This is a genomic window from Streptomyces sp. NPDC004435 (genome assembly GCF_042873895.1).
GTDB lineage: Bacteria > Actinomycetota > Actinomycetes > Streptomycetales > Streptomycetaceae > Streptomyces.
On the sequence record NZ_JBIAMB010000011.1, the window covers coordinates 208,121 to 263,798 of the forward strand.

Consider the following 55,678-nt stretch of genomic DNA (forward strand, 5'->3'; position numbering starts at 1 on the left):
CCCTCCACGCCTGGCGAGGAGTCCCCGACCCCGCGACCCCGCCCCCGGCCCTGCCGGCCTTCTTCGAGGCATTCGCACCGCACGCGGGCCTCTACCGGGAGCTGCTGCGCCCCGGCGGCAGCGGCCCGCTCGGGCACGTCCTGCACCAGGAGCTACGGGCTCGCAGCCGCACCGAGCGCGCCCTGGCCGGCGCACCGGAACCCGACCTGATCGCCTCCGCCGTCGCCGCGACCTTCGCAGGCGTCCTCGCCGACTGGCTGCACGGCCTCATCGAGGCCACCGCCGACCAGATCGCCCAGCACATCTGGCGCCTCCTGGTGACCCTCCACCGCACCCCCCTGGCCTGACCACCCCCGTCCCGCGCGAAGTCCACCCCGCGGCACGACCCGGCATCCGGGCACCGCCGGGACGCCGACGCGCGCGGCATCAGCGCCCCGTCGATGGCCGGGTGCTGAGGCGTCGCCGCGGAGGCGACCAGTTGCCGCTCCCCAACCAGCGCCGCGTCGTGGAAGGCTGAGTCCGAGCAGTGCACGAGTGTGCCGGACGTGAGGAGCGGTGGAATGGATGAGGGGCTGCGCGGGCATGCCGAGCGGTACGCCGTGGCCCACGGAGGCAGGCATCCGTTCACGGACTGCTGGAACCCGGCAGGAGGTGTCGTCGTGTGGGGTGCGGACGGCGACTGGCACATCGGACACACGCTGACCGCGCTGACCGAGGCAATGCGCCTGGGTATGGCGCGCTACGAGGTGGAGTGGCCCGACCTCGGCATCGACGTGGCAAGGGACGAACTCGCGTACTGGATCCGACCGGGGTTCCCGGCCGAGGAGCCGGGCCCCGGATCGGAGGTGTGGCCCGCCCCCACAGGCCCCTACGCGGACTTTTGGCACCGCCTCTTCCCACAGGCCGGCTCCGACGCGGTGCTCCTGGCCGCCGCCAGGGTCGAGGAGCTTCTCGGCCTGCTGCTCACCGAGGCGGCCTGCCGGCACCCCGACACACCGACGGTCTTCGGCTGTGTCCTCGAAGAGTTCCGTCCGACGGGCAGTCCGCCCTGTTTCGGCGTCGTCGTGGCCCGCTGCCTGAACCAGACCACCTCCTGACCGGCCGCCGCCGCGGGAAGCACCCGACCCACCTCAGGCCAGTACGTCCGCACGCCGGGTGATAGGTACGGCTGGTCGGTGAGTCGTGAGACGTGCCGGCGAAGTGGCCTGCCCGTGGACTGCTGCACGGGTGTCGTCGCGGCAGACTCGTGGCCGTGGTGCACCTGCGGGTTCTCGCGGCGAGCGACTGGCCGTTGTGGCGGGAGGCTCGTCTTGCCGCACTGAGCGAGGCGCCTCACGCCTTCAAGGTCGGGCTCGCGCAGTGGCACGTCGGCGGGGAGGAGCGGTGGCGTGAGCGCCTGGCGATGCCGACCGCGTACAGCGTCGTGGCGCTGCTGGACGGTCGCATCGCGGGGATGGCGGGTCGTGCGCACTGCGGTCGGTGTGGGTCAGTCCCCGGGCGCGCGGCCGCGGAGTCGGGACCGACTGATCGCGGCGGTCGAGGGGTGGGCCCGGCAGAGGGGTTCCACGACGCTGACGCTCGCGGTCCTGCCGGGCAACGAACCCGCTGTCGCGCTGTACCGACGCAACGGATTCGTCGATACGGGGCACGCGGAGACCTGCTGGCCGACGGTGTGACCAGGGAGCTTGTGACGGGGAAGGCGCTTCACTGACAACCCGCGACGCGAGCCGGACGGGGCACACAGCTGCTCCCCTCGGCGGGAACGGCTCTCCGGTCGCCCTCGCCGGGTAGGCAACCCGCCCGCCCGGTTGGCGGCAGGCGCATGTGTCCGAGGTGACCACGAGTCTCTCTGCTGGGTGGCCTTCAGGGGCCGTGGGGAGAGTCGGTCCTGCCCGTGACGGGGCCGTCTGTTCGGGGTGTCCCGGGGGAGGACGCCTCCCCGCACGCGGCGCAGTAGTGGGTGGCGACGGTGCCGGCCGCGGCGGCGCGGTCCACGGCGGAGCGTGCTCTGCGCGCGTCCCGGTTCTCGCCGCGCACGACGGCGATCGTGCCGACCAGGAGGAGCACGGCGACGACGGCCCCGACCGCCGTGAGCCATGGCCAGTCACGATCGTCGGCGTAGTACTTGCCCGCGGCCCCGGCCATGAGCGCGAGCACGGTTCCCTCGGCGAAGTGCATGCACCCGCTGGTCTCGGTCGCCTCGGCGACCGCCACGGTGCCGGCCGCGCCGCACAGGGGGCACGCCACCGGCCCGTTCGCCGTCCCGTTGTCCACCCCGTTTGCCATGGCCCCATCATGGCGCCCCCTTGCGTGTTCACGCCAACCGGGTCGGAGTGCGGGGGAGTGGTCATGGGGGATCGCGCTGCCTCGACCGCGACCCCGCCCGGACGGCGGTCGCTCGTGGCCCGCGTCAGCCGGCCGGGCGGATCACCCGCGGGTGCCGGCGGGGGTCGGCGGGGCCGTCGGGCCGAAGGCGCGGCGGTAGGCGGCCGGCGAGGTGCCGAAGGCCGTACGCATGTGTGCGCGCAGGGAGTTCCCGGAGCCGAGGCCGGCGCGGTGGGCGACGAGGTCGACGGGCAGATCGGTCGTCTCCAGGAGCTGCTTGGCCAGTTCGAGGCGCTGCGCCGTGAGCCACTGCACGGGAGTCATGCCGACCTCGTCGCGGAAGCGGCGGGTGAAGGAACGCAGGCTCATCCGCGCGTGCTCGGCGAGCCGCGCGAGGGTGAGCGGCTCCGTCAGGTGCTCCAGGGCCCAGGCGCGGGTCTCCGTGGTGCTGGCCAGGGTGGGCTCGGGCACGGGCCGGTCGATGAACTGGGCCTGTCCTCCGTCGCGCCACGGCGGCACGACGCACATGCGGGCGGCGCGGTTCGCCGCCGCGGCTCCGTGGTCGCGGCGGATCATGTGCAGGCACAGGTCGACACCCGCGGCCACGCCCGCGGAGGTGAGCACGTCGCCGTCGTCCACGAAGAGCACGTCCTCGTCGACCTTGACCCGGGGGTAGGCCCGGCGGAACTCCGGGGCCAGGTTCCAGTGCGTGGTGGCCGGCCGGCCGTCGAGGAGCCCCGCGGCGGCCAGCACGTAGGAGCCGGTGCAGATGGAGACGAGGCGGGTGCCGGGCCGGATGCCGGCGATGGCCGAGGCGACCTCGGGCGGGAGCGGGCCGCCGTTCCCGAGCTCGGGCATGGCGTGCGTGGGCGGGAGGACGACGGTGTCGGCGGCGGCCAGCGCCTCGGGCCCGGCGGCGGGCTGCACGGTGAACCCGGCGTCGCTGAGGACGGGCGCGCCGTCCGCCGTACAGATCGTGACCTCGTACAGGGGGCGTCCCGCCGGGTCCTCGACGCAGCCGAAGACCCGGGAGGGGATGCCGAGCTCGAAGGGCGGCACCCCGGGCAGCGCGAGCACGGCGACCCGGTGAGGCGCCGCCTGCGGTTCCGCGTCGCCTTCCGTCGCCATCCGGCCGACCGTTTCACTCATGGCCAGATCCTGTCACATGCTGGCCGAAGGGCCAACACCACTGGTGGTCGCCGTACCGGATCGTGGACGAGTCGCCGCCGGAAGAGGTCCGGGGGCGCGCCGATCGAGACGGAAAGAGGCGGACACCATGCGTGCGGTGGTCGTGGAGCAGTGGGGCGGACCCGAGAACCTGGTGGAGCGCGAGGTGGAGCGCCCCGAGCCCGGCCTGAACGAGGTCCTGGTGCGGGTCCACGCGGCCGGAGTGAACCCCGTGGACTGGAAGACCCGCGCGAGCGGGGCCCTCGTCGAGTGGGGCGCCGTCCCGGCCGTCGGGTGGGACGTGTCCGGCACGGTGGAGGCCGTGGGCCCGGGAGTGGGGATCTTCAGCCCCGGCGACGAGGTCTTCGGCATGCCGCTCTTCCCGAGGCAGGCGGGCGGGTACGCCGAGTACGTCGTGGCCCCGGCGCGGCACCTCGCCCCCAAGCCCGCCTCCCTGACGCACGTCGAGGCCGCCGCGCTGCCGCTGGCGGCGCTCACCGCCTGGCAGGCCCTCGTCGACACGGCGGACGTCCGCCCCGGGGAGCGGGTGCTCGTGCACGCCGCGGCCGGAGGGGTGGGGCACTTCGCCGTACAGATCGCCAAGGCGCGGGGCGCGTACGTGATCGGAACCGCGAGCGCCGCCAAGCACGAGCTGGTGAGGGAGCTGGGCGCGGACGAGGTGATCGACTACCGCGAGGCTCGCTTCGAGGACGTCGTCGCGGACGTGGACGTCGTGCTCGACGGCCTCGGCGGGGAGACGGCGAGGCGCTCCCTCGGGGTGCTCCGCGCCGGCGGCAGGCTGATCACCCTGCCTGGCCCGGACGACGTCCCCGCCGCTCCGGACGGCATCCGGGCGGACTGGGTCCTGGTCGAGCCCGACCACCTCGGCCTGCGGGAGCTCGCGGCTCTCGTGGCGCAGGGCCGGCTGAGGCCGGTGGTCGACACCGTCCTGCCGCTCGCCGAGGCCGCGAAGGCCCATGAGCTGGGCGAACGGGGTCGTACGACCGGGAAGATCGTTCTGGCGGTCGTCTGACGGTCGTCTGACGGTCGTCCGGCGGTCGTTCGACCGTGGGCCGGGGGCCGATGCGTCGCGGATTCCGCGCGCGGGGCCGGAGGCCGGTCCCGTACGGCGCTTTCCTGTCGGGTACAACGAGAGGGCGGTGACGGTCGGTTCCCGAGAACGGTGTGGTGTTTCACCCAGCATGACGACCTGTCGCGGCGCACCGTGGCGGCCTCATACTCCAGGGCCTGATGATCCGGAGGGTGGAGGAGCACGGTGAACGCAGCGGCGGGAGCGGGGACCTGGAAGCTCGGGGACCTGGAGGTCAACCGCATCGGCTACGGCGCGATGCGGCTCACGGGAAACGGCATGAGGGGCAACTCCGACGGCGCGCCGATCGACCGGGACGTCGCCGTCGGCCTGCTGCACAGCGCGTTCGAGCAGGGGGTCGACCACATCGACACGGCCGCCTTCTACTTCTCACCCCTGCGTTCCGCGAACGAGCTCATCAACCGCGCCCTGTCGTCCTGGCCCGGCGAGGTGGTCGTGGTGACCAAGGTCGGCCCGGGGCGCGATCCCGGTGGGGAGTGGCTCGGCATCGTTCGCCCCGATCAGTTGCGCGGGCAGGTGGAGGAGAATCTGCGTCAGCTCGGCCGGGACTGCCTGGACGTGGTGAACCTGCGCGTCGGGGGACCGCGCACGGGGTCGATCGCCGAGCACTTCGGGGCTCTGGCCGAGCTGCGCGAGGCCGGCCTGATCCGGCACCTCGGGCTCTCCGCCGTCCTGCCCGAACACCTGGCCGAGGCCCAGGAGATCGCGCCCGTGTGCTGCGTGCAGAACTCCTACGGTCTGGACTGGCGCCAAGCCGACGAGAACGGGCTGGTGGACCTGTGCGGGGAGCAGGGCATCGCCTTCGTCCCCTTCTTCGCGGTCGCCGGCCTCCGGCGCGAGGCGGCAGCGGGCCAGGAGCGCGACGAGCGGGTCCGTGCCGTCGCGCGCGCCCACGACGCCACGCCGGCCCAGGTACGGCTCGCCTGGACCCTCCACCGCGGTCCGCACGTGCTGGCCATTCCCGGTACGACGAACCCGGTGCACCTCGCGGAGAACATCGCCGCCGGAAGCCTGCGCCTGACCCAGGACGACATGGCGTTCCTCGACGCGCCGGCCGAGGACGCCGGCTGAGCCCACGCTCCCCGTTCGCATTCCCCACGGATCCGAGATCCGCACTGGTGATCGAAATTGTCGGTGGGGGTGGCTATGATCACCCGCAGCAAGGCCGTAGCGCAGAGGTCGTCGCGCCCACGCATCGAGCTGGAGGACGTCGGTTCGAATCCGACCGGTCTTGCGCCTTCTTGTGTCGACGCGGACGCCGGGCCCCGGCGGAGGACCGGTGGAGTGGTGATGACCCAGCCGACAACGCCCGTACGGTGCCCGGCGATCGAGCACCCGGATCTGCCGCAGGCCGATCCCGCCGCGCTCGGTCCCCTGCTCGGCCGACTCGGCGAGGAGCGGGAGGTCGTCGCCGACGAGGTGTTCCCGCTCGGAACGCTGCGCGCCGACGGCCGTGTCGACCTGTGCAAGCAGGGCCTGGGCCCCGGCGGGGCCGCCCGGCTGCTGCCCGTGGCCGCCGTCTCCCCGCACGCCGTCCACCTGCTCCTCGGCACCAACGCCCTCGGCGACGACGGCGCCGCGTCCGTGGCCGGCGCCCTCTCCCGTACCGACGGGGAAGAGGTCACGGAAGCCGGCCGCGGCGCCGGACACGGCATCCGCACCCTGTACCTCGGCTGCAACAGGATCGGCCCCGACGGCGTGACCGCCCTCGCCGGAGCTCTCGCCGACGACACCACGGTCCGCGCTCTCTGGCTCAAGCGGAACCCCGTCCACGCCGCCGGCGCCCGCACCCTCGCCCGGCTGCTGCGCCGCAACACCACCCTGCGCACCCTGGACCTGGTCAACTCCGGCATCGGGGCCGAAGGCGTCCGCCTCCTCCTCGACGCGCTCCTCGCCCGCGCCGTGCCGCTCGAAAGGCTTTTCCTCGGCGGCAACGGACTCACCGCAGCCGACGCCCCCGTCCTCGCCGCCCTCGTCCGTGACGCCGGTGTGCGCGAGCTGTACCTCCCGGCCAACCACCTCGGTGACGCCGGCGCCGCCGTCCTGGCCGCGGCCGTCGATCCGGCCCGACCCGTACGCCTCGGTCTCGGCGGCAACGGCATCGGCCCCGCCGGGGCCCGTGCCCTGGCCGACGCCCTCGACGGCATCGAGTCGCTCGACCTCGGTCGGACCATGTCCGAACGAAGCCTGGGCGCCGCCGGCAACGCCACGGGCGACGACGGCGCGCACGCCCTCGCCGCCGCCCTCCCCGGCAGCCCTCTGCGCCGTCTCGAACTGCGCCACACCGGCATCACCGGGCGCGGCGCCAAGGCCCTGCTCGCCGCGCTGGACGACGGGCACCACCTGGAGTACGTGGGCCTCGGCCCCGGCCTGCCCCGTCGCGTCAAGCGGATCTTCAACGAGCAGCTGCACCCCGCCCGTCCGACCCACCAGGACCTCCGCGCGATCGGCAGCGTGTACCGGTGAGCGGGGGCGCGACACCGCCGTCGACGACGGGACAGGCGATTCCCGGACAGCCGATCCCGGGGCAGTCGACCGTGGGGCAGTCGACCGTGGGTCAGTCGACCGCGGGTCAGCCGATCCCCGGGCAGTCGACCACGGGTCAGCCGATCCCGGGAAGGCGGAGCCGCAGGCCGTCCGGGCTCCGCGCCGCGCAGCCCGCCGGCCTGTCGCCCGAGGACGCCGCCGCCTGGACCCGGATCCGCCGCCACGCCGTCCCCGAGTGGATGATCGAGCGGGCTACCGAAGCCCGGCTCGCCGGGGACTGGCGGACCGCCTGCGCCGTCGCCGCCGTCGACGTACCGGCCGACCTCGATCCGGACCGGATCGCCGAGCGGTACGGCACCGACGTGGCCGCCCGGGTCGCCGACGACCTGCGCCACCTGGCCCCCGACCTGCTGCGCTGGCACCTGCCGCGCGTCCTCGGCGGCCACACCACCCTGACACCGTGCCGGCGGATCGTCCTCGCCGTCTACGGACCCCGGGAACCCGTCCTGTCGGTCACCACCTCGCCCATGCTGGCGGGACCGCAACGGCTCGCACTGCGCTTCGGCCCGGCCGTGGACCCGGCACGGGACACGCTGCACGGCCTCAACTACACCACCGAGGACTGGACCGTCGCCCGCCGCTTCTGGGACGCCCGCCGCACCGCCGAGCTGCGGCACTGCGCCGGCGGCACGGGCTCCGAGCGGCTGCCGTTCCTCCACCACGACGGCACCCCCCTCACCCCGGAGGAACTGCCCGCCGAGGACCCCGGGCACGCCGACCCGGCGGCCCGCGCCGAATGGGTGGCCGTGCTTCAGGGCCGGGGAGACCACGTCGAAGCGTTCGCCGCGGCCGGTCTCGACCTCGACCTGACCGCCCCGTCGCCGGAACGGCCCACCCGACCACCGCTCGACGTCCACGACCTGATCGGTCGGACCTCCCTCGACCTCACCCGGATCGTTCCCGAGATCCGCCTGCTCCAGGCCGCCGGACGCGGTACGAGCTTCCGCGTCCGCGTGACCTGGCGCGGCGACCTGCGCTTCGACCTCGACCCCGCCGAAGCCCCCGGCGAAGCCTTCACCCTCGCCGAAGCCCCCGCCGTAGCCCGCACCCTCGCCGATGCCCCCGCCTCTCCCGGCGCCATCGGCTCCGGTGGGGGAGCGGAAGCGCACGCCCCCGCTCGCGTGTCGGCGCTGGCGCGCCCGGCGGAAGGTGTCGCGTATCTCCCCTCGTACGTCTGGCAACGCCTGCCCGACATCGGTCTGTTGAGAGCCGGGCGGATCCGCCCCGAGGCCCTGCACCCGCTGGTCGCCGCCGCGCTGTTCCCCCGGCTCGGTCCCGCCACCGGTCCGGGCGGGCCGACGCCGCCCGCACCCGTCAACGTGCGCTGCCGGGGCGAGTGGCACCAGGTCGTCTCGCGCGGCGGCACGCTCGACGTCCCGCACACCGAGCAGGAGCAGCGGCGCGAACTCGCCCTGCGCGCCTTCGGCGGCGCCGTGTCGGGCTGCTTCGCGACCCGCCACGCCTGGACGAGCGGGGAGGGACGGCTCCCGCGCGCCCTGAGGGACGAGCGCCGCGCGTTCTTCCTGCACGTCCAGCACGGGGACACCCCGGGCGTGCTCGCCCTGCTCGACGCGGGGACCGACCCCCTGATCCGCGACGGCGACCGCCGGAGCCTTCTGCACCTGCTCCACCTGCTCGACCACCGCGCCCTGCTGCCGCGGCTGATGGCCGCCGGGCTCGACCTGGAGGCCGTCGACAGGAACGGGCGGACGCCGCTGGTCACCGCGGTGTCCAGCGGGGGTTCCCCCGACCTCGTCCGGGACCTCGTCGCCGCGGGCGCCCGCATCGACGCGACCGACGAGATGGAGCTCTCCCTCGCCCAGATCGTCCGCAAGTACGCCCGCACCGACCTCATGTTCCTGCGCCGCCGCGTCCTGGCGGAGCACCCGGGCATCGGCTCCGACTGGTACGACGACTACATCGAGGAGCGGGACCGCGAGCCGGACTGGGACGAGGAACCGCCCGAGGACACGCGCGCGTACGCGGAAGAAGCGCCGACCACGGCGTGCACGACGCCCGCTGGATCGGACGCGGGCGTGTGCGCGTGCGCGGAAGACGCGCCCCACCGCGGCGAGACCGGCGCGGAGCACAGCGACGACGAGGAAGCGGCGACCGGACCATGACGACCCCCCTGCCCGGCGGACCCGAACCCACCCCGGCCAGCACTCCCATCCCCGCCGGCACTCCCACCCCCGCCGGCACCCCCACCACAGCCGCACCACGCGCCGCTCTCGCGGCCGACGACACGCGGGCCGAGGGCCCCGTCCCGTCGGGAACGGCCGCTCCCACCCCCGCCGCGCCCTCCGCAGCCCTCGCGGCCGCCGACGCGCTGGGCGCCCGACTCGACGCCACCCGGACCGAGCCGGCCGCCAACCCCCAACTGGAGGCACTCGCACTGGCGGTGACGGCCAATCAGCCCGTGCTGCTCTGGGGCGAGCCCGGCATCGGCAAGTCGGCCGGCATGGAACAGCTCGCCGCCGCCCTCGGCGTCCGCCTGGAGACGGTCGTCGCCAGCGTCCACGAGCCCTCCGACTTCGCGGGGCTCCCGGTCGTCGGGGACGACCCCGCCACCACCGGCGTACCGATGGCCCCTCCGGACTGGGCCGTCCGGCTCGCGACCACCGGCCACGGGCTGCTCTTCCTCGACGAACTCTCCTCGGCGCCGCCCGCCGTGCAGGCCGCCCTGCTGCGCGTCGTCCTCGAACGCAAGGTCGGAAGCCTGGCCCTGCCCCCCTCGATCCGCATCGTCGCTGCCGCCAACCCGCCCTCCAGCGCCGCCGACGGCTGGCACCTCGCCCCGCCCCTCGCCAACCGCTTCGTCCACCTCGACTGGACCCACGACCCGCGCACCGTCGCCCGCGGCATGGCCGGCACCTGGCCCGAGACCGTGCTCCCCGGCGTGGACCCCGCGCGGATCTCCGGAGCGATCGCCCGCGCCCGCGGCGTGATCTCCGGCTTCCTCACCGCGCGGCCCGGCCTCGCCCACCACATGCCGTCCGCCGCCGAGGGGCGCGGGCGGGCCTGGCCGTCGCCCCGCACCTGGGAGATGGCGCTGCGGCTGCTCGCCACCGGGTACGCCTCCGGTGCCGGGCGCGACGCGCAGTCCGCCGCCCTCATCGGCGCGGTCGGCGAGGCGGCGGGGATCGAGCTGGTGTCGTACCTGGAGCACCTCGACCTGCCCGACCCCGACCGGGTCCTCGCCGACCCGGACGCCTTCGCCCTCCCCGAGCGCGGCGACCGCCAACTGGCCTTCCTCATCGCCGTGGTGGCCGCCGTGCAGAGCGAGCCCACGCGCCCCCGCTGGGAGGCGGGCTGGGAGGTCCTGGCCAAGGCCGTGGACGCGGGGGTGCCGGACGTCGCGGCGCGCGCCGCGGGCGACCTCGCCGCCCTCCGCGAGCCGCAGTGGCCGGTCCCGCCGGGGATCGACGCCTTCCTGGAACTCCTCCACCTCGCCGGCACCCTCCCGGCCGCCCGCTGAGGGACGCCCCCGATGACGCCCCCGAGCGGCCCCGTACCCGACCCCCACCCGTCCCCACGTCCCGCCCCTATGCGTCCAGCCGCTTCCGTACCGGTCCCCGCCCCCACCCCCACCCTCGACCGGACCAAACTGCTGGCCGCCCGGTACAAGGCCGCCGAGGCACGCCCGTACCTGGCCTCCGCGCTCTACGCGCTGACCGTCGTGCCGTCATCACGGGTGCGGACCATGGCCGTCGACCGCTTCTGGAGGTGTTACGTGGCCGCCGGGTTCGTCGAGGAGACCGGCATCGAGGAACTCGCCGGGGTGTGGATCCACGAGGTCGCGCATCTGCTGCGCGACCACCACGGACGGGCCGACCGGCTCCCCGCGGCCGACCAGCGGGATCCGCTGCGCGTCAACATCGCACAGGACTGCGAGATCAACGACGACCTTCTCGCCGACCGGCTGAAACTGCCGCAGGGGCGCATGGAACCCGGCCTCTTCGGGCTCCCCACGGGAGGGCTCTTCGAGAGCTACCTGCCGGGCATCCCGGCCTCCCCGCCGCATCCGGTCGACTGCGGCTCCGGCGCGCACGGCCGGCCGTCGCCCTGGGACCTGGGGGAGAGCGGCGCGGGGGTGGCCCGGCTGGGCCCGGTGGAGGCGCAGGCGCTGCGTCGGCAGACCGCCCAGGCGATCCGTTCCCAGGCGCTGAGGGGCTCGCGCGGAACCGTTCCGGCGGGCTGGCAGCGCTGGGCGGAACAGGTCCTCGAACCCACCGTCGACTGGCGTTCGGCCCTGGCGGGCGCCGTGCGGGAGGCCGTCGCCTGGGCGAGCGGCGCGGTCGACTACACCTACCGGCGCCCCTCGCGCCGCGCCTCCGCCCTGGGCGGGCGCGTCGTGCTGCCGAGCCTGCGCCGTCCGCTGCCGCGGGTGGCGATCGTCGTGGACACCTCCGGCTCGATGGGCGAAGAGGAGCTGGCCGCCGCGCTCGCCGAGGTGTCGGGTGTGCTGCGCGAGGTGGGAGTCGGCGGCAACCGCGTCGCCGTCCTCGCCTGCGACGCCGACGTACACGCCGTCTCCCGGGTCACCGGTGTCGAACAGGTCGCGCTGGCCGGGGGCGGCGGTACGGACATGACGGTCGGCATCCGGGCGGCGCTCGCGGCACAGGACCGGCCGAACATCGTCGTCGTCATGACGGACGGCTTCACACCGTGGCCGGCCGAGCCCGTCTCCTGCCGACTCGTCGCCGCCCTGATCGGCCCGGACGCCCCCGCGCCCCCGCCCTGGGTGGAGACCGTACGGATCACCCCCGAACCCCTTGCACCCCCCACGTCCTGACGGTAGCCGGGCTCACCGGCCCACCGGCCCACGTCGGCCGATGCGCCCGGAAGCCTCGGAAGCTACTGGATGCTCCAGCGGTGCGGGTGGTCGGGATCGACGGGGCAGACGAAGACGTTGAGTTCGCCGAATCGGCCCACGGTGACCTGGGTCGGGGAGGCGTCCCGGTGAGTGAGCAGCTCCCGGTCCTCGACCGGCTTCCAGCTTCCGCTGCCGCCGTCCCACTCCGAGCTGTCGATGGTCAGCAGCGGACGCATCGGTGTCCGGCAGGTCCGGCAGTCCATGGGGTACGGATCGGTCTTGTGCCAGGAGGCGAAGCCGCCGACGCGCCAGCCGGGCGGGATGGACAGGTCGTACTGGTAGCAGACCGGGCCGGCGGCGTTCTCGTCAGCCCGTTGGTCGGCCTCCGCTGCCCGGGCTTCGTCCCAGGCGTCGATCCGGGCGCACAGTGCCTCGGGCAGGAGGCCGGCGTACGGGTAGCCGACCACCTGCTCCGGGTGCAGCGCACAGGGCTCGGGCACGAATCCGTCGGACCCGACGACGGGCGGCCGCGGGGGAGCGGCCGTCACGTCACCGACCTCCCACGACCGCCGCCGGCGCAGATGCAGGTGCAGCCCGTGCTCGTACCGGCCAGGGCCGTGCGAGGAGAAGGGGCACCAGAAGACCTGGAGCAGGTCGCAGCCGTCCCGCCACGCCGGCAGGTCCGGGACGTCGCGCCGGTACAGCTGAGCCAGGCCGATCATCGGCAGGAGATCCGACTCGGACACCTCGGAGAGTCGCCGCTCCCGGTGCAGCTCGGCCAGGAGCGCTCGTTCTTCCTCCGTAGGGCCGGGGTTCTCTTTCCGGGCCCAGGCGGTGGTGAGGACCTGCCGGTAGCGATTGATGTCGGCCGGGCGCCGACCCTGTCCGCGGACATGGGTCTCAGCGCATACCGGCCACGGCTCGCCCGCCGGCCACAGCATGGGGCCGCCCACCGAGCTGTCCGAGGCTTTCGGGCTGCCCGGCCTCGGGTGCAAGCGTGTCGTCGTACCGCGGTAGGCGGCCAGCTCCGGGAAGAGCACCTCGACATCGAACGGGCGCGGGGGCGTGGTCCTCGTCATGGAACGCGACCCTAGACGGCGGACGGCAGATGGCACGCAGCAGACGGCACACGGCAGAGGCGGACGGCTCCGGCCACCGACACAGGTCGCTCGACGGCGCCCCGGTCCCGGAGGCCGGGACACGCCGTTCGGCGGGCCTAGACGGCCTAGGCGGCGCAGAGCTGCGAGCGCAGGCAGTCGTACGACCAGTCCTCCCACTCCTCGGGCGACCAGCCGCGCTCGCGTACGAACAGAAGGAACAGCTCGGGGCTGAGCACACAGAACAGCAGGTCGGCGGCCCGTGCGGCGGCCACGTCGGTACGAGCTCCCGGCTTGGCCATCAGGGCGTTCGCGGCGGCGGCGTGGACGACGTACCGCGGGTCCTCGTCCTGTTGCCAGAGCCCGGCGACCTCGGGATCCGACGCGGCCGCCGTGTCGACCATGCTCATGATCGGCGCGACGCGTTCGAGGATCTCCCGCGTCCCGCGGACGTGCGCCCGCAGGTGCGCGTCGGAGGTCCCGGCGGCCACCGCGTCGCGGAACCACGGCCTCTCCATGGTGGTGAGCGGTGCTTGGTCACCGGCGATCGTGATGTCGACGAGTTCCTTGAGCAGGTTCCGCTTGTTCCCGAACACGAAGTAGATCGTCTGCACGGCCACCCCGGCCCGGGTCGCGACGTCCTGGAGCATCGTGGCGCCGTACCCCCGCTCCACGAACAGCTCGCGGGCGGCCTGCAGGATGCGCCCCCGCGTCTGTTGAGCCTTGAGAGCCCGCTTCCCCGTTCCCTTGACATCAGCCATGTCGGAACTCTATCCCTAGAGTTGAACTCTAGAAGCCAACTCTAGTGAAATTGGTGGCGCTTGATGCGGGAGATCGCCGACGACCGGCAAGCACAGGCATGGAACGGCCCCGAGGGAGTCCACTGGGCCGACCACCACGACCGCTTCGACAGGCTGAACGGCGGGTTCGACGACGCGCTCTTCGCCGCGGCCGCTATCAGGGAGAGCGACCGCGTCCTCGACATCGGGTGCGGGACCGGGCAGACCACCCGTCGCGCGGCCCGCCAAGCCGGCTCCGGGCGGGCGGTGGGCATCGACATCTCCGCGCCGATGCTGGAACGAGCCCGAGCCCTCTCCGCCGAAGAGGGCATCCCCAACGCCGTCTTCGAACAGGGAGACGCGGAGGTCCATCCCTTCCCTTCCGGCGGTACCGACGTGACCATCAGCCGCGGCGGAGTCATGTTCTTCGCCGATCACGCCGCCGCGTTCACCAACATCGGCCGGGCCCTGTGCCCCGGCGGCCGGCTGGCCTTCATCAGTCCCTCCATGCCCGACCCCCAAGGGGAGTCCGCCCAGGTGTTCGCGCCGGCGCACGCCCTCATGCGTGAGCCCTCCCCGGCCGCGCGAGGCATGATGTCGCTCTCCGACCCCGCGCGCATCCAGGAGGTGCTCGCCGCGGCCGGGTTCGCCGACGTGACGACGGTGCCGGTCGAAGGGCTGGTCCACTGGGGTCGGGACGCCGCCGACGCCGCCGACTTCTTCTTCGCGATGAGCCCCGTCCGCTTCAATCTCGACAGCCTCCCCGCGGAGGTGACCGCCGCGGTCCGCGAGGAGGTGACCACCGGACTCCGGCGACACGAGACCCCCGAGGGGGTCCGCCTCGGCGGCGCGGTCTGGCTGACCACGGCGACTCGTCCCTGACCGCACGGCGACGAACGGTGCGACCGCCGCCCTTCGTCGAGGTCGACGGCGGGGGACGGTACGGGTTCTGCCGGCCGGCGCCGGAACCCAGCCGCCGTATGACTGAGGGTCCATGACGGACCATCAACCGCCTCGCCGAGGCGCCTGGCGCGAAGCAGGTCCAGGCGCGCATCGGGGGCAGGGGCTGTGGAGCCGGCCGGCCGCAATGCGTTTCCGGACTCTTCATGTCCCCGTGGCCTCGATCCGGCCCAAGATCCGCCGGCCTGCCCCTATGCTTCTACAGGCGTGTAGAAACACGCGGGGTGGTCGGATGCTGTTCCCGACCACCCCTGGTTCCGCGCGTGCGGACGTCGCCTCCGGACGTCGCTTCCGGGCGGCGCCCGCGGGGCGCGCGACCGCGCACCGCTGGTTTGACTCGCTGTTGGCCTGGGAGGGCACACGTGGCTTCGATCGATCTGGACAAGGTGCTGGACAAGGCGTGGGCGGACAAGCCCCTGCCCGAGATCCTCGCTGCGCCCGTCGCGGCGCTGAAGGGAGTGTCGGAGCGTGACGGGGAGCTGTTGAAGGAGGCGTTCGGCGTCACCACCGTCGCCGAGCTCGCCGCACTGAAGTACACCCGGTGGGCCCAGGCGCTGGCCGCGCTGGACTCGGCCAAGTAGTCACCGTCCTCTGGCCGCGCGGTGCCGTCGGTGACCCTGAGCAGAGAGGGCCGCGGCGCCGCGCCGGCCGATCCGTACATGAAGGAGTGAACGCCGCGATGGTGTTCAAGAAGTTGCTCGGTTCGCTCGGGGTGGGCGGCCCCACCGTGGACACGGTCCTCGACCCGGGACCGGTCCGGCCCGGCGACGGTCTGACCGGCCACGTGCACCTGAAGGGCGGCGGCGCCGACTTCGACATCGAGCAGATCACCCTGGAACTGGTGGCCCGGGTGGAGGCGGAGCACGAGGACGGCGAGACCGAGGGCTTGGCGGCGTTCGGCACGTTCACCGTCGCCGGCGGCTTCAGCCTCGCGGCCGGCGAGCGGCGCAGCGTGCCGTTCACGGTGGCGCTGCCGTGGGAGACGCCGATCACCGAGCTGTACGGGCAGAACCTGGGCATCGTGCTCGGCGTCCGCACGGAACTCGCGGTGGCCGGAGCGAAGGACAAAGGCGACCTCGACCCGCTGGCCGTCACCCCGCTGCCCGTCCAGGAGGCGGTCCTGGAAGCCTTCGGCCGGCTCGGCTTCGGCTTCAAGTCCGCAGACCTGGAGTACGGGCACATCCGCGGGACCGGCCAGCAGCTGCCGTTCTACCAGGAGATCGAACTCGTCCCCGCCTCGCAGTACGCCCATGCCATGCGGGAGCTGGAGGTCACCTTCCTGGCCGGCCCCGGCGGCATGGAAGTCGTCCTGGAGGCCGACCGGCCCGGCGGGTTCCTCTCCTCCGGCCACGATGCCCTCAACCGCCACGTCGTCAGCCATGACGACGCTGCCCGGCGCGACTGGAACGCCGACGTCGACGCCTGGATCCGCCAGTTGTCCGCCACCCAGGGCCATCACGGCGCCTCCGTACCCCACGGACACACCGACGCCCACGGCGACCACGAGGCGCACCGCTCCGGCCCCGGCATGGGGACCGCCGTGGCCGCGGGCGCCGCAGGGCTCGCAGCCGGCCTCGTCGCCGCCGAAGTCGTGGACGAGATTGGCGACTTCTTCGAGGACGAGGACGAGGACGAGGACGAGGGCGACGACGAAGCCTGACCGTCCCCGGCGGTAGACGCTCGCCCCTGCCCGCCTCCGCGCGGGGCCGGGAGGAGCGCCGACGGCCGAGCACTCCGGGCGCGGCCGAAGGAGCCGTTCCGTACGAAGGAGCTCCCCGTTCCGTACGAAGGGGCCCTCGCCCTACCGGGGCTGAGCCGCGCCACCCGGCAGGGACCTCACGCCGACCGACGTCAGCCGTACGCCGGTGCCGCGGCGGCACGAAGGGGGGACGGGAGCGGCGCAGCGCCGGCCGCCTACCGCCCCGCGTCGGCGGGGCTCGGCCCTGTCCCGGCTTCGCCTCGGGGCCGGGACACCACCCGCCGAAGTCCGCAGCCCGTCCGGCAAGCGGGACGGGGACGGGCGGCTGGCCACCTGCCGAGCCCGCGGCCCCGCACCCAGGGTTCCGGACGCGACGCCTGTCTCCGCGCCATGAACACCTCGTGAAGCAGGCGGGGTCGGGCTGTGCAGGAGCTGCCCCCGCAGGCAGGCTCGGAGGGGCATCAGGCCACCCCTCACATCAGCCACCGTCCTGCTCCGCTTCCGTCACCGTCCCCCACCGTTCACGAGCACGCCCACGCGTCCGCCCGCGACCGCGCCCACGCGTACGCCCGCGCGCGCCTCGCACCCGCCCCCGAGGCCCGCTCACCATCCCGCCGCCGGAGTTCGCAGGAGGAGACCCGCCCCATGCCCGTCACCACCAGGAAGCAGGTGCATCTCGCGGCTCAGCTGCCCGGGATCCACAACGTGACCGTCTGGTCGGACCCGCGCTCCGAGAGCCAGATATCCATCGACTCCTTCATCCGGCTCGCGCAGACCGTCGAACGCGGCAGGTTCGACTTCTTCTTCCTGGCCGAAGGGCTGCGGCTGCGCGAGCACAAGGGACAGGTCTACGACCTGGACATCGCGGGACGCCCGGAGAACCTGACCGTGCTGAGCGCCCTGGCCGCCGTCACCACGCATCTGGGCCTCGCCGCCACGGTCAACGCCACCTTCAACGAGCCGTACGAGGTGGCCCGCCGGTTCGCCACTCTGGACCGGCTCAGCGGCGGCCGCGCCGCGTGGAACGTGGTCACCAGCCATGACGCCTTCACCGGCGAGAACTTCCGCCGGGGCGGCTTCCTCCCCGAGGCCGACCGCTACACACGGGCCGCCGAGTTCCTCACCGCGGCGCGGAAGCTGTGGGACAGCTGGTCGGGCCACGACCTGAAGGCCGACGCGGACACGGGAGAGTTCATAGCCCCCGGCGCCGGCCGCTTCGCGCACCGAGGGAGGCACTTCGACATCTCCGGCCGCTTCACCACTCCGCCCGGCCCGCAGGGCCACCCCGTGATCATCCAGTCCGGTGAGTCCGACGCGGGGCGGGACTTCGCCGCGTCCGACGCCGAGGTCGTCTTCAGCAAGCACAACCGGATCGATGCGGCGCGGGAGTTCTACCGGGACGTGAAGCGGCGTCTGGCCGCGTACGGCCGACGTCCCGACGACCTCCTGATCCTCCCCACCGCAGGCGTGGTCGTCGCGGACACCGACGCCGAGGCCGCCGCGTACGCGGAGGAGATCAGTCGTGACCTGGTCAGCCCGCAGACCGCGATCGCGCACCTGGAGGCGGTCTGGGGCCGCGATCTGTCCGCCTACGACCCGGACGGTCCGCTGCCCGACATCGAGCCCGAGGACGACGCCCACTTCCTGAAGGGGCACTCCGTCTTCCGCAAGGGCCGTGCGGAGACGGCCCGGCAGTGGCGCAAGCTCGCGCAGGAGCGGAACCTCTCCATCCGGGAGCTGGTCATCGAGGTCGGCGGACGGCAGACGTTCGTCGGCAGCCCGCGGACGGTCGCGGACGCCATCGACCACTACGTACAGACCGAGGGCGCCGACGGCTTCGTCCTCGTCCCTCACCTCACCCCGGGCGGCCTGGACGACTTCGTGGACCACGTCGTACCGATCCTCCAGGAGAAGGGCGTCCACCGCGGCGACTACACCGGCAGCACACTCCGGGACCACCTGGGCCTGTCCGCCGCACCCCGGCCGGCCGGATGGGGCGGCCCCGGACAGCGACTGGGCGACGGCATCGACGGCATCGACGGCCACCGCGAGCACCACGGCAGGGAGACCTCAGAATGACCGGAACGACAGACACGACCGGCACGACCGGCACGTCCGAGACGACCGGCACGTCCGAGACGACCGGCACGTCCGAGACGACCGCCGCGACCGAGACGACCGGCACGACCGAGACGTCCGAGACGACAGGCGCAACCGGCGCACCGACCAGCACCCCCGACCCCACAGGCACGCCAGGGATCCCGGGCACCCCGGGCACCCCGGGAACCCCGGGCGATACCGGAACCCCGCTGCACCTGGCCGTGGCGCTCGACGGCGCGGGCTGGCACCCCGCGGCCTGGCGCGAGGAGGGCGCTCGGCCCGGGGAGCTGCTCGACGCCGCCTACTGGGCCGACCTCGTCGCCGAGGCCGAGCGCGGTCTGCTCGACTTCGTCACCTTCGAGGACGCCCTCGGCCTCCAGTCGGCCGCCTTCCACGTGCCCGACAACCGTACCGACCAGGTCCGGGGCAGCATCGACGCGGTGCTGCTCTCCGCCCACCTCGCCCCGCTCACCGCACACATCGGCCTGGTCCCCACCACCAACGTCACCCACACCGAACCGTTTCACCTGGCCATCGGCATCGCGACCCTCGACCACGCGAGCCGGGGGCGCGCCGGCTGGCGTCCGCAGATCTCGACCCGCGCGGCCGACACCGCCCACTTCGGCCGTCGGACCACACCCACGCTCACCGAGGCCGACGTGACCGACCCGGAGTCCATCTCCCGGCCGCTGCGCGCCCTCTTCGCGGAAGGCGCCGAGGTGGTGGAAGCGGCGCGGCGACTCTGGGACAGCTGGGAGGACGACGCGGAGATACGGGACGCGGCGACGGGCCGCTTCCTCGACCGCGACAAGGTTCACCCCGTCGACTTCCACGGCAGTACCTTCAGCGTGAAGGGCCCGTCGATCACCCCGCGCAGCCCCCAGGGACAGCCGCTGGTGGTGAGCCTCGCGCACGCCACCACCCCGTACGAGTTCGCGGCGCTCAGCTCGGACGTCGTCGCCGTCACCCCGCACGACCGCGCCGGCACCTCGGCGATCCTCACGCAGCTCGCCGAGGCCGTGGAGCGCACCGGGCGGGACCTGACGCACCGACCGCTGCGGACCTTCGCGGACCTCGTCGTCCTCCTGGACGACGAACCGGGGGCGGCGGCGCTCCGCAAGACACGCCTGGACGAGGTGGCAGGGTCCCCACTCGCCTCCGACGCCAAGATCTTCGCCGGCACCCCCGCCGAACTCGCCGACCTGCTGCTCGATTGGCGCTCCGCGGGCCTGGACGGCTTCCGCCTCCGCCCGGCGACCCTCCCGCACGACCTCACCGCGATCACCCGGGGCCTGGTCCCGGAGCTTCAGCGACGCGGGGTCTTCCGCACGGAGTACACCTCCACCACGCTGCGCGGCCACCTGGGCCTGCCCCGGCCGGCCAGCCGATACGCGACGACGGGCTGACGGGTCTCACGAGGACCCCCGCACGGGTTGGTACGGATCCCCGCCGGACTTCGGATCCGTACCGGCCCCCGGATTCGCCGAGGGTCGCTTCCCGGCCGGCGACACCATCGCCGTATCCACCGAGAACGCCGAAAGCACCGCAAGCACCGGGGCGGACTCGGCGCTCACCGACGTGAGACCCGATGCCCACGGCCCCGCGTGCGCCTCGGCTCGTACTCCTTCTCGCCCCGCCTCACCACCTCACGGGGCACCACCTCACGGGGCACCACCTTGCGCCGACTCCTCCCCCCAGCTCTCCCCGGCGCGTCCGTGTACCTCGCGCGCCCCCGCACACCCCCGCCCGCCGCCTGCGCCCGCCTACTCCCGGGCAGGATCGCCCTGAACCACCCCACCGAAAGGGCCGATCCACACCATGGCGAGCACCTTCCAGCGCACCAAGCTCCTCAGCATGTTCGACGCCTTCGACACCGACGCCAACGGCTACCTCGACCAGCGGGACTTCCAGGCCCTCGCCGCGCGCTGGAACACCCTGCCCCGCGTCCGCCCAGGCTCCGAACTCGCCACCCGCGTCCAGAACGTGATGCTCGGCTGGTGGGACCACCTGGCCACCCACGTCGACACCGACCACGACGGCAGGATCGACCTCGATGAACTCCTCGCCATGGTCGACCTCCTGCCGACCATGACCGACGCCGTCGCCGCCACCGCCGAGACCGTCTTCGACGCTGTCGACACCAACGGCGACGGCCGCATCTCGCCGGCCGAGCACCAGACCCTCGTCGACACCTGGCACGGCCGCCCCACCGACACCGCCGGCGTCTTCGCGCGCCTCGACCGCGATGGCGACGGCTACCTCGACCGCCCCGAATTCACCGCACTGTGGATCCAGTTCTGGACCAGCGACACCCCCACTGACCCCGGCAACCACCTCTGCGGCCTCCTGCCCACGCCAGGCACCGCTTAGGTCGGCTCGGTCCACGCGCACCCGCCCACCAGAGGACCCCGCTCGTCTCCGGTACGCGGCGGTCGTCGCAGTCCTCGCGCCGGATCCGGCGGACACACTACGGCCGTGATCGACGCGACACCCGCAGACCGTCCGTACGCCACCGCAGGCTGCCCGTCGGCCTCCGCAGAGTCGGCGCTCGCGGCCACCGCCTGGGAGGAGCTGCCGCACTTCTGTACGGGCAGGCACGGCGTACCGGACACCCCGGAGATCCTCGGCGCCGTGCTGGCCGCCGAGCCGTGGCGCCGGGCGCGGGCAGTGGAGGATCTGTACCGTCTCTTGCTCAACGGAGAGCGCGTGTTTCCGGCGACCGCCCCTGCGGCCGTGGTCGTCGTCCGTCTCCTGGACGACCCGCGGACCCTTGCCGAGGGGCGGTGGGGGCGCAGGCCGGGTAGGCGGTCCCTGCGTGCCGAGCTCCTGAACTGGCTCGCCACGTTCGCCGACATCGCCCGTCGTGGGGCCGAGGACGGTGCGGGAACCGCGCTGGATCTCGTCGCGGCCCGCGCGGTACGGCCGATGCTCCATGATCGCGTCGCGTGCTTCCGTGACGACGACGATCCGTCGGTGAGGGAGGCGGCGCGGCGCTCGCGGCCACGGCCTTGCTGCTGGACGACCCCGCTCTCGCCACGCTCGTACCGCGGTGCGCGGACGCCGTTCGCGAGGTGCTCGCCGTGAGCGGGGACTCCTCCTACCGCTGGATCGCGCGGGAACGCCTGGTGGCCTGGGGGGGGAGGACGTCACGGGTCTCGTCGCCGCGGAGCGGAAGCTCCGTACGGACCTCGACCGGGCACGTGAAGTGGCGGACGACCCGTTCGGGGCGGGGCAGGAGGAGGCTGTCCGCCTGCTGGAGGGGCAGCCCGAGGACACCGCGGTTCCGGAACGACTCCGGGGTCGGCACGGGCTCAGGACGGCATCCACGCAGGACATCCCGCCCGGCCCGAGCCCTCGGCGACCCACGGCCGTTCCGGGGAGCAGACCGGGATACGGCGGACCGTGGCGGACCGCCGGGGAGGAGGAGCGCGCCGAGTGGGCGTTCACGCCGTACATAGGCGTCGGACCCTTGCACTTCGGGATGGACCTGGAAGAGATCACCAGCGCCCTCGGCGAACGACCGGCCGTCACGTCCTCCGCCCATCACGGCGCAGACCAGCGGCTCAAGTACGCCGACTTCATCGACAGCGGGATCAGGGTCCTCTTCCAGGACGAGCGACTGGGGTGCGTGGCTGTGGACGCCCTCACCGGCCCCCAGGTGAGACTCGACGCCGTCCCGTTGACCGGCTGCGTGCCGTCCGAGGTGGAGGCCTGGCTCGTCCACCGCACGACACGACCCGAGAGCCTGACGTACAGCGTCGCCGGTGATCCGGTCTTCGCCGACCTCGGCCTGGCGCTCCGGTCCCAGCGGGCCGGTGACGTCGTCCTGATCCGCCCGCTGTTCTTGCTGCGCGACTGGCTCGACCTGTGGCATTCCCTCCCCGCAGAGGAGTGGGGCCTCCGCTGAACAGGCGCGTCACCGGCCGACCTCGGGAACTCTCCGCGCGACTCAGCGGTGCCTCCACCCCTTGGGCAGGCGGGTTCGGCCCCGTAAGCAAGGACGAGCGCACGTCCCCCTCGGCCTCAGTGGGGTAGGAGGCCCCGGCGCGGCGGCCCGGAGGCCGAGGACGGCGGACCGCTGAGGACAAGGTGTGTAGGTGCACGATGCGGGGGTAGGCGGCGGGACGAGCGCATGGGACTGCACTCGACCACCCGCTTGCGGCCTCTCCCCCCGGCCGCCGGCCCGTGGTTCCGCGGCCGCCCCGCCCCGTACCCCCTTCCGGGCGCGGGGCGGCCGTCCACCCACAGCCGACCCGCCCGCGCCCCGACCCGAGCATGGCTGCGTCCGGGATCCGTCGGCACAGGAGGCATGCGCAGATCGGGCCGATGAGCCGCCTGGACGTTGCTGCCAACTCAACTGCCGTCGATTGTATTGCTGTTGACGGCACGGCGCCCCGCCTGTGGTCGCTGGGACGTGCGTGACCGTTGGCCCGGCTTTCGCTCCTGCGAGCCCCCAGGCGGGACTCCCGTTCTTGAGGTCGGGAAGCCCATACTCGAACAGAGCACAGCATCGGGACCGGCGTGACATACGTGAGAGGACAGCGACGCGGGGGAAGCCGGTGGGGGATCGCTACGCACTCGACCACGGAATCGGCGGGGGTGGCGGCGGCGAAGTGTGGACCGCCCGCGACAGGCGCATCGGCCGGGACGTGGCAGTCAAGTTCGTGCAGCGGACGCCCTCGGGGTCGTCCACTCCTGCGGGGTCGTGCGCCGGGACATCAAGCCCGCCAACATCATGCGGACCGACGGGGGAGGCATCAAACGGCTCGACTTCGGCATAGCGAAGTTCCTCGATCCCTCGCTCCGCTTGGTGAAGACGCAGCCGGGGTGCATCAGCGGCACCACACCACCACGCGCATGTCGCCCGAGCAGTACGAGGCAGCCGACGACCTCGACCACCGCTCCGACCTCTACTCCTTGGGACGTCTTCTCTACGAGGGGCTGAGCGGAAATCCGTCCTTCCAAGCGGACACCGCTGCCGAACTTCAGTCCCTGCACCTCCACGCGACGCCTGAACCGCTGGACGTGCCCGAGTTGCCCACCGATGCGGCGGACCTCGTCATATCCGGCTGCTCGCCAAGGACCCTGCCGACCGGCCGCAGAAAGCGGCGGACGTCATCGGCCCGATCGACCGAGCGCCGGACGCCGTCCGCACACCCCCGTGGGTGATGCCCGCGATCCAGGCCGCCGCTGCCGAGGCCGCCGCCGCCCTGGTCCGGTCCGAGGCCGAGGCTCGTGCTCGTTCGTGAGGAGGCGGAGCTCTACGCGCGCAACGTGCGAGCCCGCGCTGTGGAACCGCTCGCGACCCGCTCTGCGCGCGGCTGACGGGGCTCGGCCAGCGCAGGGCGCCTTGCCGCACACGGGAGAATGCGCCAAGGTCCGCCGAGCCCGGGACGCCGGCCTCCTCCGCACTAGCCGGGCGGAGCAGGCGTCCCCTGCCGCCCGCCCCGTCCTTCCGTGGGGGTGGGGCGGCAGGAGACTGCACAGCGTGTGTCGTGCGCCCTCGGGTGCGAGGAGCAGGGGGATTGGTCAGACCCCTCTGGGCGAGAGCCGCCCGCACGGAAATCCCGCCGTACCGGTCCGGGAGCTCACCGCGCACCGCGCAGCGAGAGAGCCCGGGCGATCGGCCGGCCGGGAGATCAGGAACTCAAGGCTTGATGCTCACTTCGTGCACCGGACCGTCGCATTGGACCAGTACATGAACTGGCTCATCTGTCGCGTGTACGGGATGCCGGACGGGAAGCACGTGTACCGGGCGTAGCCGGCGAACGACGCCTTGGTGTAGGCGTCGTTGTGGGCCGAGTTCTCTGCCGTCCACGCGCTCGACCCGGTTCCGAAGCCGCTGAAGTACTCGGTCGTCAGGGGCGCCGGGCTCGCAGTGGCGGCGGTCGCCGCGCCGCCCAGGCCCGTCATACCGAGCACTGCTACGAAGGCGAAAGTCAGACGTACGAAGGATCTCTTCATGCTTGTTTCGTCTCCCTGTTCTGGAGCGTGTCTCGCTCCGGACGAGAAGCTAACAGCGACTCGGAGCCGACAACGAACAGTCCCACAAGAACCCAGAAGAAACATGAATCACTCAACTTCGTTGCTGTGCAACCAATTTGGCCGAAAAGTGAAAGGCCCGCGCGCGGATGATCGCCAGGATCCGGGGCCGATTCCCTGCACCCTGCCGCACCGATCAGCTGCCCTGGGCGCACCGCAGCCTCCTCGGCCATGCGGTCGGCACCCCCTCCCGGCGTGCCGCCGTGGCTCGTGATGCTCAGGCCCGTTGGGTCGCCGGGGATCCCGGCGAGGTGACGGTCAGCCGGATGGGGCCGTTCATCTTCCACCCCGTCAGGCCGGCCGACTCGTCGCTGCTGTCGCTCTGTCCTGGTCCGGCCTGCGCTCGATTGATCTGGTCGCACCGGACGTCTTCCTTACCCACCTCATCACCACGGACGGGGCGTCCTCGGCGGAGGGGGAGCGCGAACAGCTCCTCCAGAGCCGTGGCGCGCCGGTGGTGACCGCGGCTTCGCGGTCCTCTCCCTCACGCGCGAGGGCAGCGGGTAGGGGAGGGGCGGGAGAGCTGAGGGCCGTGGGCCTCGGTGGACGGGCGTGCCTGATCGGCGCCGAAAGCGAGGGTGCCGCCACCTGCCCCTGCGGGGGCGGTCCTGCGGTACGCACCTGGCGGGATCCGCGCCCGCGGCGTCACCGTACCGGGATGGGACGCTTGAATCACGTTGTCGCTGTGCACGAGCCCGCGAAGAGCCAGTGCCGCATGAGGCAACGTCTGCCCTGCTGTGAGGCCCTGCCTGTCGACGGCTTCGGCTGCTGAGGACAATCGCCTATGAGCGCCTTCGAATCCCCTGTGCCGCTCGTGAACGCCGACGAGCGCACCACGCTCGAAGTCGGCTCGACCTTCGCCTCACGACACTCGCCACGAAGTGCGAGGGTCTGGACGATGAACAGGCCGCCACCGCGTCGGTGCCCGTTGTGGTTCCCGGCAAGCGGCCGGTCGACCACGACAACCCGGCGGGTGGTGGCGTCGATCACGACCTGGCGGTTGGTGGAGACCCATAGTTCTTCGACCGCTCGGCCACCGTGCGGTCGCGGATGGGAATTCCTCACACCGTTCCTGAGAAGGGCTACCAGGCCGGCCACCGCCGACGCCGAGGTTTGGCCGGCGGCTGTCCCCCCGGCTTCGACCGTGAGAATTGCAAGAGAAACCTTCCGTCCGCTGCGAAGCCACGATCCAACTCACCGTGATGAGCCAGGCGCTGTGACAGCATCGCAATCGCGACCCAGGTGCCCTCCATCGGCCGCACTACAGTTGGCCCACCATGCCCGAACTCTTCGGAATCAATCATCTGACTCTGTCCACGACCGACTTCGACCGGCTCGTGGCGTACTACACGGAGTTTCTCGGAGCAGTGCTCGCATTCGAGCGCGCCGCAACCCCTTCCGATCCTCGGATCGCAGTCATCGACGTCGGCGGTGACGACCACCTGATGATCATCGAAACCGCTACCGCCCCCACCGCCGATCTCGACCCCCTCGGCAACGCCGGATGGGGGCTGCGCGTGGGAACACACGCGCAACTGTGTGAGGTCCGCGAACGAATCCTGGGCGCCGGATGGCCGGTCGGACCGATCGAGACACTACCCACGCAGTGGACGATGACCGCTCGCGATCCCGATGGACGCCCTGTGGACGTTCGAGCCCATCGCCCACGGACCTGATCGCCGTCACCAAGCACCGGCTAGCGGCTACCCCAACCTTCAGAACACGCCCAAGATCAGGCCTTAGAAGCCGTGGCTTTTCCGGATCTGATGTGTGTGTTTACACAGGTCAGGTGTTATGTGCGCGCTGTCGAGGCAGGCTGGGACCGTCTGATTCGTAGTGGAAGACGTGAGGTGGCGGATGCCGTCGAGGCGGGCTGTGATGGAGAGCCGCGAAAGGGCCGCGCTGGCGCGAGTGGAGGAACTGCGTGCCGAATTCGAGCGGGTGCGGGCGGCTCTCGTCGACGCGGAAGAGGTGCTGAACCGCCGGGTGATCGGCCTGGAGGAGTATCTCAAGACGCTGACCCAACTGGGAGGTCCCGAGCCCGCCGAGGCTTCGGGGCCGTCCGAGCCTGAGCCTGTTCGTGAGCCAGCGGTGGACGATGTGGCGGCCCCGTCAGCGGCCAGGGCTCGGCGGGTGGTGACCCGCAGGAAGGACGGGGTCGAGGTCGAAATTCTCGGCCCGGACTACCGAGGGATCATGGCCGTGTTCAAAAAGGCGGGCGGTGACGGATTGTCGGCGCGGCAAGTGGCGGTGGGCCTGGGCTGGGACGTTTCGGTTACGGCCCGGGTGGAGGGTGCGCGGGGCAGGCTGAAGCCGCTGGTCGAGCGGGGCTGGCTGGCGGAGAGCCTGCCGGGTATGTTCACGCTGCCGGAGCGAGATTCCGCCGTTGCTGCTGGCGGCGGATGGCGTGGCGGGCCAGGCGGCGGCTCATGACCATGGTCATCGACCACAGGACGAACGCCTCGCTGGTGTCGGAGCACCGTTCGTAGTCGCGGGCGAGCCGCCGGCTGCGCATCAGCCAGGCGAAGGTCCGCTCGACGACCCATGCGGGGCAGGACGGTGAACCCGCGGCTGTCGTCGCTGCGTCGGACGATGTCCAGGTGCAGGCCGAGCCGGTGGGCGGCTTCGGTGAGGACGTCGCCGGTGTAGGCGCCGTCCGCCCAGATCAGCCGGAGCCGGCGGAAGCATTCCCGCAGCGCGGGCAGCATCCCGCAGGCGGCGGTGCGGTCCGTCACCGACGCGGGGGTGACCAGCACCGCCAGCACGAGGCCGAGGCAGTCCACAACCAGGTGCCGCTTACGCCCGTTGACCAGTTCGCCGCCGTCGAAGCCGCGGGAGGCCGCGCCGACCACGGCGTCCCCTTTCACCGACTGCGAGTCCACGATCCCCGCGGTCGGCTCCGCATCCGTCATGTCCGACGTGTAGCAAGGCCGGTGGCCCGGTTTGTCCGCCGCGTTCCCGAACCTGTGAGCAAGACAATCACACCCCGGGGTGAACAGGCTGGACTCCACCGGTACGACCACGTACAACTGCGACAACAGGGCCTCCTGGCGCTCGGGCTTCGACAACCACGAGCTGTTCAGGAGGCCCTTCCTTCATGCCCTGCCAACCGCGAACTCACCTGATCCGGACCCCGTTCGAACCTGCGGGCCGTGCGCCTATCAGTCAGAAGGGAGGTTCGAGATCGCCGCGGCCATCGCTATGTGGCCCGCAGTCACAGGGCTTCTCCTGGAAAGGTTCAATGTCGGTGACGTCGTGGCCCCACGCTTCGAGGGCCTTCCAGGCAACGCGCCGGTTAGGCTCGTCGCTGCTGGTGTCCAGGATGCGGCGCGCGTGCACCGCGAGGTGATCGCGGTGCTGGGCGAGCACGGGGTGTTCGGCGAGGATGAGTGCGGCGAGGCCGGCGGCTTCGCGCACGTCCTCGTGACTGTCCTGGAGGAAAGGTGCGACGGCTCGATAGAACATCGGGCGCAGGTCCCGGAAGGCCGCCAGCGTGGAGTCGTGGGTAAGGAAGCCAGGGAAGTGCTGCTCGGTGCGGTCGACAATCTCGTCGGAGGCGTCGTAGGCCGTGGAAACCAACCAGTTCAACAATGTCGCGCGGATGGGGACGTTGCGATACGGCCGGAGAGTCATGGCCGCCGGGTGGGTGAGGATACCGGCGACATACATGGCGACGGGGGCAGTGGCTTCGTAGATGCTGTTCTGGTGGCCGACCAGCTCACTCAGCTCCGACAAAGCGGTGACCTGCACCTTGGGATCAGGCTCCAGCAACCGTGCCAGGACCTTGGGAAGGCACTCACCGTTCCCGAAAGCCGTCTGGAGCGAACCCCAATCCGTCTCCGCTAGGACTACCCGATACGGCGGCAAGTCAGGCTCGCGGGGCGCCCCGGCCTTGGAGCTGCTGTGGTTCACAGGCCAAACCTAGACCAGACTTCTGACACGACTCCTGTGCGGACCGGCTAGAAGCCGCTCTCATTCCGAGATCGACGGGTGCGTTTGCACTGGTCAGGCATAGGGTCGGCATTTCGGCGGCAGAGACGAGGTGTTGTGTCGTCTCTGCGGTGGAGGTGCCGGGATGCCGTTGGTAGGGCCTCCTGGTGCGCTCAACGTATCGACAACCCCGAGCTGTACCAGAGGCCCTGTCTTCGTGCACGGACAGACCGAATATCGTCCGACCGAGCCGCCGCATTCGAACCCATGCTCACCAAGATCGGTACGACAACGGCTTCTTACGTCGGCGGCGCCCCGGGCGACGGTCACCCCGGGCTCGCAGGCATCAGAGCCGGTCCAGTGTCTGCGGGCCGGGCGGAGCGGGGTTGCGGGCGTGTCGAGTTCTGGGAGAGGCCGATGGACGAGGTCTGCGCCCTTTGCAAGGCGCGCGCTACCGAAGGGGTGGCCGTCCTCCACGGCGTCAGGTGGCACGGGTGACGGTGGCCGTCACGCGCCGGTGATCAGTACCGCCCGTACGGCGGCCTTTCCGGCCGGGCGTACAGGACCAGAGCCGTCTCCATCCGTTGGGCATTCCCTCCGTGTTTGCCACCGGTCGGGTGTGTCTGCCATCGTCTGCCGCACCCGCGACCCTGGGCGCGTCCGATGCCTCGGTCCACTCGCTCCGCGCTCCCGCTCGCCGGGCTGCGCGCCACGGCGGGCGTCGCCCGCCTCGTCACCCCGAAGTCATCCGACGCCCTTGTGCCGGGGTCCCTCTCCCGGGTCAACCGTCCGCCCGAATCAACTTCGGTGTTGGTGGCGGAAGTTGCCCTGAGGTCGGACTCGCGCTGCCGACGACCCGCAGGGCGGACGCCCCGCGTCGCGGCCCTGCTGTCGCCAGGGCCTTCCCGGCCGGCGTCAAGGTGGCGTACATCTGGAGGGACAGATCGCCTCAGGCGCGCGGGCCGTCGCCCGCGGCTGCTCCCCCTGAACCTTGAGCATGCAGCGCCGGCCGCCCCGAGGCCTCAGCAACCGAGGGGCCGGTGAGGGCGACCGAGCCTCCCGACCTCCCCGGCCCCAGGACCTTCGACGGCCCGCGCGTCAGGACACGCGAGCGGGGCGAGACGCCGGCGACGAGGCGGGGACGGCTCCGGTGAGGGGGTGCGTCGGGGTGGCAGGGGCCCGCCGGGCAAGTCAGGACTTGCGCGAACGCAGCAGTGTGCGCAGGGCGTTGTCGAGGTGTCGCCGCTGGTCCTCGTCGAGGTCCGCGACGAGGTCGCCCAGGGACTCCACGAGACCGGTGAGCGCGGCGTCGACGACGGCGAGTCCCTCATCGGTGAGGGTGACCCGGAAACTGCGTCGGTCGTCCGCGTCCAGGGTGCGCCGCACGAGGCCGGCGCCTTCCAGGCGGTCGATCCGTTTCGTCATCCCGGCACGGGACATCAGCAGCTCCGCCGACAGGACCGACGGAGTCACGGTGTAGGGCGCTCCGCGCCGGCGCAGCGTGGCGAGCACGTCGAAATCACCTTTGTTGATCCCGTGCCGCTCCACGGCCCGTTCGCCCGCGGGCCCGACGAGGGTCTCGGCGACGAGCGCGATCCGCCCTACGAAGGCCAGCGGGGTCACATCGAGGTCGGGCCGCTCCCGCTTCCAGTCGGCCGCGATCCGGTCGATCACGTCTTCGTCGCCCCGCAAGTCCCGCTCGCCCTGCTCGCCCCGCTCGTTCCGCAGGCCGCGCTCGCCACGATCCCCGCCGTCGCCCCCGTGTGCGCCCTCATCTCCGCTCATGGCCACCATCCTATTCACCCGCAGATAGTTAGCTGGAGTACTATCACCGAGCGAACTACCTTTCACGGCTCCAGGAGGTCGTTGTGCCCACCCCTGCCCGCACACTCATCCGAGGCGTCCGCGTCTTCGACGGTGCCCGCGTCCTCGAACGCGCCGATGTGCTCGTCGAAGGCGACAAAATCACCGCCACCGCCACCGCCACCGCCCACGACCGCGCACGGCCCGTCGACGTGGAGATCGACGGATCCGGACGGACCCTGCTGCCCGGACTGATCGACGCCCACACCCACACCTTCGACGGCAGCCTCGCCGCAGCACTGCGCCACGGCGTGACGACCGAACTGGACATGTTCTGCCTGCCCGCCAACCTCCGCCGCCAGCGGGCCCTGGCCGCCGCGCGCGACGACGTCGCCGACCTGCGTAGCTCCGGGGTCCTCGCCACCGCCCCCGGTGGTCACCCGTCCCCGCTCATGTCCCTGATGGCCGACGGGTTCGGCGACGCCGTCGGGCCGTTCGACACCATCTCCCGGCCCGAGGACGCCCCCGCCTTCGTCGCCGCCCGCGTCCGCGAGGGCAGCGACTATCTCAAGATCGTCATCGACGACGGTTCGACGGCCGGAGGCCCCCTGCCCGTCCTGGGGGCCGACACCGCGGCGGCACTCGTGGCGGCGGCCCGCGACGCGGGACTGCGGACCATCGCCCACGCCGCCACGGCCGGCGAGGCGGCCACGGCCCTGGCCGCCGGAGTCGACGGCCTCGCGCACGCCTGGTGGGCAGGCGGGGCAGGCGCGCCTCCCACCGAGGAACTGGCCGCGCAGGCCGCCGCCCGAGGCGTGTTCGTGGTCAGCACCCTCTCGTACGCCGAAGCCTCCGGCGCCGGTCGTCCCGATCGTGGCGACTACGCCGCCGAGGTCGTCGCGGCCCTCGCCGCGGCCGGCGTGCCCCTGCTCGCCGGCACCGACGCGACGCCGTTCGCCCCGCTCCACGGCGAGGGCATGCACCGCGAACTCGAACTCCTGACGGCGGCCGGCCTCACTCCCGCGCAGGCCCTGCACGCGGCCACGGCGGCCCCCGCCCGGCACTTCGGGCTCCACGACCGCGGCCGGATCGCCCCGGGCCTGCGGGCGGACCTCCTCCTCGTCGACGGCGACCCCACTCGGGACATCACGGCCGTCCGGGACATCGCCGATGTCTGGCGGCGCGGGGTACGCCAAGCCCGCTGACCCCGTCCGCCGCCACGCCTCACCGGCCGGCCCATCGCCAGCCCGTAAGCCGCTAGCCACCAGGCGCCAGCCCGCCAGGCGTACGCCACCGGGCGTCAGCCATCAGTCCGTACCCCTCCGATGCCACGCCCCTCCACCTCCAGAACACGAAGTGAGCCCATGTCGCAACACCCCGCTCCACCTCCACGCCCGCCCCGCGCGCTGCGCATTCTGCGGGCCACCGCCGCCGCACAGGCCGCGGTCCTTCTCGCCCAGGCCGTCTCGGCGGGTCTGCTCCTGGCCTCCGTCCCCGTCGGCCGCACGGTGCACGGCGCCATGGCGGGCGCCGTCGTCTTAGCGGTGCTGCTCCATCTCGTGGCCGCCGTCACGGCCAGGCGCCGGGGCGTCGTCGCGACCCGCACGGTCCTCCAGGCCGCGCCGCTGCTGCTGTTCACGCTCGGGCAGGCCGCCCTCGGCTTCGCGCGCGTCCGCGAGCTCCACGTCCCGCTCGGGGTCCTCATGTTCGGCGTGTCCGTCATGACGCTGATGCGGATACGCGCACTGCCCTCACCTTCCCCGCTGAGCCCCCGGCCGCCGTCCCCGGCGCAGCCGCAGAACGCGGGAGCGGCGGCGTGACCCGGCCTCGGCGCACCTTGCCCCGCCGCACCCTGCTGCGCGTCCTCGGGGGTTCCGCGCTCGCCCTGCCCGCCCTGGGCGCCGCCGTCTCCTGGGCCGGCCGGCGGGTCGACACCTGGGGCCGGGTGTCCTTCGACCGGCCGCTCCACATGCCACCCCTCGCCCCCTCCCGTACCGACGGGCAGGGGAGACGCGTCTTCGACCTCACGATCGCCGAGGGCCGCACCGAGTTCACGCCGGGCCGCCCGTCCCCGACCTGGGGGATCAACGGCGCCCACCTCGGCCCCACCCTGCGCGCCGCACGCGGCGAGACGGTACGGATCAACGCCGCCAACACCTTGGACGAGGCCACCTCCCTCCACTGGCACGGCATGCACCTGCCGGCCTCCATGGACGGCGGACCGCACCAGATGATCCGGCCGGGCCACACCTGGTCGCCCTCCTGGACGGTGCACCAGCAGGCGGCCACGCTCTGGTACCACCCGCACCCCCACGGCCGTACCGCACAGCACGTCTACCGCGGTCTGGCCGGCCTGTTCCTCGTCGACGACGACGCGGCTCCACCGGAACTGCCCCACAGGTACGGGATCGACGACATCCCGCTGATCGTGCAGGACCTCCGCCTCACGAACGGCCTGCTCGACCCCGACGAGGCGATGGCCGGAACGACCGGGTTCCTCGGGGACCGGATCCTCGTCAACGGCACGCTCGGCCCCTATCTCGACGTGACGACCCGGCGCCTACGGCTCCGCCTGCTCAACGGCTCCACCGCACGCGTCTTCCGCTTCCACCTCGCCGACCACCGCGGCTTCGACCTGATCGCCACCGACGGCGGCCTGCTCCCGGCGCCCCACCGCACCGACCGCGTCCAGCTCGCACCGGGGGAACGCGCCGAGATCGTCGTCGCCCTCGTGCCGGGCGAACGTGTCGTCCTGCGCAGCTCCGATCCCGACACCGGCGCGGGATTCGTCCAGCGCGACGGAGGCGCGGACCGCTTCGACGTGCTCCAGCTGCGGGCGGCCGCCACCCTGGTCCCTTCCCCGCGCCTTCCCGCACGCCTCGCGGACATACCCCGTATCCCGGCTCGCACCGCCGTCAACCGGAGGACGTTCGAACTGGCCGAGCACACGATCAACGGACGGCGGATGGCGCCGGACCGCATCGATCTCACCGTCCTGAGGGACACCACCGAGATCTGGGAGATCCGGAGCGGAGACGGAACCCTCCACAGCTTCCACGTGCACGACGTGCAGTTCCAGGTGCTCACCGTCGACGGCAGGAAGCCACCGCCGCACCTGTCCGGATGGAAGGACACCGTCCTCCTGCCCCCGGGCACCACGATGAGGCTCATCATGCGCTTCGCCGACTACGCGGACCCGAAGGCCCCGTACATGTACCACTGCCACATGCTCTACCACGAAGACCAGGGAATGATGGGCCAGTTCATGGTCCTGGACCCGGGCCAGACCCCCACCGCCCCCGCCGCCCCCATCGCCCCGCACGCCGGCCACCACTGACCGCGACCCTTTCCCCGCCCCTCCCGCCCTCCCTGAGGCGACCCTGGGTTCGGCCGTCCCCAGGCAGGCCTGCACCACCTCGGCCGCCCCCGGGGAGGCCGGGTAACACCTCGGCCGTCCCCGGGAAGCCAGGCACCGCGCGATGAGCGGTGCCGTACCGGGTCCGCTACGTCCGTCCGTTCAGTAGCCGATCGTGAAGCGGCGCTGGACGAAGCGGGGGAGCTCCGCCTCGTCGACGAGCGCGACGGCGGCGTCCTCCGCGGAGATGCGGCTGCGTCCGTCGGCGTCGAGGACCGGCTGGTCGCCGCCGATCCGGAACCGGCCCGTGCGCTCGCCGGGAGCGATGTCCTCCGCGGGGCTGAAGTAGGTCCACAGGCGGTTGGACGTACGGAGCACGTTCAGGGCGTCCCGATGACCGCGTACCGCCGCGGCGTACTTCCGGGGCAGCCCGAGCCGGTCCAGGCTGGCGTGCAGGTGCTCCTCGGAGTCGGCGTGCACGAGGCCGGGTTCGATCTCCAGGCTGCCGGCGCCGCCGATCACTATCAGGCGGGTACGGGGACGGGTGTCCAGGGCCTTCAGCAGCGCACGGGCGGCGGCGGCGAAGACCGAGGGGTCGGCGGCCGAACGCTCCACGGTGTCGGCGATGTCGGCGGCGGCGTTGCCCGGCTGGAATCCGCTGATCAGCACGTCCATTCCGGGGAGGACGGCGGCGATGCCTTCGGCGTCGAAGACGTCGAGGCTCCGCCAGACGATGTCGTCCCGGTCCTCTCGGATCAGCGTGGCGTCGCGGGTGAACGCGGTGACGTGGTGGCCTCGTTCGAGGGCTTCGGTGACGACGCGGCTTCCGATGGTGCCGGTGGCTCCGATGACTCCGATGCGCATGACTGTCCCCTTCGTCGTAACGGTGTGCCAAAACTATACGGCGTGAAGTCTAGATACGGCGATCACTCTTGAAGCGCTGTACAGTGACCTTCGTGAAGAGCGCGACGACGAGAAGCACGACGGGACGCCGCGAGCGGCTGCGGGCCGAGACCACGGCGGAAATCAAGGAAGTCGCACTCGCACTGATGGCCTCCGGCGGGCCCGACGCCATCACCCTGCGGGCCATCGCTCGTGAGATGGGCATGACCGCCAACGCCATCTACGGCTACTTCGCGACCCGCGACGACCTCGTCACCACGCTCATCAACGACGTGTACACCTCGCTGGCCGACGCCGTGGACGCCGCCTGGGAAGCTGCCGCCGAACAGGAGCCGGCCTCCCGGATCCAGGAGTGGGCGCACGCCTTCCGAGCCTGGGCCCTGGCCACCCCCGAAGGCTTCCGTCTCGTCTACGGAGACCCCGTCCCCGGTTACCGGGCCCCGGAGGGTGGTGCCGCCCCGGACGCCGCGCGCCGGGTCTGCACCGGCCTCGCCGGCCTCGCGGACGCTGCCTGGCCGCACGCCGAACACCTCTACGCGGGCAGCGAATTCGACTGGTCCGACTTCGATCCCGGCCTTCTGGCCAAGGTCCGCCCGGCATTTCCCGACCTCCCTCCCGCGGCCGTGGCGCTCGCCCTGCGCATCTGGGGCCACCTGCACGGACTGGTGTCACTGGAGGTCTACGGACACCTTCGCACCCAGACCGTCAGCCCGGACAAGCTCTTCAAGGAGGAACTGGCCGCCCTCGTCCGGTCCCTGGGAATCGCGCCACACGCCTGACCCCTGAGTCCGCAGGCTGTGTCCGAGCCGTCGGCGAGCAGCTCGACCGGGCCTTGGTCCGCCCGCGACCCAGCTGCTGGCCATTCCCGGGCCGGAAGGCCGATCGTGGAGTTCCTCGTCGCGCACATCCTGGACGACAACCACCCCCACACCCACGTGGCCGGCGCCGTGGACGGCGGGGCTCCACGCGCGACAGCCACCTCCCGTGGCCCTTCAGGGAGGCGGTACCCCGGGAAGAGATCGGCAAGCCCGAAGCCGCGCGCAGGACCACGCCGGCCGTCCTGCTCGACCGTCTCCAAGCCGAGCCCGTTCGATCCCTCACGCGCTGGGGTATGCCGTGCCTTGCCGACCGCACGCCAGGGCTCGGACCGGATCTGGCTGATAGGGGAATCGTGCGCACTCACGTGGCCGGACTGGGCCTCGGTCCGATCCGAGGGGACTACGGCCTCATGACGCCGTTCGCGGGCACCCTGCTGCAGATACTCCGGGGATTCATGCTCATCGCCTGGGTCGTCATGGCCGGTCTCACCGTGTTCACCCCCGACCAGGTCGATGGCAACCTCGCCTGGACGACGGCGGTGGTGCTCGCGGTCTACATCGTGACGTTCGGATGGCGTCTGATGAGTGCCCGGCTCGGCATGAACCGGTGCTACCTCCTGGCGGGCGGAGTGGCCTTGACCAATCGCTTCGGCCAGGTCACCGATTTCGTGGCCTGGAGCGACGTGACCGGCATCCAGCAGACGACGGTCGTGGAGCTCTACATGGGAGCGCACCGCCTGGAGATCAGCAGCAACCGGACCGCGAAACCCCTGACGCTCTTGGCGCCGGGGGTGACATCACGACTGGTGGAAGCACTGCTCACCGAGGGCCGCCGTGCAGGCGCCTTGCGGTGACGGGCATCCGGGCCCCGGGGCGTGGCCAACGGCTGCGGCCGGCACCGATCCATCTGTCCCGGAGCCGTCGCCTTCGCAGCGCGCATGATCCGGCACCGCATCTCAGCCGGTTGTGCACACCTCCTGCGGGAGTTCTCGGACGGTGGGCTGCTGGTCTCCGGAGGTCGACGGTGCCACCTCGAAGGCGTAGCAGCCTGTCACCGATCGCTGGTACACGGAGGTGAAGGACCGCGTCGGTCCATGCCCGAGGAGCTCCGCGATCACGGTGACCTCATCAGCGTGACGCGTCACGCTGATGACACCCCTGGCGGGCTTCGAGGGAGGGAGGATCCGGGCGATCTCGGGACCGAGAAGACTGCCGTCAGCCGCGGCTTCGCCCAGTCGGTCGCGGAGTCTCTCGGCGTTCCCCTGGAGGTTCTTGCGTGCGTGAGCCTCGTCCCGCTCGGGTTGCGTCTCCAGCCAGATCACCAAGCCGAGGACGGCCACGAGCAACAGCCCCACGAGCGTGACGCATCCGTTGAGCATGCGTCCATGCGACGCCTTCGTCCTGACCGGTGATCGTCTCGCCATGCCCCCAGCGTGCCCTGTGATCACCGACGAACCGTTCTGCGTTCTCGAATCGTCACCGAAGCGCAGCCCGCCCAGGCGACGGACGGGCCGAGGTTGGTGTTTTCGAACGCGCTCAGAGGGCGTGTTCGTCGTCGTGGCGACAGGCGTGAGGTACGGGGGCTGGAACCTCGGGAACGGGCTCTCCGGCGAGAACGGCGGGGGAGGCGTCGCCACGCGGGCCGCAGCGAAGAAGACCGGCCCCCGCCAGACGCGGAGGAGATCGAGAGGACGGCCCGGGACCTGCTGGCCGCCTGAGCGTCAGGGGACGGGTAGACCGTCGCCCAGCTGACCAACAACGCCGCCGAGGCCGACCCGATGATCACCGGCAACATCACGACGGCCCACGTCACCAAGGCCGTGACCGTGCCGGGCGAAGCGGTGGGCGCGAAGGCGCCGGGCACGGTCGAGGTGACCGTGGAGTACGCCGGGTGTCCAAGCCGCGCACGTACTCCTCCTCGCTGCCCGTGGTCCGCGGGCTCACCACGGGCAAGGCGCCGGTCGACCGGCAGCCGACCGTCGTGCATCCGCAGCTCACCGAGGGCGCCTCGCTGGTCACCTCGAAGGCGTCCGCGCCACCGATCAGGGCGGTCGCCAAGGACGGCGTCTAACTGACCGAGGAGAAGTTCCCCTCGCTGAAGGGCGTCCTCGCCGAACTGCGCCCGAAGTACGACTCGAAGGCCGGTGGCGTCGCCAGGGCGGTCGAGCCGGAGATCACCTCGGCTGGCCAGGACGTACCTGACCGGCCCCTGCTCACCTTGACGAAGGGCAAGGAGGGCACGCTGAAGACCTACTTCGACGCGAGCGTCCAGGCCGCCGAGGAGAAAGCGGTCAAGCGGTACGACCGGGCGTCCGTGGTCGCCGCCCTGGAACCCAGCACCGGTCGGATCCGGGCCGTGGCCGACAACCCGGCCCCGGGCTTCACCACCGCCTTCGGCGGCGCCCAGGCGTCCGGCTCCACGATGAAGATCGTCACCGCCGCGAAGATGCGCGACAAGGGGCTGGTCCAAGGCGCCGGATCGAAGGGGGCGCCGAGACCGCCGCCTACATCGGACAGGGCCGGATCCAGATGAACGCCCTCAAGCATCGCCTCGATCGCGGCCACCGTGACGGCGGGCGCCTGCCGGCAGCCGGTGATCGTCCCGCACTCGCTCGACGACCGCGCCCTCGCCCCCACCCGGCAGCTCCCCGGCGACACAGCCGCATCTCTGTGGCAGCTGATGGCCGCAGCCGCGACCGGAAAGGCACAGGGGACGCGGCCATGGCCTCCGTCAGCGGTACGAAGGGTGCCAAGACCAACTCCGCCGAGGTCGACGGCCAGGGCGACTCCAACGCCTGGTTCACCGCCTACGCATGGGACCCGGCGGCGGCCGCGATCGTGAACTCAGGCCGTCACAGCGGCGATTCCGTCGGCGAGATCGTGGCACGCGTCCTCAACGCCCGCTGAACCCAGCTCGGCAGGCCGCCGCAGAATCGATGCTGCCGGGCTCGCCCTCGACAGCCCCCACAGCCCCTACAGCCCTGACAACCCCGACAGCCATGACGTTCAGCGGCGGAGCTCCAGAGCAGACTGCGTGACCGGCCTCCTACTGAAAGCGGGGTGATCACCAGCGCACAGAGGCTCCCGCGCAATTCCGTTGGCGGACGAGGGCGACCACTGCTACGTTTCCGGAGGCCGTGCGAGAGATCGAGGAGGTGGTACCCGTGAACGCAGTTTCTCCATGGGTGCTCCCCTCCGGGGTCACGGTCGGGCGATAGACAGGTCGTCGTCCGGGAGCGCCGTTTCAGAGCACTTCCGAAAGGCACGACCATGCATTTCACCTCGGAGCAGCGCCTTGACGGCGGTGTTCGCGAACGCGGATTCACCCTCGGTGAGATCCCCGGCATCCTCTGGACACCTGCGTCAGCGTCCGCAGCCGCGCCTGTGCCACTGATCCTGCTCGGCCATCCTCCCCTCGGGCTGCGCGCCATGTACCCCCGGCTGGCGGACCGGGCCCGGCATTCCGCGGCGGCGGGCTTCGCCACGGCCACTGTCGAGCTCCCCGGAAGCGGCGACCGACCCCGCCTGCCCGCCGCCGAGCAGGCCCGCGCCGACCTGCGCCGGGCGCTGGAGGCCGGCGAGCCGGTGAGCGACGAGATCATCGACGCCCTCATCCTTCCGCTGGTCGACCAGGCGGTCCCGGAATGGCAGGCCGCCCTGGACGCCCTCCTGTCGCAGCCCGAGCTCGGCGGTCCGGTCGGGTATTCAGGGGGAGTGATCTCCATCGGCATCCGGTTGGCGGTCGTCGAGCCGCGCATCGTGGCCGCCGGTCTCTTCGCCGGGAGTTTCGTGCCCCGCGCCATGTTCGAAGAGGCCAGGCAGGTCACCATTCCCCTCCACGTCCTGCTGCAGTGGGACGACGAGAGGAACGACCGGCAGGCGGCCCTGGACCTGTTCGACGCCTTCGGCTCCAAGGAGAAGACGCTGCACGCCAACATGGGCGGGCACACCGGCGTCCCCCGGTTCGCGGGAGACGCCGCGGCCGACTTCTTCACCCGACATCTGAGGTAGAACGGCGCCGTCGGAGCGGTCGTGGAGGGTAGCGCTCGGCGGCCGTCACGGCGCTCTCCGAAGCCATGTACCGGCCTGGCCCATCAAGGTCTCGCCGGGCAGCGCCGAGGCGCCGATCCCGTGGGAGTTCTCCCGCGTCGTGGTGCCCGCGGACGGCGCCCTGCTCGCCATCGACGATGTGGGCACCACGCCACACCCTCCGCAACGCCGAGCGCGACGGGCTGTCCGGCGCCGCCACGGCGCCGGACTTCGCCCTCGACCCGCACCGAGCGCCGCTTCGCGGTGCTGGTCGCGCTCTGCGAACCCCGCCCGTTCACCGGCTACCTCGTCGCGTACACCCGCGTGAACGAGACCCAGTCGTGCAGGGTGCGGTGGGCCGGCAGCAGTACGAGGAACAGGCCCCCGAACACCACCCATTGGGCCACCGAGACGATCGCGGGATAGTCGGTGCGGCCCGCGAGCGCGTACGTCCAGCCGACCACCATGACCATCAAGGGCACCCCGTTGATCAATCCCGACCGGATCAGCCCGCACAAGACGCCGGGCCGGCTGCCGTCGAAGCGCTCGACCCGCAGCCCGAGGACGGCCTTGCCGAGGGTCCGGCCGAACAGGGCGTGCGCGAACCAGTCGTAGAGGAGCCAGAGAGCGAGGCCGCACACCATCAGCCCGGCGGCGAACATGCCGATCGTCTCGCCGATCACCGACACGGAATCCCCCAGACTCTCCTTCGCCACCTGGCCGTCCCAGCCGGAAGCTCGGATCTCGCCGACCTCGCGCATCGCCAGCTTGCGGACGCGGCGGGCCAGCAGCGTCTCCAGGAACGGAAGAGCCACCCACGCCACCGCCACCGCCGGCAGGGCGACGACGACTCCGTCCACCACCCGTGCACCGAAGCGTCTCATCACATGTGCCGCCATACCGTCCCCCTCGATTCGGCCGAGAGACATGCTGTCCGATCAAGCGGACGGCGATGTGACGAGAGCGGACGGTTTCACCCTGCTGCGTGGACACCCTGTGGACGCGACGCGTAGACCGAGCCCCCGAGCCCCCGAGCCCCCCCGGCCCCGGGGGCACGATCCGAGAAGGCCCCGGTGGAACGTGTCTTCTGGGGACACGGGCCGACAAGGGTCCCCCGAGTTCGGTGAGGACCCCGCCGTCACGCGTGGCCATCCACGGCCGCAGGGTCGCCCGCAACTGCAGGTGCCGGAGCCTGTTCCACCCGATGACGGCCTGTGGCTGTGGGACTCCCCGCGCATGGTGCTCGATGCCGTCGGGGGGTGAGCACCGGATACGAGCCGTCCCCCCCGTTCCGGGTCCCCGACCGTCCATCGGTCCCCGACCCGTTCCAGCGGCCCCAAGTTACGTCATGATCTCCCCGTCGGCTGTTTGCGGCGCACGTCAGGCGGTGTCGGTGGCAGTGGCGTTGGCGGTCTCCAGGGCCACGACGACCATGACCGGGAGGTCGGTGTCGGGCTGGACCAGGCCGGCCGTCAGGGTCCGGTCACCGAGGTTCCACTTCTTCACCGCGATGAACTCGTCTTCGTCCTCCGCCGTCTGCTCGGCCTCCACGTGGTGGCCGGTGAGGGAGGACCGCCCGATCACGGGCAGGACGTCGGCAAGGGCCCGTTCCCCCTCCTCGTGGACGGCGTCCAGGTCGTCGAAGTAGCCCGACTCCTCCGCGTCACGAGTCCACACGGTGAACGAGGCGGTGATCGTCCCGCTGATCGACGTCCGGATCCAGGCCCCGGTGCCGTCCTTGTCCCAAGACGCCTCCGCGCCGTCGCGGACCTTGCCGCCGGGTGTCCACTCCTGGGCAGAGAACCGCGCCGCCGCACCTTCGGCGGTCAGCGGGGTGAGGGCCCTGAGCTGTTCCAACATCGCGATCACCGCAGCCATGACTCCTTCCGCTCATGCCGTTGCCGGGTACGTGACACGCCCTCAGCCGCGCGCTCGCGCAGACCTCGGGGAAGGCCATGGACGGCACCTCGCTCACCTGCGCGGTGCCTCATCCAGGCCTCCATAGAGCGGATGGGTTGTGCTCACCGGAGCACGGGCTCTGCGCGGGGCCGAGACCGAGGGGGCGGCAGGTCCGGCGCCCGGTCTCGGGGTCGCAGAGGCGGAAGAGGTGGTGGTGAAGGCCGGTGTCCGGGGCGCAGTACCGGCTGTGGAAGCACGGCGGGGGTGTGGGCGCGACACGGCCGAGGGCGTCGTACTCGCAGCGGACGCCGCCGGCCCCGGTGAGGAAGGCTCCCGCGTACGAGCGGGCGCGGCGTGCCGGGGCCCGCGGCCCCTGCGAGGCGGGGGAGGGGCCGCCCTGGCCTCGCTGTCAGTGGCCTGCGCGATGATGACGAGGGTAGGGGTGACGGCCGGTCAGGTAGGGCTTCCGAGGCCGTGCCCGGGTGAGGCGAAGGGGTGTTCTGTGCGAAGGCCGGTCGACGACGAGGAACGGGCCGCCGATGAGCGGCGACTGCACTACGAGATCTGGAGGTGGGGAGGAAGACCGCCGAGCGAGACACTCCGCGCCGTCCAGGGAAGCAACGTCCTCGGCCTTGTCGAGTACGACGCCGATCTTGTGCACGCCCTCGACGCACTGGCCCCCGACGTCCAGCGTTCCGTGGCGCTGCTGGCCGCGCACCGCGCCTGCGAGACGGCCGGTCTCACCGCCGTGCCCTGGGTCGCCGGAGCGCTCACCGCGCTGACGCGGGGACGTCCGCTGCCGCCGCCCTTCGACGACACGAACCGGATGTGGGAGACCCTGAACTCCACCGAGCTCCCTCCGGGGCCACCGGTGCGCAGGGCGACGCCTCCCGAACGACCGCTGTACTTCCCTCCGACACCCGCCGGGTGGACCTGGATCCCGATCGGAGAGCCGGACGACGACGGGGCGAGGCACTACACACTCGGCCGGCTGCCGGAAAGCGCCCGACCGGCGGTGTCCGACGGCAAACTGTCGGCCGCGTCCGCTGCGGACGTGAACGTCCCGGCTGCCGCCGTCACCTTCATGGAACTGACGCACTCCGCCCGCAGACGGCACGACTTCGGACCGATCTCGCAACCGCACTTCGCTCTTCCGGCCGTGCTCGCCGCCGCCGAGGCCTCCCCGCTCCACGCGGCCCTGGATGCTGTGTCACATGCGATCGCGACGTTCGGGGAGCACTACCCGGCCCTGCTGGAGGAGATCCGGTCGTTCTGTGCCGCCCAACGACCGGTCCGGGCCGAGCGGTCGGCGGCGGCCGCTCCGTCGGACCAGGGGGAGGACTCCCCTCCGCGTCGGCATGAGTGAGAATGCGCCGGTGAAGATCACCAAGAGCAAGCTCGGAACAGCCCTGTCCGCCCTGTCGGTCGGGGCCGCCCTGACCATCGCCCCCTCCGCCTCGGCCTCGGCGACGGTGGAACCGACCGTGACCACCGGCGCGCTGTTCAACAACCCGAGCGGGGTCGCCGCAGGCACCCCCGAGAGCGCGCCCGACGACCCCGTCCGCCTCGCCGAGACGCGCATCAAGCGGCACCTGCTGGAACTCATCAGCGGGGCGGCGGAGGGCTCGTACATACGGATCTCCGTCTACCTCCACTGGGACGCGGAGGTGACCAAGGCTCTGGTCGCGGCCCACGAGAGGGGCGTCAACGTCCAGGTGATCGTCGGCGACGATCGCTACTCTGCGGTCGCCAACCTCAGGGCCGGCCTCGCAAAGGCCGCCGCCCCGCACTCCTGGATCCGCGCCTGCAGGACCGTCACGCAGCCCGACGCGACCGTCGTCCACGACGCCTGCCTCGCCAAGGACGCCGCCTTCCCCCGCGACAACGTCAACCACCAGAAGTTCTTCCTCTTCTCCCGTACCAAGGGGACGGGAGACGTGTACGTCGACGACGTCGTGGTGCAGTCGTCCGGCAACCTCACCAGCACCGACTACACGAAGTGGTGGAACGACGCGCTGACCGTCGTCGGCAACACCGCGCTGCACCAGGCGTACCGGACGTACTTCGACACCCAGGCGGCGGCCGCCGCTGGTGGCCCGCAGACCAGCAACGTCGCCGATGCCTCGGCGGGCACCGCGAAGGTGTACTTCTTCCCGAAGTCGGGCGACGACACGGTCGTCAACATCCTCAAGACGGTGATCCCGGCCGGCACGACGACCCCGTGCGGCGGCAACACCGCGGCCGGTATCGGCACGAAGGACGGCCGGACGAAGATCCGCATCGCGCAGGGGCACATCACCCGGACCGAGGTGGCCAAGCAGCTGTGGGAGCTGGCCCAGGCGGGCTGCCACGTCGAGATCGTCCACCGCTCGCTCGAGAACTGGGACAAGGAGGGCAACCCGTACTCGCAGGTGTCCCCCTGGCTGACCAGGCCGACCACGGGCAAGGGCCGCATCATCCTGCACGACCTCGCGAACGACGAGCGGGACGGCACCGACACCCACACCAAGTACCTGCTGATCGAGGGCACTTACTACAACGGGCCCAACAAGCGGATCGTCTTCACCGGCAGCCACACCTACACGGAGAACGCCCTCCGCTACAACGACGAGGCGCTGCTCAAGTACGAGGACCCGGCAGTCTTCGCCGCGTACCTCCAGAACTTCGAGGACCAGCGCGCGGCCTCCCTCGCGGAGCGCGAGCTGTAGGAACTCCCGCCCACGCGCGCCCCGCGCCCCGCCCACGCGCGCCCCGCGCCCCGCGCGCCGGGGCCCGCGCCCCGCGTACCGTCCGCGGGCGGTACGACCCCACTCGGCCCTGACGGGGATCCTCGGCAGGGGCGTGGTCAGGCCATGGAGCGGCAGCAACCACTCCATGACCCTCGTGATCTCGACCTCGGTTCAGCTCGTCAGGGGCGCGGCCGACGTGAGGCGCGGGTCGAGCTGCTGCCCGACCCGTGCCGTCAGCGCGGCGTCCGGGCGCGCAGAGCCTGGACGGACCAGTCGAGCACGGGAACCAGGCTCTCCGGGGCCGGCCAGCCGTTGACCACGGCGAGGAGCCGGAGGTACCGCTCCCGGCGCGGATCGTTCACGCTCTCCAGCCGAGTCGCCAGCCGGAGGCGAAGCCCGACGTCGTCGGGGAGGCCGAGGAGCTGTGCGTAGGACGCCGTGAACCGCGCGACGATCGGATCGGCCTGCGGTGAGGTCGGGTCGATCCCGGCGGCCAGGGCAGGGCCGGCCTGATCGCGAACTGCTGCGGTGACGTCGCGGCGCGGGACTGCCACGCCGCTCCGATTCTGCTCGGCGGCCTGGTCCTCGGCCATCCTGCGCACGGCGTCCCGGAAACCCTGGTCCATGAACATCTCGGCCAGCTCCACCCACGCCCGGACCTGCTCTGTCGTGGGGCTGCAGGGCAATTCGGGGGTCATCGAGCGCATGACCCCCGCGAAGGCGGGGGAGGCGTCGAGACCGCCGAAGACGCCGTCGAGGAATTCGCCGGTCAGGCGGCTGCGTTCGTCCTCGGAAAGCCGGGCCAGTCGGTGCATGAGTTCCGTCTCCTCAGGGGTGGACCCGCGCTCGGCCACCGCCGTCAGCACCGCGCGCCGCAGGCGCAGGACGCGGATCTGCACCGTCAGCGCTTCGGCGTGCGCTGCGGCGACCTCCGGAAGCGACAGCTCACGGTCCAGGATCTTGCGGATCGTGGGAAGGTCCAGTCCCAGCTCACGCAGGGTCCGTACGAGGTCCAGGCGTGCGACGGCGTCGATGCTGTAGAGGCGGTGGCCGGCCGGGCTGCGGTCCGTCGGCGTCACGACTCCGCGATCGGAGTAGAACCGAACGGTCTTGACCGTGAGGCCGGTCCGTCGAGCCAGTTCGCCGATCGGGTAGAGCGTGTCGCCGTTCATGCCCCCACCTTCACGTCTCCCCCTAGGGGAGACGCAAGTCCCTTCGCCTGCCGTCGGGCAACCATTCCTCCTCAGCAAGCCCTGACCCTCCTCGCGCCGGACCGACCGTGGCAGGCGGCTCACCGTCGGTACGCTGCCCGGTCCGGGCCCAGAGGGGTGGTGGTCCGGTCGGTCAGTCGCGCGAGCCGAGCTCCTTGGGCCCGTAGAGAGCTGCGGGCATACCCGTGAGCAGGGCCCAGTAGCGGTCCCCGAAGGACCAGTGCCACCACTCCGTGGGGTAGTTCACCAGCCCTGCGGCCGTGAGCACGCTGCCCAGCAGCTTCCGGTGGGCGCGGGCCTCCTCGCTGATGTCCGGGGCGTGGGTGTAGCACGCGCCGGCGCTCTCCTCGGGGGACGCGTTCATGCGCGTCCCCAGGTCGAGCTCGTGCCCGTCGGCATCGGCGAGGGTGAGGTCGACAGCCGCGCCGGCGCTGTGCGGAGCGATGCCGGGGGGTGACACGTACCTGCTCGCCGCCGAGTGGATCTCCTGGGAGGACCAGCCGGGGTTGGCGGCCCGCAGCCCGTCCGCGTACTCCTCGAAGTACTGCCGCTGGAGGGACGGGGGCCGGTATCCCTCGACGAACAGCAGCCGTATGCCCGCCGGCAGCATCGTCTGCGCCGTGAGCAACCGCTCGAGCACGCCTTCCCGCAGGTGGGCGAAGGCGTCCGCGGGGTCCTGCTTGCGGGTGTCGACGAGCAGACGGCCCCCGAGGCGGACGTCCACGAGGCGCTCGCCCGACTCGATCACGGGCACGGCGGCGACCTCCGGATCCGACATCAGCACGATCGCGTCCATGGGCGCCTCCCCTCGTCCGCTCGTTGCGGCCGGGGGGCGCACGCCGAACCACTGCTCGGCGCCGCACTCCTCGAACCGCTCGACCTCGGCGACGCCCAGCCTCGCCGCGAGACGCATCGCGCGGTCGTCGGCGCACCGGGCGGAGAGCACCACCGGTTCGCCGGGCCGCGCGCCGCTGAACCAGCCGAGTGCTGCCGCGCACACCTCGAAGGCGTAGCCGCGTCCCCGGACCTCGGGCAGGAACAGGCAACTGAGTTCGGTCCGAACACCGCGCGGTCCCGTGCCTCGGAGGCGCGGAGCACGAGCCGGGCGGTGGGTATCGGCGCGGGTGGCCAGACAGCGGTTCCTGTTTTGATCATGGTGGGGAACCTAGCGCATGTCTCGTGAAGCCGGTCCCCGCGCAGCCGGCGGTCCGCCGCCATGTCGCGGTGAGGTTCTCGGCGCAGGCGGCGCCGTCGGCCGGCTCGCCGCACGATCCTGGGCCAGGGCGATGCGCTTGCCGTTGGCCTGCGGTGAGAAGCGGTCGTCAGGGCGGTAGTACTCCGCCGCGGAGATCTCCGCCTCGCCGGGTTCCGGCGCGTCCAGCACGGCCGGCAGCCAGTCGATCACCACGCACACGTGCCCGCGCAGCTCCCGTACGGACCGGCGCGGCGGCAGGTTCCACTCGGCCGCGGACAGTCCGGCGACGGAGTCGCCGAGGGCTGCGCATTCCAGAGACCGCGCGGTGACGCCGTCCCCACGCCGGCAGGCGGCCTCGCCCGTCACGCCGTCCCCTGCGCCGCCCCCGATGCGGCCCGGAGTCACGTCCCGGTGAGCTTGTCGGGATCGGGAGCGTAGACGGTCATCCAGTGCGGGTTCAGCCGGTAGTAGACGACCTCGCGGTTCCAGTCGAAGGCGTCGTCGTCGCCGTAGAACTCCTTCAAGTGGGCGAGGAGCTCCTGCCAGTCGGCCGTGCCCTCGGCGCCCTCGGGGTTCATCTCCTCCACCGTGCCGTGGGTGAATACCCCCAGGTCCTCGCCACGCAGGTGCGCGACGCTGGCGGCAGGACGGGCGGCGAGATGACGGGCTTTGGCGGCGTTGCGTGCTGTGCCGAAGTGCCACCGGCCGTGCAGGAAGTGCCCGTCGGCTCCGCTGACCCGCGGTTCGCCCTTGGCGGTCACCGTGGAGAGGGCGAGTGTGCACATGCCGGTGAGGACCCCGGTGAGCTGCGCCGCCGTGATGGTGCGGCCCTCGACGATCGAGCGGAGGTGTGAGGTCGAGCCGGAGAGGGAGGAGTCGAGGAGGGACTGGAGCTTGTCGATTTCTTCGGGGGTTTCGCGCATACGTCCATCGTCGGCCGTAAACCCGACACCCTCTGTCGCCATTGACGAAGCGGTGGTGAGGTTCCACCGCGCGGGCCGCGCTCGGCGTAGCACCGGCCGGTGGATTCGGCGAGCCTGCGCGGTGCGACGCGGTGCCGGAAGCGCTGCGTCGCGGCCGGCCGACGTTGCTGTGGTCGTTCCGCAGTTGGCTCCGCCGGCGCGCACGGCGATCCGCCTCCTTGCCCGACCTGGGGAGTTGGCCTGGCGCGACTGCTCGATCGGCGGGGGCTGGTGCGGCGGCCCGGCGAGGAGCCGTGGCCGCACCGCGAGGGGCCCACATGCAGCGGATGGCGTCGACCCGGCCCGGGATTCGGAGGAGCGCGGGTCACTATCATCTCGCCGAGCCGCCTGCGCGGCCAAGCCGCCCCCGCCCGACCACGGCCGGCGGACATGCGCGCGACGCTCGCCCCCGGCGTGCCGGACGGGGCGCTTCCTGCCGCTGCACCCCGTGGGCCTCAGGCGGGATCACCGCACCCCTGGTCCTCTCGCCGTGGAGCCGTCGTCGAACCGGCATGCAGCGGCACTCCGTCGACGGCGTCGGGCAGTGCTGCGGGACCCACGAGCCGGGCTGTGACTGGCTCTCTCCTCCTCCACACGCAGCCGACCGCGTGCTCGCCGCGCCCGGAGTAGCGTCTGGAGCAGCGCCTGGGGGAGACGCTGGACTGATGAGTACGACGCCGATCACCTTCACCGGTCCTCGCCGCCTGCCTCATGACGCCGACACGTCCCACGCCTTTCGTCAGGACTTCCGGCGGCGTCTCCCGGTCGTCAGGCGGACCAGGTGGCGGAGGAAGCGGACGTACGGGGACCAGCGGGCCCGGTGGGGGAGGGCGCCCGTGCAGGCGAGTTCGGCGCGGTCCAGGCAGTCCTCGAGGAGGCTGTCGTGCATCGGGCGGTAGGCCAGCGGCCAGGTGAGGCGGCCGACGCCGCTGAGGTTCATCGCGAGCGTGTGCCGCAGCGCGGTCCGCTCGCCGTCGGCCGGCAGCACGGTGAACTCGTGGAAGCCGTGGAACCCGCGGGGCCCGGTGAAGGCGAAGCGCACCCAGGTCCCCGGTACGTACGCGGCCACCGTGTAACGCACCGGGCCGTGGCCACCGGCCGCCCCGACGGCCAGGGAACGGTCCAGCCGCATCTCCTCCCACAGCCTGCCCGGCCACAACCGGTCGTGCTCCCCGTGGGACAGCGTGTCGATCAGTGCGCCGACCCGGTCCGGCCCGGCGCTCAGTACGCGTTCATGCACGTTGAAGACGCCCATCGGTCCTCCCCTCCACATTATTAGAGAGAGATCTCTAATAATGTGGAGGGTACTCTCTGATTCATGGCGAGACCACCCCGCTTCGACACCGACCAGATCCTCGACGCCGCCGTACGGCTGGCCGCCTCGGCCGGGCCGGCCGGTGTGACCATGTCCGCCGTCGCCCAGGCGATCGGCGCGCCGAGCGGCTCCATGTATCACCGCTTCACCGGCCGATCGGCCCTGCTCGCCGAGGTCTGGCTCCGGACCGTCGAGCGGTTCCAGGAGGGCTACCTCGCGCGCCTCCACAGCGATCCCGACCCCCGCGCAGCCGCCCGTACGGCCGCCCGCCACGTCGTCGCATGGAGCCGCACCCGTCCCGAGGAGGCCGCCCTTCTCCTCCATGGCGCGGCGGAGTTCGGTCGCGCCGACTGGTCCGAGGAGCACATCCGGCGCGCCGACTCCGGCAACGAGAGCGTGTTCGCCGCCGTCGGCGCCCTCGCCGCGTCCCTCGGGTTCTCGGATGCCAAAGGCCGGGACCGTATCGTCCTGGCCCTGATCGACCTGCCGCTCTCGATCGTCCGGCGGCCCCTGCGCGCCGGCGAGCCGCTGCCCCCGCACGCCGAGGACCTCGCCGAGGAGTGCGCGGCGGAGCTGCTGGCCGCCCCCTAGCCGGTAGCCGGTAGCCGGTAGCCGGTAGCCGGTAGCCGGTAGCCAGTAGTCGACCGCTGCCCGGCCGCCCCAGCCACCCGCCCCCCGGCCTGAGCCCGGCTCCACCGTCGCTGAATCCCGGACAACCGGACATCCGTGCTCCCGGCGTTCTACAGTTGGCCGTACGGTCGGCTCTTCCTGGGGGACGGGTCAATATCCTTGACACTGAACGGAGTTGACCGGTCGACGGTCGCGCGTGTCCGGCCCGTCAGCCGTCCAGGAATACCGGCAATCCCACCAACGACCCTGTGAGGCAGCGTGGCACGTCGGCATCTTCTCGTGTTCCTTCCAGGCATCGGAGGCAGCGTGCTCGCGGCCCCTCCGCGCGGGACACGCGCCCCGGAAGCCGTGTGGAAGCCCCGGCTGCCCAACCTCCTGAGCACCGTCCGCAGCCCGCACCGCCTCAGCGTCGAGGAATCACCCGACCTCGTCCCGACCGGACTGGTCCACTCCGCCACGCTGGTGCCCGGGCTCCTCACCCTGCCCGGCTACGAGAAGGTGACCGCGAGGCTGGCGGCGCTGCCCGGCGCCGTGCCGGACGTCTGCCGCCCGGACCGGCCCCGCTTACCCGGCGCCAACGTGCTGCTGTTCCCCTACGACTTCCGCCGGGGTGTCGTCCACGCGGCCCTGCGCCTGCGCGACGAGATCGACGCCCGGCTCCAGGGGCTGAGCAGGTCGGAGCGGGCCGGCCGGGTCATCGTCGTCGGGCACTCCATGGGCGGCCTGGTGGCCCGCTACTGGCTCGGCCCGCTCGGCGGAGCCCTCGACTGCCGGGCCCTGATCACCCTCGGCACCCCGCACCGCGGAGCGCCCAAGGCGCTGAACATCCTGGTGAACGGCTTGCGGTTCGGGCCCCTGAACTTCGGCGACACCGCGGAGGTGCTCCGCGGCTGGCAGGGCGTCGCGGACCTCCTGCCTCGCTACCCGATGATCCTCGACACCACCACCGGCCGTCCCTTGTACCCGTACGAACTGGCAAGCTCCCCGCCCCGCAGACCAGGACCGCCACCCGCCCCCGTACCGGGCCTCGGCCTGGCGGACACGGCCTGGACCATGCACCAGGACATCGCGGCGGGCTGGGCCCCGCTCGGAGCCGAGGGCGAGCACCCCCGGCCCGAGGTCGTGGCCCGGATCGGGTTCGGCCACGCCACCGCCTCCGGAGCCGTCTGGGACGGTACGGAGCTCAAGGTCGACGACGTCCACCCCTACTGGCTGCCGGCCCCCGGCTGGGAGGAGGACCGAGGGGACACCACCGTGCCCGCCGTCTCCGCCCTGCCCCTGGAGCTCTCGGACCACAACCCCCAGGGACTGCGGGTGGCCCAGCGCCACGGGCCCATGGGGGAGGCGAAGTTCATCACGGACCTGGTGGAGGCGTACGAACGCTACGGCTCCACGGCAGCGGTCCAGGGCACCGAACGCCCCGACGCCCTCGGGCTCGACCTGCCCGACGCCCACGCCGTGGGCACCCCCCTGCGCGTCACGGTACGCCTGCCCGACCGGGCCCGGGAGCGCGTCGTGCACGAACCGGACCTGCTGCCCGCCGCGTGGATCTGGATCACGCCGGAACCGGAGCCGGGCGAACCGGCGACCCCCACCGAACCCGTACCCCTGACCTGGGACCCCGGCACCGACACGTACATCCACGACTGGACGCCGGACACGCCGGGCTACTACGGCGTGCGCATCCGAGCCCGCGGCGTCCCGGCCGCGGGGGATCTGTCCGTCGACGACTTCCTGGCCGTGGTCGAGTGAACCAGTGGCCGCGCTGGCAGCGCAGCGCACCCGCCACCCTCGTCCAGTACGTCCTCCCCACCGAGGTGGCCGCCCTCCTGCACGTGCCCGGCCCCTCGCAAGCAGGCCCCACCGACCGGCTGCGCGCCGTGTACGAGGCCATGGCCCGGGCCGGCGTGACCTACGCCCAACCGGAGGCCAGCGACTTCTCGGGCCGCCAGCGGATCGCGGAACCCTACGAGGTCCTGAGCTCCCCGAACCAGGGGACCTGCATCGACCTCGCCGTGGTGATGGCCGCCGCTGCCAGGCACGCCGGGCTGACCACCATGATCGTGGTGGCGGACGCGGCCGGGCCCGGCGCCCCGTCCCACGCCCTGCTCTGCGTCCACGTCGACACCGAGGAACCCTGGCCGTTCGACGCCACCGCGGACCCCCGGTCAGCGGCCGACGGCGTCTGGCACGAGCCGCCCCCCGGGCTGACGGGCCTGATCGGCGCCGACTCCCGCTCACCCCAGCCCCTCCTCGTGGTCGACGTCGTCGGCGTCTGCCGCCCGCTGGCGCCCGCGGCGCCCGAACAGGGGCTCGGGGTGTCCTTCGACCGTGCCTGCGAGCAGGGCCGCCGCCACCTCACCGACGGCGCGCTGCGCTGGGCCTTCGGCGTGGACGTGGACACCCTGTGGACCGCGACGGACCAGCAGGAGCCCTTCACCTCGGTGCGACGGGCCCGCGTGGGCCGGGAGCACGAGACGACCCTCCTCATGGGCCTGATCAGGACTGACCTCAGAGAGGACACCGGGAAACGGAAGCTGCACCAGCGGCTCGTGATGCGGGTCCACGAACAGGACCCGCTCGAGGCCGCGGGCGTCCCCGAGGGGCCCGGCCGGCCCCTGCCCGTCCTCCTCGACGAGGTGGCCCGATCACCGCTGCCCCGACTGGTCCTCACCGGCGCGGCCGGCAGCGGCAAGAGCACGGCAGCGCGCGAGCTGACGCTCCGCCTGCTCGACGCCCGCCAGACCGGCGGGCCGGTTCCCGTGCTCGTCAACATGTCCACGTGGAACCCCGAGCACGACCACCTGGACACCTTCATCGGCCGTCAGCTCGAACTCAACTACGCCTCGGGGCGCGGGTCGTGGCGAGGCAGGCGCGCGGCCCGGCGCGGGCGGCCCCTGCCGCCCGGGTCCCTCGTCCGCGAGCTGGTCGAACAGCGCCGGATCCTCCCGATCCTGGACGGGCTCGACGAACTCCCGCGGCTGCTGTGGCCGACCGCCCGCAGGGAACTGGCGCGCACGCTCGGGGCGGACGACCGCGCCTTCGTCCTCGTCTGCACCAGCGAGTCCGCCGAAGAAGTGATCCCCTGGGAGTTCTCCGGCCGCCCGGACATCCGGGCCGCCAGCATGACCCCGGTCGCCCCCGCTTCCTCGATGGCCTTCCTCCGCAGTGCCTCGGGTGGCGGTAGCGCGCGCTGGGACGGAGTCGAGCGGGAGATCGCTGCGGATCCCGACGGCCCCCTCGCGTCCGCGCTCGGCACCCCGCTGATGATCGACCTCGCCCGCACCGTGTACGCAGCGGGTTCCGCACGGCCGGACGAACTGTGCGACCGCGAGGCGCTGGCCACGGATCAGGACGTGCGGGATCGATTGTTCGAGCGATACCTGCCCACCGTCTACGCGCCATGGACCAAGAACCTCGACCAGCGGACGCCGACCTTGCGGCTGAAGGACTATCCACCGGCCGACGCCAAGCGCTGGCTCACCCACCTGGCCCGCCAGCTGGACCGGATGGAGGCGACACAGCTCTTCTGGTGGCAGGTCATGAACACGGCGAAGCTCGTGGAGATGAACGTGCCGACCCGGCTCGCGCCCCGACTGAGGGCCCGGCCCCTGCTCATCGGCCTGCTGCTCACCGCAGCGATGGTCCTGGCGCTGATCCTGCTGACGTCTCCCACCAGCGGGAACAACTCGATGGGGTTCATGAGGTCCGAGTTCCAGAGAGTTGATGGGCAGCAGACGGTCTCCTTGTGGATGAACGAGTACCAGTTCGTCTTCGTCAGCTCCTCGCCGGTCTTGACCACCGTGTTCGCCTTCGCCCTGATCGGATTGGTGCTGACCTGGCTTGCCGCGTCCCGCGAGGCCCCGGGGCAGATGAGAACGGCGGTGTCCCCCGCGGAGGAGCTCGCCCTCGACAAACGCGCTTTCCTGACCCGGGCGCCGGTCGTCGCAGCCGCCGCCATGACGGCTGTCCTGGTCTGGTATTTGAACATTGATGCCATGGGCGTGTTCCCGGAGGCGGAAGGGCTGACGCTCACAGAGGCCCGGGCCCGGGCGGTGGGGCTCGTCTGGTGGGCGATCGCCGTCCCCGTCGCCATCGCCGCTGTCGTCGCGACCCTGATGCTCTTCTCGAGCTCCGCGTGGTGCCGCCTGTGGCTCACCGGGCTGGAGCTGAGCCTGCGCCGCCGCATGCCGCGCGATCCGCTGGCCTTCCTGGAGGACGCCCACCGCCGGGGCGTCCTGCGACGCAACGGCAGCGCCTACGCCTTCCGCCACCGCCTGCTGCAGCGGCACCTGACCGTTGCGGGCCGCAAGGCCCCGCCCCTGCCCGTACTGATCGAATCGGCCCGGCAGCGTGAGGAGGCCGGGGCGTACCGCGAGGCCGTTGCCCTGCTCCGGCCCCTGGCCCTGTACGAACCGGAGATCCGCCGGGAGCTGGCCCTGCTCGCCGAGCGCCAGTCCGTACGCGTCGCCGGGGGCCGCTTCCTGCGCTACTACCGGTGGCGGAAGCTCAACATACGAGCCGTCGAATGGTGGCACGCCGCGATCTTGGAGCACGACGAGGGCGCCCTGCGGGGGCTTGCCGGGCTCTACCACCGGGAAGCCGCCAACACCTTCGGCTGGAAGGTGCTGGGCCCGTTCAAAGCAGTGACCGCGGCGGGACAGGAGTTGGAATTCTGGGAGGCACAGGAAGCCATCGGGGCCCCCGGCGCCGAGGACGAGGTACTGCGCCTCCTGCTGGGCTGGGCCCAGGACAGCCGTCCGGGGCTGCGGCGCCAGGCGTTCCGTGAGGCCGCAGCCAAGAGGCTCGACGCCCGCGGCGTCGCCTGGCGCAACGCCGCACCCTCCACGCACCCCGCGTCCCCGTACGGCCGGCCGGTCGCGGCGGTCCACCTCGGCGACACGGTGCGCCGCACACTCGAAGCGGCGGCCCGCGGCGGCGGGATCGTGCAGACCGGCACGGTTCTCGCCCTGCTCGCCGAGCATGACGCGGCCTTCGGCGACTGGGACCGCCTGTGGCTGTACACCGGGGACCCACGTGCCACCGGGCTCGCCTCCGCCTGGGACACCGCCGGCGGTGCCCCGGCGGCCCCGCCGGAGGAGGTCGCGGCCCGCACCGCGGCGCTCGGACTCGTCTGGCCCGAGGGCACCAGGCTGTCACCGGCCGCCTCCGCCGGCCTCGGCGTGCTGCACCGCATGACGCAGATCTACCCGGCCGAGTCGGTACCGCCCGGCTGGCTCGCCCTGGCCATGCTGCGGTTCCCGGACTCGGGCGCGGCCACGGCGCTCACCGGGCCGGCCGGCCTCACCCACGTCGAGCTGCTCGACCACGTCATGGACGACATCCTGCTCGCCAGGCTCCCGCGCTTCCTGTCCTGGACCTCGGAGTCGCACCCCGGCACCGCGCCGGGCCACGCCCCCGCCACCTCGCCCTCAGGGCTTTCGGACAACTGACCCTGTGGCAGGCCGGGCCGAGGTGCGGGCTCGGCTCGCCCGGGGACGACCCCGCCGCCCGGCCTAGGACGGGAGAACGAACACAGTGGGGGCTACGGGCCGAGGTGCTGGGCGGGCCTGCGGCGACAGGATGATCCGCATGCGGATAGGAATCCTCGGTACAGGACATGTGGGCAAGACCCTCGCGTCGGCATGGGCGCGGGCCGGCCATGACGTGGTCCTCGGGTCACGACGGCCACGGGACCCGGCGCTCCTCGCGGAGCTGGACGAGGTCGTCGCGGAGGGCGTACGGGTCGAGGCGTCGGAGGCGGCGGCCGAGCACGCCGACGTACTGGTGAACGCCACCCCGGGCACGGCGTCGGTGGCCCTGCTCGACAGGATCGGCGCTCCCGCGCTCGCCGGGAAGATCCTGCTGGACGTCGCCGTCGGCTTCCTGGAGGACGGGGCGCCGTCCCACCCGGTCGTCGGTCTCGGCGAGGAGATCCAGCGCGCGTTCCCGGACACGCGCGTGGTGAAGACGTTCTCGACCGTCGACCGGGGTGTCATGGTCGCGCCGGACTCCCTGGAGGGGCCGAGCAACGTGTTCCTCTCCGGTGAGGACGCGGACGCGAAGCAGGCGGTGCGGGGCCTGCTCGCCGACCTGGGCTGGCCCGAGGAAGCGGTCCTCGACCTCGGCGGCATCAGCACGGCCCGGGGCCAGGAACTCTTCGCCGACCTCTTCATCGCCATCGCCGGGGCGACGGGCACGTACGAGTTCGGCATCCGGGTCGTGCTCCCGGCGGCCCGGGAGAGCGGCCCGTCCG

Annotated in this window: 50 protein-coding genes and 7 pseudogenes (2 of these 57 cut by a window edge); 36 read left to right on the forward strand and 21 right to left on the reverse strand. The window is 72.2% G+C overall.

What is annotated here, in order from left to right:
* The 3 genes and pseudogenes from ACFYT9_RS21600 to ACFYT9_RS21610 form a co-directional block, all read left to right on the forward strand.
* Positions 1-347 carry the 3' portion of a TetR/AcrR family transcriptional regulator gene (locus ACFYT9_RS21600; RefSeq protein ID WP_376601374.1) on the forward strand. It extends 220 nt beyond the left edge of the window, so the window shows 347 of its 567 coding nt (coding positions 221-567); its start codon lies off the left edge, out of view; it ends in the stop codon at positions 345-347.
* A gap of 213 nt (positions 348-560) precedes the next feature.
* Positions 561-1,097, forward strand: a complete 537-nt coding sequence (locus ACFYT9_RS21605; protein WP_389166191.1) for a hypothetical protein — start codon at positions 561-563, stop codon at positions 1,095-1,097.
* 155 nt (positions 1,098-1,252) lie between these two features.
* Positions 1,253-1,711, forward strand: a pseudogene (locus tag ACFYT9_RS21610) (GNAT family N-acetyltransferase).
* A gap of 152 nt (positions 1,712-1,863) precedes the next feature.
* Here the strand turns inward: ACFYT9_RS21610 and ACFYT9_RS21615 are convergent.
* On the reverse strand, positions 1,864-2,286 hold the full coding sequence (locus ACFYT9_RS21615) for a hypothetical protein (protein WP_389166192.1): 423 nt from the start codon (positions 2,284-2,286) through the stop codon (positions 1,864-1,866).
* A 141-nt stretch (positions 2,287-2,427) separates the two neighbouring features.
* Positions 2,428-3,474 (reverse strand): GlxA family transcriptional regulator, encoded by a 1,047-nt coding sequence (locus ACFYT9_RS21620; protein ID WP_389166195.1) that lies wholly within the window; start codon positions 3,472-3,474, stop codon positions 2,428-2,430.
* A 127-nt stretch (positions 3,475-3,601) separates the two neighbouring features.
* On the opposite strand from ACFYT9_RS21620, the gene ACFYT9_RS21625 reads away from it, so the two are divergent.
* The 7 genes and pseudogenes from ACFYT9_RS21625 (at position 3,602) to ACFYT9_RS21655 (ending at position 11,945) form a co-directional block, all read left to right on the forward strand.
* Positions 3,602-4,525, forward strand: coding sequence for an NADP-dependent oxidoreductase (locus tag ACFYT9_RS21625; RefSeq protein WP_389166196.1), 924 nt, complete (start codon positions 3,602-3,604; stop codon positions 4,523-4,525).
* Between the two features lie 243 nt (positions 4,526-4,768).
* A complete protein-coding gene (locus ACFYT9_RS21630; protein WP_387273449.1) occupies positions 4,769-5,674 on the forward strand; it encodes an aldo/keto reductase in 906 nt (301 codons plus the stop codon).
* 90 nt (positions 5,675-5,764) lie between these two features.
* Positions 5,765-5,837: pseudogene (locus tag ACFYT9_RS21635) on the forward strand.
* 56 nt (positions 5,838-5,893) lie between these two features.
* Complete coding sequence (locus ACFYT9_RS21640; protein ID WP_389166200.1) at positions 5,894-7,069, forward strand: gala protein; 1,176 nt, start codon at positions 5,894-5,896, stop codon at positions 7,067-7,069.
* A gap of 86 nt (positions 7,070-7,155) precedes the next feature.
* Complete coding sequence (locus tag ACFYT9_RS21645) at positions 7,156-9,273, forward strand: ankyrin repeat domain-containing protein (protein WP_389166202.1); 2,118 nt, start codon at positions 7,156-7,158, stop codon at positions 9,271-9,273.
* Complete coding sequence (locus tag ACFYT9_RS21650) at positions 9,270-10,628, forward strand: AAA family ATPase (RefSeq protein WP_389166205.1); 1,359 nt, start codon at positions 9,270-9,272, stop codon at positions 10,626-10,628. The genes ACFYT9_RS21645 and ACFYT9_RS21650 overlap by 4 nt, the downstream gene beginning before the upstream one ends.
* Before the next feature lie 69 nt (positions 10,629-10,697).
* On the forward strand, positions 10,698-11,945 hold the full coding sequence (locus ACFYT9_RS21655) for a VWA-like domain-containing protein (protein WP_389166208.1): 1,248 nt from the start codon (positions 10,698-10,700) through the stop codon (positions 11,943-11,945).
* 62 nt (positions 11,946-12,007) lie between these two features.
* Here ACFYT9_RS21655 and ACFYT9_RS21660 read toward each other — a convergent pair whose 3' ends face one another.
* Both ACFYT9_RS21660 and ACFYT9_RS21665 read right to left on the reverse strand, forming a co-directional pair.
* Positions 12,008-13,045 carry a hypothetical protein gene (locus ACFYT9_RS21660; protein ID WP_389166210.1) on the reverse strand — a complete coding sequence of 346 codons (1,038 nt, stop codon included), beginning with the start codon at positions 13,043-13,045 and terminating at the stop codon, positions 12,008-12,010.
* A gap of 146 nt (positions 13,046-13,191) precedes the next feature.
* On the reverse strand, positions 13,192-13,824 hold the full coding sequence (locus tag ACFYT9_RS21665) for a TetR/AcrR family transcriptional regulator (RefSeq protein ID WP_389166213.1): 633 nt from the start codon (positions 13,822-13,824) through the stop codon (positions 13,192-13,194).
* Positions 13,825-13,887: 63 nt separating this feature from the next.
* Here ACFYT9_RS21665 and ACFYT9_RS21670 point away from each other — a divergent pair, with 63 nt between their 5' ends.
* From ACFYT9_RS21670 to ACFYT9_RS21700, 7 genes are all read left to right on the forward strand, one after another.
* The gene (locus tag ACFYT9_RS21670; protein WP_389166216.1) at positions 13,888-14,724 is read left to right on the forward strand and encodes a class I SAM-dependent methyltransferase; all 837 of its coding nucleotides are present in this window, start codon (positions 13,888-13,890) and stop codon (positions 14,722-14,724) included.
* Positions 14,725-15,164: 440 nt separating this feature from the next.
* Complete coding sequence (locus tag ACFYT9_RS21675) at positions 15,165-15,383, forward strand: hypothetical protein (RefSeq protein ID WP_387273463.1); 219 nt, start codon at positions 15,165-15,167, stop codon at positions 15,381-15,383.
* A 98-nt stretch (positions 15,384-15,481) separates the two neighbouring features.
* Positions 15,482-16,462, forward strand: coding sequence for a sporulation protein (locus ACFYT9_RS21680; protein ID WP_389166218.1), 981 nt, complete (start codon positions 15,482-15,484; stop codon positions 16,460-16,462).
* A 684-nt stretch (positions 16,463-17,146) separates the two neighbouring features.
* Positions 17,147-18,580 (forward strand): NtaA/DmoA family FMN-dependent monooxygenase, encoded by a 1,434-nt coding sequence (locus ACFYT9_RS21685; protein WP_389166221.1) that lies wholly within the window; start codon positions 17,147-17,149, stop codon positions 18,578-18,580.
* A gap of 179 nt (positions 18,581-18,759) precedes the next feature.
* Positions 18,760-20,007, forward strand: coding sequence for an LLM class flavin-dependent oxidoreductase (locus ACFYT9_RS21690; RefSeq protein WP_389166331.1), 1,248 nt, complete (start codon positions 18,760-18,762; stop codon positions 20,005-20,007).
* A 412-nt stretch (positions 20,008-20,419) separates the two neighbouring features.
* Positions 20,420-20,971 carry an EF-hand domain-containing protein gene (locus tag ACFYT9_RS21695; protein ID WP_376602033.1) on the forward strand — a complete coding sequence of 184 codons (552 nt, stop codon included), beginning with the start codon at positions 20,420-20,422 and terminating at the stop codon, positions 20,969-20,971.
* 105 nt (positions 20,972-21,076) lie between these two features.
* Positions 21,077-21,685 carry a hypothetical protein gene (locus ACFYT9_RS21700; RefSeq protein ID WP_389166224.1) on the forward strand — a complete coding sequence of 203 codons (609 nt, stop codon included), beginning with the start codon at positions 21,077-21,079 and terminating at the stop codon, positions 21,683-21,685.
* 13 nt (positions 21,686-21,698) lie between these two features.
* Here ACFYT9_RS21700 and ACFYT9_RS21705 read toward each other — a convergent pair whose 3' ends face one another.
* On the reverse strand, positions 21,699-21,908 hold the full coding sequence (locus ACFYT9_RS21705) for a hypothetical protein (protein ID WP_389166226.1): 210 nt from the start codon (positions 21,906-21,908) through the stop codon (positions 21,699-21,701).
* 174 nt (positions 21,909-22,082) lie between these two features.
* Here ACFYT9_RS21705 and ACFYT9_RS21710 point away from each other — a divergent pair, with 174 nt between their 5' ends.
* From ACFYT9_RS21710 to ACFYT9_RS21720, 3 genes are all read left to right on the forward strand, one after another.
* Positions 22,083-22,508 carry a hypothetical protein gene (locus ACFYT9_RS21710; RefSeq protein WP_389166228.1) on the forward strand — a complete coding sequence of 142 codons (426 nt, stop codon included), beginning with the start codon at positions 22,083-22,085 and terminating at the stop codon, positions 22,506-22,508.
* 708 nt (positions 22,509-23,216) lie between these two features.
* Positions 23,217-23,546, forward strand: coding sequence for a hypothetical protein (locus ACFYT9_RS21715; protein WP_389166230.1), 330 nt, complete (start codon positions 23,217-23,219; stop codon positions 23,544-23,546).
* Entirely contained in the window at positions 23,459-23,770 is a 312-nt protein-coding gene (locus ACFYT9_RS21720; RefSeq protein WP_389166341.1) for a hypothetical protein, read from the forward strand. Before ACFYT9_RS21715 ends, ACFYT9_RS21720 begins: the two co-directional genes overlap by 88 nt.
* Positions 23,771-24,262: 492 nt before the next feature.
* On the opposite strand, the gene ACFYT9_RS21725 is transcribed toward ACFYT9_RS21720, so the two are convergent.
* Together ACFYT9_RS21725 and ACFYT9_RS21730 are read right to left on the reverse strand one after the other, a co-directional pair.
* Positions 24,263-24,565 carry a hypothetical protein gene (locus ACFYT9_RS21725; RefSeq protein ID WP_387273479.1) on the reverse strand — a complete coding sequence of 101 codons (303 nt, stop codon included), beginning with the start codon at positions 24,563-24,565 and terminating at the stop codon, positions 24,263-24,265.
* A gap of 1,005 nt (positions 24,566-25,570) precedes the next feature.
* Positions 25,571-25,701 (reverse strand): annotated as a pseudogene (locus tag ACFYT9_RS21730) (IS5/IS1182 family transposase); the annotation flags it as partial.
* Positions 25,702-25,920: 219 nt separating this feature from the next.
* Here ACFYT9_RS21730 and ACFYT9_RS21735 point away from each other — a divergent pair.
* The gene (locus ACFYT9_RS21735; protein ID WP_389166233.1) at positions 25,921-26,319 is read left to right on the forward strand and encodes a VOC family protein; all 399 of its coding nucleotides are present in this window, start codon (positions 25,921-25,923) and stop codon (positions 26,317-26,319) included.
* A 202-nt stretch (positions 26,320-26,521) separates the two neighbouring features.
* Positions 26,522-27,076 (forward strand): hypothetical protein, encoded by a 555-nt coding sequence (locus ACFYT9_RS21740; RefSeq protein ID WP_389166235.1) that lies wholly within the window; start codon positions 26,522-26,524, stop codon positions 27,074-27,076.
* On the opposite strand, the gene ACFYT9_RS21745 is transcribed toward ACFYT9_RS21740, so the two are convergent.
* The 4 genes and pseudogenes from ACFYT9_RS21745 to ACFYT9_RS21760 all read right to left on the reverse strand — a co-directional run bounded on the left by ACFYT9_RS21745 (position 27,003) and on the right by ACFYT9_RS21760 (position 30,358).
* The gene (locus ACFYT9_RS21745) at positions 27,003-27,158 is read right to left on the reverse strand and encodes a hypothetical protein (protein ID WP_389166238.1); all 156 of its coding nucleotides are present in this window, start codon (positions 27,156-27,158) and stop codon (positions 27,003-27,005) included. The genes ACFYT9_RS21740 and ACFYT9_RS21745 overlap by 74 nt on opposite strands.
* A 106-nt stretch (positions 27,159-27,264) precedes the next feature.
* Positions 27,265-27,555: pseudogene (locus ACFYT9_RS21750) on the reverse strand (transposase); the annotation flags it as partial.
* A 253-nt stretch (positions 27,556-27,808) separates the two neighbouring features.
* The gene (locus ACFYT9_RS21755) at positions 27,809-28,555 is read right to left on the reverse strand and encodes a hypothetical protein (RefSeq protein WP_389166241.1); all 747 of its coding nucleotides are present in this window, start codon (positions 28,553-28,555) and stop codon (positions 27,809-27,811) included.
* A 1,209-nt stretch (positions 28,556-29,764) separates the two neighbouring features.
* Positions 29,765-30,358: a MarR family winged helix-turn-helix transcriptional regulator gene (locus tag ACFYT9_RS21760; protein WP_389166244.1), complete on the reverse strand. Its 594-nt coding sequence runs from the start codon at positions 30,356-30,358 to the stop codon at positions 29,765-29,767.
* 83 nt (positions 30,359-30,441) lie between these two features.
* Between ACFYT9_RS21760 and ACFYT9_RS21765 the strand changes: the two genes are divergently transcribed.
* From ACFYT9_RS21765 to ACFYT9_RS21775, 3 genes are all read left to right on the forward strand, one after another.
* Positions 30,442-31,581 carry an amidohydrolase family protein gene (locus ACFYT9_RS21765; RefSeq protein WP_389166246.1) on the forward strand — a complete coding sequence of 380 codons (1,140 nt, stop codon included), beginning with the start codon at positions 30,442-30,444 and terminating at the stop codon, positions 31,579-31,581.
* Positions 31,582-31,740: 159 nt separating this feature from the next.
* Positions 31,741-32,196: a hypothetical protein gene (locus tag ACFYT9_RS21770; protein ID WP_389166249.1), complete on the forward strand. Its 456-nt coding sequence runs from the start codon at positions 31,741-31,743 to the stop codon at positions 32,194-32,196.
* Positions 32,193-33,713 carry a multicopper oxidase family protein gene (locus ACFYT9_RS21775; RefSeq protein ID WP_389166251.1) on the forward strand — a complete coding sequence of 507 codons (1,521 nt, stop codon included), beginning with the start codon at positions 32,193-32,195 and terminating at the stop codon, positions 33,711-33,713. The genes ACFYT9_RS21770 and ACFYT9_RS21775 overlap by 4 nt, the downstream gene beginning before the upstream one ends.
* Positions 33,714-33,893: 180 nt before the next feature.
* On the opposite strand, the gene ACFYT9_RS21780 is transcribed toward ACFYT9_RS21775, so the two are convergent.
* Positions 33,894-34,595, reverse strand: coding sequence for an NAD(P)-dependent oxidoreductase (locus tag ACFYT9_RS21780; protein WP_389166254.1), 702 nt, complete (start codon positions 34,593-34,595; stop codon positions 33,894-33,896).
* A 92-nt stretch (positions 34,596-34,687) separates the two neighbouring features.
* Here ACFYT9_RS21780 and ACFYT9_RS21785 point away from each other — a divergent pair, with 92 nt between their 5' ends.
* Complete coding sequence (locus ACFYT9_RS21785; RefSeq protein ID WP_389166257.1) at positions 34,688-35,413, forward strand: TetR/AcrR family transcriptional regulator; 726 nt, start codon at positions 34,688-34,690, stop codon at positions 35,411-35,413.
* Positions 35,414-35,862: 449 nt separating this feature from the next.
* Positions 35,863-36,306, forward strand: a complete 444-nt coding sequence (locus ACFYT9_RS21790; RefSeq protein ID WP_389166260.1) for a hypothetical protein — start codon at positions 35,863-35,865, stop codon at positions 36,304-36,306.
* Positions 36,307-36,408: 102 nt separating this feature from the next.
* Here the strand turns inward: ACFYT9_RS21790 and ACFYT9_RS21795 are convergent, their stop codons facing one another.
* Positions 36,409-36,831: a hypothetical protein gene (locus ACFYT9_RS21795; RefSeq protein WP_389166262.1), complete on the reverse strand. Its 423-nt coding sequence runs from the start codon at positions 36,829-36,831 to the stop codon at positions 36,409-36,411.
* A gap of 166 nt (positions 36,832-36,997) precedes the next feature.
* Between ACFYT9_RS21795 and ACFYT9_RS21800 the strand changes: the two are divergent.
* The 3 genes and pseudogenes from ACFYT9_RS21800 to ACFYT9_RS21810 all read left to right on the forward strand — a co-directional run.
* Positions 36,998-38,359 (forward strand): annotated as a pseudogene (locus tag ACFYT9_RS21800) (penicillin-binding protein).
* A gap of 363 nt (positions 38,360-38,722) precedes the next feature.
* Positions 38,723-39,463, forward strand: a complete 741-nt coding sequence (locus ACFYT9_RS21805; RefSeq protein ID WP_389166264.1) for an alpha/beta hydrolase — start codon at positions 38,723-38,725, stop codon at positions 39,461-39,463.
* An 82-nt stretch (positions 39,464-39,545) separates the two neighbouring features.
* Positions 39,546-39,772 (forward strand): annotated as a pseudogene (locus ACFYT9_RS21810) (FHA domain-containing protein); the annotation flags it as partial.
* An 11-nt stretch (positions 39,773-39,783) separates the two neighbouring features.
* Here ACFYT9_RS21810 and ACFYT9_RS21815 read toward each other — a convergent pair.
* Positions 39,784-40,380: an RDD family protein gene (locus ACFYT9_RS21815; protein ID WP_389166266.1), complete on the reverse strand. Its 597-nt coding sequence runs from the start codon at positions 40,378-40,380 to the stop codon at positions 39,784-39,786.
* Between the two features lie 481 nt (positions 40,381-40,861).
* Positions 40,862-41,359, reverse strand: coding sequence for a hypothetical protein (locus tag ACFYT9_RS21820; RefSeq protein ID WP_389166269.1), 498 nt, complete (start codon positions 41,357-41,359; stop codon positions 40,862-40,864).
* Positions 41,360-41,882: 523 nt separating this feature from the next.
* On the opposite strand from ACFYT9_RS21820, the gene ACFYT9_RS21825 reads away from it, so the two are divergent.
* The gene (locus tag ACFYT9_RS21825) at positions 41,883-42,746 is read left to right on the forward strand and encodes a hypothetical protein (protein WP_389166271.1); all 864 of its coding nucleotides are present in this window, start codon (positions 41,883-41,885) and stop codon (positions 42,744-42,746) included.
* Positions 42,739-44,088, forward strand: a complete 1,350-nt coding sequence (locus ACFYT9_RS21830; RefSeq protein ID WP_389166272.1) for a phospholipase D-like domain-containing protein — start codon at positions 42,739-42,741, stop codon at positions 44,086-44,088. Before ACFYT9_RS21825 ends, ACFYT9_RS21830 begins: the two co-directional genes overlap by 8 nt.
* Positions 44,089-44,342: 254 nt before the next feature.
* Here the strand turns inward: ACFYT9_RS21830 and ACFYT9_RS21835 are convergent, their stop codons facing one another.
* The 6 genes and pseudogenes from ACFYT9_RS21835 to ACFYT9_RS21860 form a co-directional block, all read right to left on the reverse strand.
* On the reverse strand, positions 44,343-45,281 hold the full coding sequence (locus ACFYT9_RS21835; protein WP_389166274.1) for a MerR family transcriptional regulator: 939 nt from the start codon (positions 45,279-45,281) through the stop codon (positions 44,343-44,345).
* 172 nt (positions 45,282-45,453) lie between these two features.
* On the reverse strand, positions 45,454-46,116 hold the full coding sequence (locus ACFYT9_RS21840) for a M15 family metallopeptidase (RefSeq protein ID WP_389166334.1): 663 nt from the start codon (positions 46,114-46,116) through the stop codon (positions 45,454-45,456).
* A gap of 24 nt (positions 46,117-46,140) precedes the next feature.
* Positions 46,141-46,475 (reverse strand): annotated as a pseudogene (locus ACFYT9_RS21845) (GNAT family N-acetyltransferase); the annotation flags it as partial.
* A gap of 10 nt (positions 46,476-46,485) precedes the next feature.
* On the reverse strand, positions 46,486-46,881 hold the full coding sequence (locus ACFYT9_RS21850; protein ID WP_389166276.1) for a hypothetical protein: 396 nt from the start codon (positions 46,879-46,881) through the stop codon (positions 46,486-46,488).
* A 35-nt stretch (positions 46,882-46,916) separates the two neighbouring features.
* Entirely contained in the window at positions 46,917-47,438 is a 522-nt protein-coding gene (locus ACFYT9_RS21855; RefSeq protein WP_387273511.1) for a pyridoxamine 5'-phosphate oxidase family protein, read from the reverse strand.
* A gap of 778 nt (positions 47,439-48,216) precedes the next feature.
* A complete protein-coding gene (locus ACFYT9_RS21860) occupies positions 48,217-48,732 on the reverse strand; it encodes an SRPBCC family protein (RefSeq protein WP_389166279.1) in 516 nt (171 codons plus the stop codon).
* 63 nt (positions 48,733-48,795) lie between these two features.
* Between ACFYT9_RS21860 and ACFYT9_RS21865 the strand changes: the two genes are divergently transcribed.
* From ACFYT9_RS21865 to ACFYT9_RS21880, 4 genes are all read left to right on the forward strand, one after another.
* On the forward strand, positions 48,796-49,383 hold the full coding sequence (locus ACFYT9_RS21865; RefSeq protein ID WP_389166281.1) for a TetR/AcrR family transcriptional regulator: 588 nt from the start codon (positions 48,796-48,798) through the stop codon (positions 49,381-49,383).
* Positions 49,384-49,728: 345 nt separating this feature from the next.
* Positions 49,729-51,174, forward strand: coding sequence for an esterase/lipase family protein (locus ACFYT9_RS21870; protein ID WP_389166284.1), 1,446 nt, complete (start codon positions 49,729-49,731; stop codon positions 51,172-51,174).
* On the forward strand, positions 51,171-54,875 hold the full coding sequence (locus ACFYT9_RS21875; RefSeq protein ID WP_389166285.1) for an NACHT domain-containing protein: 3,705 nt from the start codon (positions 51,171-51,173) through the stop codon (positions 54,873-54,875). Before ACFYT9_RS21870 ends, ACFYT9_RS21875 begins: the two co-directional genes overlap by 4 nt.
* 139 nt (positions 54,876-55,014) lie before the next feature.
* A protein-coding gene (locus ACFYT9_RS21880; protein WP_389166288.1) for an NADPH-dependent F420 reductase crosses the window boundary here: on the forward strand, positions 55,015-55,678 show its 5' portion. The gene runs 8 nt beyond the window's last position; only the first 664 of its 672 coding nucleotides appear in the window; the start codon lies at positions 55,015-55,017; the stop codon falls past the right edge of the window.

Excerpts from the sequence above, each read along its gene's own strand:
- ACFYT9_RS21605 (WP_389166191.1), top strand. The coding sequence starts at position 561 with ATGGATGAGGGGCTGCGCGGGCATGCCGAGCGGTACGCCGTGGCCCAC.
- ACFYT9_RS21615 (WP_389166192.1), bottom strand. The coding sequence starts at position 2,286 with ATGGCAAACGGGGTGGACAACGGGACGGCGAACGGGCCGGTGGCGTGC.
- ACFYT9_RS21620 (WP_389166195.1), bottom strand. The coding sequence starts at position 3,474 with ATGAGTGAAACGGTCGGCCGGATGGCGACGGAAGGCGACGCGGAACCG.
- ACFYT9_RS21625 (WP_389166196.1), top strand. The coding sequence starts at position 3,602 with ATGCGTGCGGTGGTCGTGGAGCAGTGGGGCGGACCCGAGAACCTGGTG.
- ACFYT9_RS21640 (WP_389166200.1), top strand. The coding sequence starts at position 5,894 with ATGACCCAGCCGACAACGCCCGTACGGTGCCCGGCGATCGAGCACCCG.
- ACFYT9_RS21650 (WP_389166205.1), top strand. The coding sequence starts at position 9,270 with ATGACGACCCCCCTGCCCGGCGGACCCGAACCCACCCCGGCCAGCACT.
- ACFYT9_RS21655 (WP_389166208.1), top strand. The coding sequence starts at position 10,698 with ATGCGTCCAGCCGCTTCCGTACCGGTCCCCGCCCCCACCCCCACCCTC.
- ACFYT9_RS21660 (WP_389166210.1), bottom strand. The coding sequence starts at position 13,045 with ATGACGAGGACCACGCCCCCGCGCCCGTTCGATGTCGAGGTGCTCTTC.
- ACFYT9_RS21665 (WP_389166213.1), bottom strand. The coding sequence starts at position 13,824 with ATGGCTGATGTCAAGGGAACGGGGAAGCGGGCTCTCAAGGCTCAACAG.
- ACFYT9_RS21670 (WP_389166216.1), top strand. The coding sequence starts at position 13,888 with ATGCGGGAGATCGCCGACGACCGGCAAGCACAGGCATGGAACGGCCCC.
- ACFYT9_RS21680 (WP_389166218.1), top strand. The coding sequence starts at position 15,482 with ATGGTGTTCAAGAAGTTGCTCGGTTCGCTCGGGGTGGGCGGCCCCACC.
- ACFYT9_RS21685 (WP_389166221.1), top strand. The coding sequence starts at position 17,147 with ATGCCCGTCACCACCAGGAAGCAGGTGCATCTCGCGGCTCAGCTGCCC.
- ACFYT9_RS21695 (WP_376602033.1), top strand. The coding sequence starts at position 20,420 with ATGGCGAGCACCTTCCAGCGCACCAAGCTCCTCAGCATGTTCGACGCC.
- ACFYT9_RS21710 (WP_389166228.1), top strand. The coding sequence starts at position 22,083 with ATGGACCTGGAAGAGATCACCAGCGCCCTCGGCGAACGACCGGCCGTC.
- ACFYT9_RS21720 (WP_389166341.1), top strand. The coding sequence starts at position 23,459 with ATGTCGCCCGAGCAGTACGAGGCAGCCGACGACCTCGACCACCGCTCC.
- ACFYT9_RS21725 (WP_387273479.1), bottom strand. The coding sequence starts at position 24,565 with ATGAAGAGATCCTTCGTACGTCTGACTTTCGCCTTCGTAGCAGTGCTC.
- ACFYT9_RS21735 (WP_389166233.1), top strand. The coding sequence starts at position 25,921 with ATGCCCGAACTCTTCGGAATCAATCATCTGACTCTGTCCACGACCGAC.
- ACFYT9_RS21740 (WP_389166235.1), top strand. The coding sequence starts at position 26,522 with ATGGAGAGCCGCGAAAGGGCCGCGCTGGCGCGAGTGGAGGAACTGCGT.
- ACFYT9_RS21745 (WP_389166238.1), bottom strand. The coding sequence starts at position 27,158 with ATGCGCAGCCGGCGGCTCGCCCGCGACTACGAACGGTGCTCCGACACC.
- ACFYT9_RS21760 (WP_389166244.1), bottom strand. The coding sequence starts at position 30,358 with ATGAGCGGAGATGAGGGCGCACACGGGGGCGACGGCGGGGATCGTGGC.
- ACFYT9_RS21770 (WP_389166249.1), top strand. The coding sequence starts at position 31,741 with ATGTCGCAACACCCCGCTCCACCTCCACGCCCGCCCCGCGCGCTGCGC.
- ACFYT9_RS21780 (WP_389166254.1), bottom strand. The coding sequence starts at position 34,595 with ATGCGCATCGGAGTCATCGGAGCCACCGGCACCATCGGAAGCCGCGTC.
- ACFYT9_RS21790 (WP_389166260.1), top strand. The coding sequence starts at position 35,863 with ATGACGCCGTTCGCGGGCACCCTGCTGCAGATACTCCGGGGATTCATG.
- ACFYT9_RS21795 (WP_389166262.1), bottom strand. The coding sequence starts at position 36,831 with ATGCTCAACGGATGCGTCACGCTCGTGGGGCTGTTGCTCGTGGCCGTC.
- ACFYT9_RS21805 (WP_389166264.1), top strand. The coding sequence starts at position 38,723 with ATGCATTTCACCTCGGAGCAGCGCCTTGACGGCGGTGTTCGCGAACGC.
- ACFYT9_RS21815 (WP_389166266.1), bottom strand. The coding sequence starts at position 40,380 with ATGGCGGCACATGTGATGAGACGCTTCGGTGCACGGGTGGTGGACGGA.
- ACFYT9_RS21820 (WP_389166269.1), bottom strand. The coding sequence starts at position 41,359 with ATGGCTGCGGTGATCGCGATGTTGGAACAGCTCAGGGCCCTCACCCCG.
- ACFYT9_RS21830 (WP_389166272.1), top strand. The coding sequence starts at position 42,739 with ATGAGTGAGAATGCGCCGGTGAAGATCACCAAGAGCAAGCTCGGAACA.
- ACFYT9_RS21835 (WP_389166274.1), bottom strand. The coding sequence starts at position 45,281 with ATGAACGGCGACACGCTCTACCCGATCGGCGAACTGGCTCGACGGACC.
- ACFYT9_RS21840 (WP_389166334.1), bottom strand. The coding sequence starts at position 46,116 with ATGGACGCGATCGTGCTGATGTCGGATCCGGAGGTCGCCGCCGTGCCC.
- ACFYT9_RS21855 (WP_387273511.1), bottom strand. The coding sequence starts at position 47,438 with ATGCGCGAAACCCCCGAAGAAATCGACAAGCTCCAGTCCCTCCTCGAC.
- ACFYT9_RS21860 (WP_389166279.1), bottom strand. The coding sequence starts at position 48,732 with ATGGGCGTCTTCAACGTGCATGAACGCGTACTGAGCGCCGGGCCGGAC.
- ACFYT9_RS21865 (WP_389166281.1), top strand. The coding sequence starts at position 48,796 with ATGGCGAGACCACCCCGCTTCGACACCGACCAGATCCTCGACGCCGCC.